Origin of the sequence: Jiangella endophytica, from assembly GCF_003427025.1 — a bacterium.
GTDB classification, from domain to species: Bacteria; Actinomycetota; Actinomycetes; order Jiangellales; family Jiangellaceae; genus Jiangella; species Jiangella endophytica.
This window is the reverse complement of sequence record NZ_QVAI01000014.1, coordinates 1-57222: the sequence shown is the minus strand read 5'-3', so window position 1 is coordinate 57222 and position 57222 is coordinate 1. Positions and strand designations below refer to the sequence as shown.

Here is a 57222-nt window from a genome sequence, read left to right as displayed (position 1 = left end):
ACTACCTGCCGCTGGTGCTGATCCTGCTCGCGCTGATCGGCCGCGGCCTGGCCTTCGAGTACCGCGCCAAGGGCGACACCGAGACCTGGCGGAACCGCTGGGACCTCGTGATCTTCGTCGGCTCGGTGGTCCCGGCGTTCGTGTGGGGCGTGCTGCTGGCGGCGTTCGTGCAGGGGCTGCCGCTGGACGCCGGGCACGACTTCGTCGGCGACCTCGGCGACATCGTCACGCCGTACACACTGCTCGGCGGGGTCGTCACGCTCTCGTTGTCGCTGCTGCACGGCGCTCACTACATCGCGCTGAAGACCGTCGGCGACATCCGGATCCGGGCGCGGCGGCTGGCCGCCCGGCTCGCGGTCCCCGTCGCCGTGGTGGTGGCCGGCTTCCTCCTGTGGACGGTCCTGCGCGACGACACGCCGTCGTGGCCGGCCGCGGTCGCGGCGCTGGTCGCGGTGGCGGCCATCGCGGCCGGGGCGACGGTCAACGCGCGCGACCGCGAGGGCTGGGCGTTCGTCGCGACGTTCGCCGCGGTGGCCGCCACGGCGGCCACGTTGTTCGCCGCGCTCTACCCTGACGTGCTGCCGTCCACGCTGGACGCGGCGAACGACCTGACCACCGCGAACGCGTCGTCGTCTGACTACACGCTGACCGTGATGACGTGGGTGGCGGTGCCGTTCGTGCCGGCCGTCCTGGCCTACCAGAGCTGGGTCTACTGGATGTTCCGCAAGCGGATCGGGGTCCAGCACATCCCGTAGCGGGCTAACCTGCTCGACGATGCAGTTGCTGCTCGTGGTGGTGGGCGCGATCGCGGTGACCGCGGTCGCCAACCGGCGCGGCCTGCAACCGTCCATCGTGGTCGTGGTGCTGGCCTCGGCGGTGTCGTTCGTACCCGGGCTTCCGCGGTTCGAGCTGGAGCCGGAGCTGATCCTCAGCGTCGTGCTGCCGCCGTTGCTGTACTCCGCGGCGCTGGACTTCTCCGTCTACAGCCTGGCTCGCAACCTGCGTCCGATCCTGTCCCTCGGCGTCGGCATGGTGATCGTGTCGACGCTGGTCACGGGCATGGTGGCGAACTGGGTGGTGCCCGGGCTCGGTGTCGTCTCGGCGCTGGTGCTGGGCGCGGTCGTGGCGCCGCCGGACGCCGTCAGCGCGGTGGCGATCGGCCGGAAGCTCGGGCTGCCGAAACGGCTGATGACGATCCTGACCGGCGAGAGCCTGGTCAACGACGCGACCGCCCTGACGATCTTCACGCTGGCGGTGGCCGCGGCGACCGGCAGCCACCCGTTCATCGACAACGCGGTCCTGCTGTTCGTGTACTCGTCGGTGGTCGGCTGTGGCGTCGGCCTGGCGCTGGCCGCCGGCGTGCACTGGACCCGGCAGCGGCTGGGCGAGAGCGGTCTGGAAACCGCGCTCGGGCTGGTCGTGCCGTTCGCGGCGTTCCTGTTCGCCGAGGAGCTGCACGCGTCCGGCGTCCTCGCCGTCGTCGCGGCCGGGTTCTGGCTCGGCCACCACGACGCGAACGCCGGCTACGAGACTCGGCTGCAGGCCCGGCAGGTCTGGCGCAGCCTCGACACCCTGCTCGAGGCGTTCGTCTTCGCCTACATGGGCCTGCAGTTCAAGTTCGTCTTCGAGGATCTGGGGCTGGCCGACGGCGAGTGGCCGCGGTACCTGCTGTCCGCGGCCGTCGTGCTGCTGACCGTGCTGCTGATCCGGCCGTTCTGGGTGTTCCTCACCTACGGCCAGCGGGCGCTGCGGCGGCGCTACCTCAGCGTCCCCTGGCGGCGACGACGACGGCCGCACCCGTGGCAGCCGCTGCCGCGCGCTCAGCTGCTGGTCATCTCGTGGTCCGGCATGCGCGGCGTGGTCACGCTGGCCGCGGCCGCCGGTGTGCCGGCCGTGACGGCGTCGGGCGAGCCGTTTCCCGGGCGCACGGCCATCCAGGCGCTCGCGTTCGTCGTCGCCGTCGGAACCCTGCTCATCCAGGCGCCGACGCTGCCCTTGCTGGTCCGGCGGCTGAACATCAGCGACGAGGACGAGCGGGAGGCGGAGTCCGAGGAGGTGCGGCGGGCCCGTCAGATCGCCCGGGCGGCGGCCGAGCAGACCTTGCGAGACCTGCTCGACCATCCGCCGCCGGGCACCGATCCGGTCGTGCTCGGCACCATGCGCGACCGTTTCGCCGCGGCGATGCGCGCCCGGCACTCCGCCGACGAGCTGGACGCGGAGGTCGAGGAGGCCGAGCACGCGCCGGCGGTGCGCGAGACCATGCTCGCCGTCCGCCGCGAGATCCTCGCCGCCCAGCGCCGCGCGCTCACCGACGCCCGCGACGCCGGCGAACTGGACGACGAGGTGATGCGCCGCGAGCTGGAGCGCTTGGACTACGAGGAGGCCGCGGCCGCGGCGGACTGATCGTCACAGGTAGAACGGGTACGGCGGATACGCGTAGCCGGCCGCCCAGAACGGCGGGTAGCCGTAGTAGCCGTACAACTCCTCGTAGTACTCCCGGGCGGGCACGAGGTCGGGGTCGTAGGCGGGCGCGCCGGCCACGTGGCCGCGGTCCTGGGCGATGTGCACCTTCTCGTCGATCTTCACGACGGCGTCGACGGGGATCAGCTGCTTCTGCGCGCCGAGACCGAGGAAACCGCCGGAACCGACCTGCAGGAACCGCACCTTCTCGTCCTCCGGGTCGACGACCAGGTCGTCGACGGTGCCGACCTCGTCGCCGTTGCGGTCCACGACCTCGCGGCCGCGGACGTCGTCGTCGGCGGTCACGGCCAGGCCGGAGTCGGTCATGCGGACAAGGGTGTGCGGGGTTTCGGCGGTCATCGGGAACTCCCTTCGATCACGTCGATCTCCCTCGGTCCGTACCCCACAGGCGCCGGGACGCACGCGTGGCCCGCGTCACCCGTGGCATCGTGGAGGTACGGCGGCGTGGGAGGTGTCCATGCGGGGCGACAGGGTCGAGATCGTCATCGACGCCGGCGACACCACGCGCGGCTACGAGGTCGTGGCCACGAAGGCCGGGCGCCGGGTCGACGTCACCATCAGCCGCGGCGTGGTCGTGGTGTCGGAGGTGACGCGCTCCGGGACGCCGGTGCGCACCGCCCGGTTCATGGCCAGCCGCGTGCTCGCGCTGGTGGAGCACCCGGTGGCCGAGGCGCCGCTGGCGCAGGAGCCCGCGTTGCCGCAGGCGGTGCCGTCGCCCTCGGCGTGACCGCCGGTTGTCGGCCGGCCGCTCTATGGTGGTGCCATGTCGTCCTCGCAGGTGCTCGAGGTCGCCGGGCGTGAGGTGACGATCACCCATCCGGACAAGGTGGTCTTCCCCGACGGCGGCCACACCAAGCTGGACCTCGTCCGCTACTACCTGGCCGTGGCCGACGGCGCGCTGCGCGGCGTCGAGGGCCGCCCGATGATCCTCAAGCGGTTCGTCAAGGGCATCGACCAGGAGGCGTTCTTCCAGAAGCGCGCCCCCGACAAACGGCCCGACTGGATCGAGGTGGCCACGCTGCGCTACCGCTCCGGCACGTCCGCCGACGAGGTCGTCGTGCGCGACGCCGCGGCGCTGGCCTGGGTGGTCAATCTCGGCTGCGTCGACCTCAACCCGCACCCCGTCCGCGCCGACGACCTCGACCGTCCCGACGAGCTGCGCATCGACCTCGACCCCAACCCGGGCATCGAGTGGCCGCAGATCCTCGCTGTCGCGCAGGTCGCGCGCGAGGTGCTGCAGGACCACGGGCTCACCGCGTGGCCGAAGACGTCCGGCTCGCGCGGCTTCCACATCTACACGCGCATCGACCCGCACTGGTCCTACCGGCAGGTGCGGCTGGCGGCCGAGACCGTGGCCCGCGAGGTCGAGAACCGCGCGCCCGGCATCGCCACCGCCAAGTGGTGGAAGGAAGAGCGCGAGGGCGTCTTCGTCGACTTCAACCAGAACGCCAAGGACCGCACCGTCGCCTCCGCCTACTCCGTCCGCGCCAAGGCCGATGCCCGGGTGTCCATGCCGCTGCACTGGGACGAGGTGCCGCACTGCCGGCCGGGCGACCACACGCTGGCCACCGCGCCGCGGCGCTTCGCCGAAATCGGCGACCCGTGGGCCGGCATCGAGACGTCGGCCGGCTCACTGGAGCCGCTGCTCGAGCTGGCCGAGCGACTCGGGCCGGCCGAGAAGCCGCCGAAGGGCACCGGCCGGCGCACGCAGACGATGCCGCTCATCGAGGTCGCCCGGGCCAAGACCAAGGACGAGGCGCTGGCCGGCCTCGAGCGCTGGAAGGCCAGGCACGCCGACGTCGTGCCGCACCTGGAGCCGGCCGACATCCTGGTCGACGGCATGCGCGGGCGCAGCTCGCTCTGGTACCGCATCAGGCTCAACCTGCAGCACGTGCCCGACGACCGCCGGCCCGAGCAGGAGCCGCTCGAGGTCGACTACGACCCGTGGGCCGGCACGCCGTGGGCCGACGCCGGCGCGGCGGTCCGGGAGGCCCGCGAGGCGGCGCGGGAAGCCGCCCGCGACTCCACGCCCGACCAGATGAGTGAGTCCGAATGAGGCCCTCCATTCTGGTCCGCTGGTCGGTTGCGCCCGGGGTCGCCGGAGCTGGCGCCGTTCACCGGAGGCCGCACGTTGGCAGTCCGCTGCTGGCCATGCTCTGAGCGGCCGTCAGAAAGACGCGCCATCATGAGGCGTTCTGGTGCATCCCGAGGCATGCATGCCCGGTGGAGCGGGAGAACGCCTGGTGTCGTACGCGATCCCGGGCACACCGCCGGCCCACCACCGACGATCGGACACAGTCATCCCTCGAGCGGCGGGCCGACGGGCCCGGTGGCTCAGCCGGTGGTCACGTAGGCGTGCAGCCGGCCGGCGCCGTCGAGCATGGCCAGCGCCCGCGCCGTCAGCTGCTCGCGTCGATGGGCGAGGACGGCGCGCAGCGCGTCGGTGCTGCCCGTGCGGCGCAGTTCGTCGAGCACCAGGCGCACCTGCGGCAGCCCGTACCGGCTCTGCCGCAGCAGGTTGACCAGCTGTGCGTCGCGGACGTCGTCGGGGGTGTAGGTGCGGTACGACGTGCCCGGCTCACGCGCCGGGGCGAGCAGGCCGTACGCCTCCCAGGTGCGCAGAGCCGACGGCAGGACGCCGAGGCGCCGGGCCACCTCGCCGACCCGTAGTCCCGGCCCGCCCCGTGCCGCGGCGATGCCCAGGTCGTCGGCGCCGGCGGCGAGCGCCTCGACCGCGCCGGCGGTCTGGTGCAGCTGCCGGCGCTGGTCGTGCAGCTCGGCGTGGACGGCGTCGACGAGCGCGAGGGCGCCGGGCACGTCGCCGTCGTGGACCGATCGCATGATCGAGCGCGCCGCGATGACGCCGTAGCCGGCCAGCAGCGCCCGGTAGGTGAGCAGCGCCTCGCGGTGCCGTTCGGAGAACTGCCGGTACCCCGACGCCGACCGCGGCACCGGCGGCAGCAGGCCGTCCTCCTCGTAGTTGCGGACCTGCTGGGCCGAGATGCCCACGGCGCGCGCGAGGTCGACCGGCCGCAGCGCCATCGGTCACCTCCTGTTGAACGCCGGACTTGAAGCTTATCGGTGCTGGCAGCGCCCTGATCACGACCAACCCTCAAGTAGCGAATCAATGAGAGAATTGAAGGATGGATTTCGGCGAGATCAGGGTCACGAACGCCCGCCTGCACAACCTCAAGAACCTCACCGTCGGCATCCCGCGCAACCGGCTGGTCGTGCTGACCGGCCGGTCCGGCTCCGGCAAGTCCACCCTCGCGTTCGACCTGCTGCACCGCGAGGGACAGCGTCAGTACCTGGAGTCGCTGGGCCTGGTCACCGCCTGGGTGAGCAAGGCTCCGGTCGACTCCATCACCGGTCTGTCGCCCTCCATCAGCATCGACCAGTACCTGACGAACCGCAGCCCGCGGTCCACGGTCGGCACCGCCACCGAGGTGTTCACCTACCTGAGGCTGCTGTGGGCGCGCATCGGCCACCGCCCCTGCCCCTCGTGCGCGGCGCCGCTGCCGCCCAGCTACCAGGAGGGCGACGACGACCCGTGGGACGACGAGTCCGGCGAGCCTCGCGACGCCGAGACCGTGGCCTGCCCGTCGTGCGGCACCGAGGTGCCCGACCTCGTCATGGGCGACTTCTCCTTCAACAAGCCGTCCGGCGCCTGCCCGACGTGCACCGGCCTCGGTGTCGTCCTGCGGCCCGACACCTCCAAGCTGATCGACGACGGTGTCAGCGTCGCCGAGGGCGCGGTGCTGGGCTGGCACCCGGTGACGACCGACCGCAACATCGCGGTACTGCGCGCCGCCGGCCGTCACTACGGCTTCGAGTTCGACGCGTACGTGCCGGTCCGCGACCTCGGCGACGCCCAGCGCGACCTGCTGCTGCACGGCGTCGAGAGCCCGGAGTTCGGCCGGCACGTCAGCGTCGGGGGAGCAGCGACCGCGCCGCCGCGCACCGTCGCCGCAGGCCGGTTCGAGGGTGTCGCCACCGCCGTGCTGCGCCGCTACGCCGACCGCATCGAGGACACCGGCTACCGCGAGAAGACCGAGCGGCTGCTGCGCCAGGAGACCTGCCCCGACTGCGAGGGCAGCCGCCTGCGGCCGGAGAGCCGCCGGGTGACCGTCGCCGGCCTGACCGTCGTCGATGCCGCCCGGCTGCCTCTCGGCGAGCTGGCCGCCTGGATCGACGCGCTGCGGGCACGGGTCGACGACGGCGAGTGGCGATTCGCCGAACCGGTCGTCGCCGACCTGCACGAACGCGTGCGCCGGCTGGTGGACGTCGGCGTGGAGTACCTGACGCTGGAGCGGTCGACGCCCAGTCTGTCCGCGGGCGAGGCGCAACGGCTGCGGCTGGCGGCGCTGCTCGGATCCGGGCTCACCGGCGTGCTGTACGTGCTGGACGAGCCGACCATCGGGCTGCACCCCGCCGACGTCGCCCGGCTGGTCGACGTGCTGCGCCGGCTGCGCGACCTCGGCAACACCGTGCTGGTCATCGAGCACGACCTCGAGGTGCTGCGGGCCGCCGACCACGTCATCGACATCGGTCCCGGTGCCGGTCGCGACGGCGGCCGCGTGGTCGCGGCGGGCACACCGGACGAGGTCGCGGCGGCCGAGGGGTCGGTCACCGGGGCGTACCTGTCCGGCCGGTCGAGAGTGCCCGGCGCCGCGTCGGGGAGCACGGACCGCGGGGACGGGCCGGCGCTCGTGGTCCGCGGCGCCCGCGCGCACAACCTCGACGACGTCACGGTCGCCCTGCCGCTGGGCCGGCTGGTCGCCGTCACCGGGCCGTCCGGGTCGGGGAAGTCGTCGCTGGTGCTGGACATCGTCGACAAGGCCGGCCGGCAGCGCTTCCACGGCGCCGGCGACCCGCCCGGCGACCACGACGGCATCGACGGCTGGGCGCACCTGGACAAGGTCGTGACGATCGACCAGCAGGCCGCCGGGCGGATGCCGCGGTCCAACGCGGCCACCTACTCCGACGCGTTCACCTCGATCCGCGAGGCGTTCGCCACCACCGACGGCGCCCGCGAGCGCGGCCTCACCGCCGGGCACTTCTCCTTCAACGTCCCCGGCGGACGGTGCGAGCGGTGCACCGGCGCCGGAGTGCTGAACGTGTCGATGCACTTCCTGCCCGACGTGCAGGTGCGTTGCCCGGTCTGCCGCGGCCGCCGGTTCACCCGCGACGTCCTGCGGGCGAAGTACCGCGGCCACGACATCGCCGAGGCACTGTCCATGACGGTGGCCGAGGCGGTCGAGCTGTTCGCCGACGTGCCCGCGGCGATGAGCCGGCTGCGGCTGCTCGACGACGTCGGCCTGGGCTACCTGCAGCTCGGCCAGCCGACCACCACACTGTCCGGCGGGGAGGCGCAGCGCATCAAGCTGGCGAAGGAGCTGGCCCGGCGGTCCACCGGCCGCACGCTCTACCTGCTCGACGAGCCCACCACCGGTCTGCACGTCGACGACGTCGCACGGCTGCTCGGCGTGCTGCGCCGGCTGGTCGACGCCGGGAACACCGTGGTCGCGATCGAGCATGACCTCGACGTCATCCGCACCGCGGACTGGGTGGTCGACCTGGGACCGGCCGGTGGGGCGGCGGGCGGGCGGGTGGTCGCCGCGGGGACGCCGTCGGAGGTCGCGGCGGCCGAGGGGTCACGGACCGGCGCGTTCCTGCGGAAGACCCTTGACCTCAACCATGCTTGAGGTTGTTCAGTGGGGTCATGGCTGACTCGATCCTGTACGGCGCGGCGCTCCCGGCGTCGGCCCACCGGCTCCCGGAACTGCTCGAGGCGACCTCCATCGCCGAGGAGCTCGGCGCCGACCTCGTCACCGTCGCCGACCACCCGTACCTGCCGTCCGAGCTGGACGCGTGGACGCTGGTCCCGCTGCTGCTGGCGCGGACCCGGCGGGTGCGGGTGGCGACGAACGTGACGGCGCTGCCGTTCCGCACGCCTGCCGTCATCGCGAAGGGCGCGGCCACGCTGCAGCACACCAGCGGCGGGCGGTTCGTGCTCGGCCTCGGCGCCGGCGGCCCGTACGACGGGCTGCCGGGCTGGGGCGCGCAGTGGTCGACGCTCGGCCAGGCGATCGGCGCGCTGGACGAGGCGATCCCGCTGCTGCGGCGGCTGTGGTCCGGGCGCCCGGTGACCCACGACGGCGAGTACTACCAGCTGCGCGACGCCGTGGCGGTCGCCGGCGCCGCCCTGGACCCCGTCCCGCCGGTCTGGGTCGGCTCGTTCAAGCCGCGGATGCTGGCGCTGACCGGCCGGCACGCCGACGGCTGGCTGCCCACCAACGCGTACCTGTCGCTGGACGAGGTCCCGGCGATGCAGCGGGCGATCGACACGGCCGCCGTCGCCGCCGGGCGCGACCCGTCCACCGTCCGGCGCGTCTTCAACGTCATGGGCGTCATCGACGACGGCCGGGCGCCGCGCAACGACCAGCTGCTGGTCGGCTCGGCCGGGCACTGGGCCGAGGCGCTGACCGACTACCGCGACCGGTTCGGCTTCGAGACGTTCGTGTTCTGGCCCGTGCACGGCGACACCCGGCGGCAGGTCGAGCTGTTCTTCCAGTCCGTCGTGCCCAAGCTCTGACCCGACACCCCCATGATCATCAACCGTTGGCGACACGATGGCGTCGCCAACGGTTGATGATCATGGGGACGGGGCGGGGTTGTCCACAGATCGCGTTCCGGCCCTGGCATCCGGCGCGGCCGTCGACGAGGCTCGGCGACGTGGGACTGCCTTCCGACGTGACCGCGATCGCAGCGCAGCAGGACGGTGTGATCAGCCTTCAGCAGGCGGCAGCGGCCGGGCTGACGCAGCGGCGCATCGGCTGGCTGGTGCGCTCGGGCCGTTGGCAGCGCGTGCACGCCCGGGTGTACGCCACCTTCACGGGCCCGCTCTCGTACCGAGGGCTTGTGTGGGCGGCGATCCTGCGGGCGGGCCGGGGTGCGGTGGCCAGTCACCGGACGGCCGCGTACCTCGACGGTCTCTGCGACGATCCGGGTCCGGTGGTGCACGTGACCGCACCGGCCGACCGGCATGTGCGCAGCCGCATCGACGGCGTCCGCGTGCACTATGCGCACCGCCTGGCCCGGACCCGTCACCCGACGCGTGTGCCACCGCGCACCCGCACCGAGGAGACGGTCCTCGACCTGGTCGATACCACTCGCCGTCCGCAGGAGGTGGAGACCTGGGTGACGTCGGCCTGCCAGCGCCGCCGGACCACCCCGGAGCGCCTGCGGCCACCGGCAACGGCGCATGGCCGGCGGCCGCGTCATCTGGGTGGACGTCGACTACGACCGCTACGCGGTTCGGGTCGAGCTCGACGGCCGGGTCGGACGCCGACGAAGGCCGGTTCCGCGACCGTCACCGCGACAACCGCGCCACCGCCGACGGCCGGGCCACGCTGCGCTACGGGCACGCCGACGTCTTCGGCGACTCGTGCGGGGTAGCCGCGGAGCAGGGACGAGTGCTCGAGGACCGTGGCTGGACCGGAAGGCCGCGCGCCTGCGGCCCGCACTGCCGCTCGCCCATGATCATCAACGGCTGGCGACACGATGACGTCGCCAGCGGTTGATGATCATGGAAGTGCGGGGGCTACCATCGGGCGCATGCCCAAGGCGTTCTACGTCACCACGCCGATCTACTACGTCAACGACGCACCGCACATCGGCCACGCGTACACCACCGTCGCTACCGACTTCATCGCCCGCTGGCACCGTCAGCGCCAGGAGGACGTCTGGTTCCTCACCGGCACCGACGAACACGGCGAGAAGGTCCTGCGCACTGCCGAGGCGAACGGGACGGACCCGCAGACGTGGGCCGACCGGCTCGTCGAGGAGGCGTGGAAGCCGGTCCTGCAGACCATCGACGCGTCGAACGACGACTTCATCCGCACGACGGAACCGCGGCACGTGGCCCGGGTGCAGGAGTTCATCCAGAAGCTGCACGACAACGGCGAGATCTTCGAGGGCACCTACGAGGGCTACTACTGCGTCGCCTGCGAGGAGTACAAGCAGCCCGGCGACCTCGTCGAGGGCACCGGTGAGTACGCCGGGCAGCTGGTCTGCTCGATCCACGGCCGGCCGGTCGAGAAGCTGTCCGAGACGAACTACTTCTTCCGCATGTCCGCCTACACCGAGCGGCTGCTGGAGTTCTACGAACAGAATCCCGGCTTCGTGCAGCCCGAGAGCGCCCGCAACGAGGTGCTCGGGTTCGTCAAGCAGGGCCTGCAGGACCTGTCGATCTCCCGGTCGACGTTCGACTGGGGCGTCACGGTGCCGTGGGACGAGTCGCACGTCATCTACGTCTGGTTCGACGCGCTGCTCAACTACGCCACCGCCGTGGGCTACGGGGCGGACCCGGAGAAGTACGAGCGCACCTGGCCGGCCGACATCCACTTCGTCGGCAAGGACATCCTGCGCTTCCACGCGGTCATCTGGCCGGCCATGCTGATGGCCGCCGGCGAGGCGCTGCCGAAGAAGGTGTTCGCGCACGGCTGGCTGCTGGTCGGCGGCGAGAAGATGAGCAAGTCCAAGCTCACCGGCATCGCGCCGGCGCAGATCACCGACACGTTCGGCTCCGACGCGTTCCGCTACTACTTCCTGCGCGCCATCGCGTTCGGCAACGACGGCTCGTTCTCGTGGGAGGACATCGCCGCGCGCTACCAGGCGGAGCTCGCCAACGGGCTGGGCAACCTCGCCTCGCGGGTGGCGGCGATGGTCGGACGCTACTTCGACGGCGCGCTGCCCGCCCCGGGCCCGGCGACCGACGCCGAGGACACGCTGGCCGCCGTCGCCGCGAAGGCCGCCCAGGACGCCGACGCCGCCGTCGACCGCGTCGCGCCGCACGAGGCGCTGGCCGCCGTGTGGACGCTGGTCGACGCCGCCAACGGCTACATCACCGAGCAGCAGCCGTGGGCGGTCGCGAAGGACGACGCCCAGCGAGAGCGGCTGGCCACCATCCTGTACGCCTCCGCCGAGGCGCTGCGGGCGCTGGCCGTGCTGCTGAACCCGGCCATGCCGAAGGCCACGGCGAAGCTGTGGGACTCGCTGGGCGCCGAGAAGGCGCTCGGCGCGCTGGCCGCCCAGCCCGTCGCCGACGCCGGCCGCTGGGGCCAGCTGGTCCCGGGCGCCGAGGTCACCAAGGGCGACGCGCTGTTCCCGCGGCTGGACCTCGCCGCCGACGGGCAGTGACCGACGCACCCCGCGAGCGGCGGTCGGCGACGGACGAGGCCGGCCGCAAGCGCGACCGGTCCCGGCCGCCGCTGCCCGAGCCGCTCCCGCTGCCCGTCACCGACACGCACTGCCACATGGACATCGGCGACGGCGAGGACGGTGACGCGTTCGGGGTCACGGAGGCTTTGGACGCCGCCGCGAAGGTGAACGTGACCCGCGTCGTGCAGGTCGGCTGCGACCTGCCCGGCGCGGCCTGGGCGGTCGACGTCGCCGAGCGGTACCCGTCGGTCGTCGCGACCATCGCGCTGCACCCCAACGAGGCGCCGGAGCTGGCCGCGACCGGCCGGCTGGACGACGCGCTGGCCGAGATCGACCGGCTGGCCGGGTCCAGCGCGCGGGTGCGCGGCATCGGCGAGACCGGCCTCGACCACTTCCGGACGGGGCCCGAGGGACGCGCCGCCCAGGAGTACTCGCTGCGGGCGCACATCGAGATCGCCCGGCGGCGTGGGCTGGCCCTGACCATCCACGATCGCGACGCCCACGACGACGTCCTGAGGGTCCTCGACGACGCGGAAACGCCTGATTGTGTCGTACTTCACTGTTTCTCGGGGAACGAGACGTTCGCTCGCCGCGTCGCAGAGCGAGGCTGGTACCTGTCCTTCGCCGGCCCGGTCACGTTCAAGAACGCGGCCGATCTGCGTGCGGCTCTCGCCGTCACGCCGCTGGAGAATCTGCTCGTCGAGACCGACGCGCCGTTCCTGACGCCGCACCCCTACCGTGGCCGCCCGAACGCGTCGTACCTGGTCCCGGTGACCGTGCGGTTCATCGCCGAGGCGCTCGGGCTGGATCTCGCGACCGTGTGTCACACCCTCCAGGCGAACACCGACCGCGCTTTCGGCCCATGGTGACAAGACGTTGTTTTCGCTGGTCACGCAGGCGGGGTGGCGGAGTCCTTCGCGCGGGGGCGTGACGACGCCCCGCGTGGGCGTGTCACAGTGTCACAACTCGGCTCGCGCGGGCGATTTGTCCGATTCAAGGGCGCGTATCAGTTGTCCGGCCGCCCGCCATGCGTTAGCGTCCCGAGATTGTTAGCCGGGGTCGGGGAAGCTTCGGGTGGCAGAAGAACGGCCGGACACGCCGTCCGCCGAGTGGTGTGCGCGGATCACGCGCACGACAGCTGGGTGGATCGCATGGCCGGCCGTGCCGCGAGGTCCCGTGACCGGACAGTACGACCGAGGAGCACAGTGCGCCTGTCCGCGAAGACGTTGGCGATCAACGCCACCGTCGTCACTGCTCTGGTAGGCGGCGGGGTCGCCTACATCACGCTCGACAACGCCGTCGCCCTCACCATCGACGGCCAGACCGAGACCGTGCACACGTTCGGCAGCAGCGTCGAGGACGTCCTCGATGAGCGGGACATCGAACTGAGCGCCCGGGACGAGGTCATTCCCTCGCTCGACAGCGACATCGACGACGGCACCGAGATCACGGTCCGGTACGCCCGGCAGATCACCGTGACCGTCGACGGCGAGGAACAGCAGATCTGGACCACCGCGCTGTCCGTCGACGAGGCCCTGGGCGACCTCGACATCCGCGCCGACGGCGCCGACGTGTCGGTGGCCCGGTCGCAGCCGATCGGCCGCGGCGGCATCGACTTCGAGGTCCGCACCCCGAAGGAGATCACCGTCACCGCCGACGGCGCGACCAACCCGGTCACGACCACCGGCCTGACCGTCAACGAGGCCCTGACCGACGCCGGCATCACCGTCGGCGACCTCGACCTCGTGGAGCCCGCGCTGGACACCGCGCTGGCCGACTCCCTCGCCGTCACCGTCCGGCGGGTCACCGTCGAGACCGCGACCGTCACCGAGGCGGTCCCGTTCGAGGTGACGGAGCAGGAGGACGATTCGCTCGAGAAGGGCAGCGAATCGGTCGAGACCGAGGGCAAGGAAGGCACGCTCGAGCGCGTGGTGGAGAACACCTACGTCGACGGTGAGCTGTCCTCCCAGGAGATCGTCTCCGAGACCGTCACCGCGGCTCCGGTCGACCAGGTCGTGCTGATCGGCACCAAGGAGCCGCCGCCTCCGGCTGAGGACGACGGCGGTGGCGGCGGCGGTGGCGGCGGTGGTGGCGGCGGCGGCAACGTCGACGGCGGCGTCTGGGACTCGCTGGCGCAGTGCGAGTCCGGCGGCAACTGGTCCATCAACACCGGCAACGGCTACTACGGCGGCCTGCAGTTCTCGCTGGGCACCTGGCGCGCGTTCGGCGGCTCCGGCTACCCGCACGAGAACAGCAAGGCCGAGCAGATCCGCATCGCCGAGAAGGTCCGCGACAACCGCGGCGGCTACGGCGACTGGCCGGCCTGCGCCCGGTCGCTGGGCCTCCCGCTCGGCTGACGCGGCTCTCCATCGCCGGGCTATAGGCTCGGGCGGTGCAGAACGACGAGACGTCCGCCGGTCCCAGACTCCTGGGGCCGGCGGACGTTCGGCGTCTGGCGGCCGAACTCGACCTGCGGCCGACCAAGACGCTCGGGCAGAACTTCGTCATCGACCCCAACACGGTGCGGCGCATCGTCCGGGTCGCCGGGGTCGGCCCCGACGACGTCGTGGTCGAGGTCGGTCCCGGGCTGGGCTCGCTGACGCTGGCGCTGCTGCCCGTCGTCGCCCGGGTGGTGGCGGTGGAGATCGACCCGGTGCTGGCCGCGCGGCTGCCGTCGACGGTGGCCGAATACGCGCCGGGCGTGGCCGACCGGCTCGAGGTGGTGCCGGCCGACGCGCTGCGCATCGACTCGCTGCCCGGCCCGGCCCCGACCGCGCTGGTGGCCAACCTGCCGTACAACGTGTCCGTGCCGGTGCTGCTGCACCTGCTGGAGACACTGCCGAGCTTGTCGCGGGTGCTGGTGATGGTGCAGAAGGAGGTCGCCGACCGGCTGGTCGCCGCGCCCGGCTCGCGCACGTACGGCGTCCCGTCGGTGAAGGCGGCCTGGTACGCGACGGTCTCGCCGGCCGGCGCGGTGGGCCGCAACGTGTTCTGGCCGGCGCCGAACGTCGACTCCGGGCTGGTGCTGCTGGAGCGACGTCCGGGCGACGACCGCGACCCCGCCGGGCGGGCAGCCGTCTTCGGGGTCGTCGACGCCGCGTTCGCCCAGCGGCGCAAGACGTTGCGGGCCGCGCTGAGCGGCTGGGCCGGCTCTGCCGCTGCCGCCGAGGCGGCGCTCGTGGACGCCGGCGTCGACCCTCGCGCACGCGGCGAACAGCTCACCGTGGACGACTTCGCCCGGATCGCCGTGGCCCGCCCCGAAATGAACTCTTGAGCAGGTATTTCCGGTAAGGTCACGCTGGTGCTGAAGGTGATCGCCCGCGTCCCGGCGAAGATCAATCTGATGCTCTCCGTCGGTCCGGTCCGCTCCGACGGCTTCCATGAGCTCGCGACCGTCTTCCACGCCGTCTCGCTCTACGACGAGGTCTCCGCCGTCCACGCCGACGCCGTCACCGTCCACGTCACCGGGCCGTACGCCGAGCACACTCCCGCCGACGAATCCAACCTCGCCGTCCGTGCCGCCCGCGCGCTGGCCCGCAAGGCCCGGCTGCGCAGCGGCGCGCTGCTGCGCGTGCACAAGGAGATCCCGGTCGCCGCCGGGCTGGCGGGCGGCAGCGCCGACGCCGCGGGCGCGCTGCTGGCCTGCGACCGGCTCTGGGGGCTGCGGCTGCCTGAGTCGCGGCTGTCCGCCGTCGCCGCCGGGCTCGGCAGCGATGTGCCGTTCTCCCTCGCCGGCGGGACGGCCGTCGGCACGGGGCGCGGTGAGCGGCTCCGTCCGATGCCGGTCGGCGCTCCGTTGCACTGGGTGCTGGCCACGGCCGACGGCGGCCTGTCCACCCCCGAGGTCTACCGGCACCTCGACGACCTGCGCTCGGACCGCAAGGTGCCGGCGCCGTCGGTGCCCGGCGAGCTGCTGGCGGCGCTCGCCGCCGGCGACGTCGACGCGCTGGCCGGGCTGCTGCACAACGACCTGCAGGAGGCGGCGCTCGCGCTGCGTCCGGCGCTGCGCGACACACTGAAGGCCGGCCACGCCGCGGGCGCGCTCGCGGGCATCGTGTCCGGCTCCGGCCCGACGTGCGTCTTCCTGGCCCGCGACGCGGTGTCCGCGGGCGCCCTGGCCGTCGACCTCGCCGCCTCGGGCACCTGTGCCCGCGCCGTCGCCGTCACCGGCCCGGCGGACGTCGGCTGAGACGTGTCGTGCCGGACCATCCGCCGCTGGACCGCTGGGCGCCGCTGACCCCGTCCGCCGTCGCCGCCGAGCTGGCCGGCTGGGCCGGGCCGTGGTGGATCGCCGGCGGGTACGCCCTCGAGCTGGCCGTCGGCCGGTCCTGGCGGCCGCACAGCGACGTCGACGTGCTGGTGCTGCGCCCGGCGGCCGACGAGCTGCACGACGCGCTGGCGGGCTGGGAGCTGTGGGCCGCCGATCCGCCCGGGCGGCTGCGGCCCTGGCCGCCCGGCGAGCCGTTGCCAGGGCATGTCCACGACATCTGGTGCCGGCGTCCGTCGTCGCCGGCCTGGGAGCTGCAGTTCATGATCGACGAGGCGGCCGGCGGGGTGTGGACGTCGCGGCGCGACGGGCGGCTGCGCGCGCCGGTCGCGTCGATCGGGCGGCGCAACGCGGACGGGCTGCCGTACCTGCGCCCGGAGATCCAGCTGTTCTACAAGGCGAAGCGGCCACGGCCGAGGGACGAGATCGACGCCGCCGTCGTGCTCCCCGTGCTCGACCGGGCGGCGCGGACGTGGCTGGACGAAGCGCTCGCGCTGACCCTGCCGGAGCATCCGTGGCGGACGGCGCTCAACCGGCGGTCCGGGTAGGTTCGGCGACATGGCTGGAGCTGACCTGCGCGCGGTGTACGAGGCCGGCGACGAGGACGGCCGCATGCTGTCCGAGCGCAATCGGGTGGAGTGGGAGCGCACGTGCGAACTGCTGCTGCGCTGGCTCCCGGACCCGCCCGCCCGGCTGCTCGACGTCGGCGGCGCATCCGGGCGCTACGCGGAGTGGCTGGAGGAGCTCGGCCACCGGGTCGAGGTCGTCGACCTCGTGCCCTGGCACGTGGAGCAGGCGCGCGCCCGCGGCCTGCGGGCCGAGGTGGGCGACGCCCGTGAGCTGCCCCAGCCCGACGGCTCCATGGACGCCGTGCTGCTCCTCGGGCCGCTCTACCACCTGCCGGAGGCGCCGGGACGGCTCCAGGCCCTGGCCGAGGCGCGGCGCGTGTGCCGGCCCGGCGGCGTCGTCGTGGCTGCCGCGATGTCGCGGTGGGCCAAGCCCGCCGTCCGGGCCGCACGCGGCGAGCTGGCCGACCCGGAGATCCAGCGCCACCTGGACGCCGTGCTCCGGCACGGACACGACGACCGCGGCAACGAGTTCGACCTGGTCTCCTACAACCACGATCCGGAGGAACTGCGCGGCGAGCTGTCGGCCGCCGGCCTGACCGACGTCGTCGTCGCCGGCATCGAAGGGCCCTTGGGGGCGGCCGCGCGCGAGGACACCACGCTCAACGACCTCGCGCTGCGGACGGCGCGGATCGCCGAGCACGCGGCGCCGCACCTGTCGATCCACCTGCTCGCCGGCGCCCGCACCCCCACCCAGCCACGTTGATCTTGGAGTTGTTCGCGTCTGCGGTCCGAAATGCCCGATGGATACCCGAACAACTCCAAGATCAACGTGGGTGAGGCGTCAACGTGGGTGAGGCGTCAACGTGGGTGAGGCGTCAACGTGGGTGAGGCGTCAACGTGGGTGAGGCGTCAACGTGGGTGAGGCGTCAACGTGGGTGAGGCGTCAACGTGGCTAGGGGCGGGTGGGGGCGTCAGCGGCGGGCGAGGGTGACCGTCCGGGCGCCCCGGATCCGCAGCTCGCGGCGGCGCAGCGAGCCGGGACCGTCGCCGTCGAGCAGCGCGCTCAGGGCGGCCGCGTCGGCGGGGTCGAGGTCGTCGGCGTGGCGCCGCACCCGGCCGAACCAGATCGCCGCGTAGTCGGCGGCCGCCGGAGGGGCGGGCGCGAGGTCGATGTCGAACGTCCGCTCGTCCAGCAGCGTGAACCCGGCCGCCGTCAGTCGCGCCGCCCAGTCCGAACCGAGCTCCGGCAGCCGCTCGGCCTGATGCCGCCCGAACAGCTCCAGCAACCGCGTCTCCAGCGCGGAGCCCGCCTCGTCCGCCAGGAACCGGATCTGGACCGGGAACTCGGCGACGGCGATCAGCCCGCCCGGCCGGGTCGCGGCGTGGACGTCGCGCAGGACGCGGTCGGGGTCGGCCAGGTGGTGCAGGGACAGCGACGCCCAGGTGACGTCCACCGGGCCCGGGACCGGCCAGCCCTCGTCGAGGTCGGCGTGGATCGTCGTGACGCGGTCGGCCAGCCCCTGGTCCAGCGCCTTGGCGCGGACGCGGTGCAGCATCTCGGCCGACGCGTCGACGGCGATCACCTCGGCCCCGGCGAAGCGGTGCGCCAGCCGCAGCGTGCCGGTGCCGGTCCCCGCGCCGAGGTCGACAATGCGCTGCCGCTGGTCGTCGCCGGCCGCACGGCGTACGAAGCTCAGCGCGTCGGCCCAGTACTCGTGCAGCACGTCGCCGTCGAGGTCGAGCAGGTCGGCGAACGAGGTGTCGTCGTGGTGGTGATCGTGGCTCATACCGGTGACGGTAGGCGACCAGTGCGCTGATCGCATAGAGTCTTGCCGATGACGCAAGAGGAGCCGGACGTCGACGCCGTGATCCGGGCCCGGATCCGCGGGCTGCGGCAGGCCAAGGGATGGTCGCTGGACGCGCTCGCCGCCCGCTGCCACCTGAGCCCGTCGACGTTGAGCCGCATCGAGACCGGCGGACGGCGCATCTCGATCGACCAGCTGGTGCCGATCGCCCGTGCGCTGGACACCACGCTCGACCAGCTGGTCGAGCCGGTCGACGACGCCGACGTCGTCATCCGGCCGCGGCACGACCGTCAGCACGGCGCGACGATCTGGCAGCTGTCACGTGACGACGGGCCGCACGGGCTCACCGTCGCCAAGATGCGGATCACCCGGCTGACCCGGCCGAAGCGACTGCGCGTGCACCCGGGCCACGACTGGTTCACGGTGCTGTCCGGGACGATCCGGCTGTACCTGGGCGAGCGGGTGATCCTGGTGGCGGCCGGTCAGGCGGCGCAGTTCTCGACCATGGCGCCGCACGCGATCGTCGCGCACGAGGGGCCGGCGGACGTGCTCACCATCCTCGACCGCGAGGGGCAGCGGGCGCACCTGGACGCCGTCGACCTCACCCCGGAGACGTCGCCGCGATGACCCGGGTGAGCGAGGCGTGCAGGTCTTCCAGCTCCGACACCGGCATGCCGAGCCGCTCGACGATGGCGTAGGGGATCTTCTCGGCCTCGTCGCGCAGCGCCCGGCCGGCGTCCGTCAGCTCGACCACCAGCAGCCGCTCGTCGTCGGCGCTGCGCCGTCGCGAGACGTAGTGGGCCGCCTCCAGCCGCTTGAGCAGCGGGGACAGCGTGGCGGACTCCAGCTGCAGGGTGGCGCTGAGGTCCTTGACGGAACGCGGCTCGCGCTCCCACAGCGCGAGCATGACGAGGTACTGCGGATGGGTCAGGCCCATCGGTTCGAGCAGCGGCCGGTACAGCCCGATGACGCTGCGGGCGGCGACGGCCAGTGCGAAACAGACCTGCCGGTCCAGGGCCAGCGGATCGTCACCGAGGTCTGTCGTCATGGTCACACTCTATCGCACGCGATTGATTAGTGTGCTAACTATTAAGGCATGAAGAGGAAGCTGCCGTGGTACGGCCGGCTCACCGAGGTGCTGATGCCGTTGCTGGGCCCCGCCGACCTCGGCCGGCAGGACGACGCGCCGCCGCGCACCGTGCGAGAGGTCGAGTGCCCGCTGTGTCACCACCCGATGTCCGAGCACCGGCTCGAGCAGGTGGGCGGCAAGAACCGGCACTACTGCCCGGCGTGAGGGACTCGGCCGATGCCTACCGGCGAGGTCCCGGGCCGCGGCGAGTCCCACGAGGGAAAGTAAGCTTGGCGCGACATGGCGCCCCGTAACCTCATCAACCTCGAGTCGGCCTCGCTGGCCTACGGCACCCGGTTCATCCTCGACGGGGTCTCGCTCGGTGTCGCCGACGGCGACCGCGTGGGCATCGTGGGGCGCAACGGCAGCGGGAAGTCGACGTTGCTGCGGGTGCTCGCCGGCCTCGAGCAGGTCGACACCGGCCGGGCCAGCCGCACCGGTGGCCTGCGCATCGGGCGGCTCGGCCAGGGCGACGAGCTCGATCCCGCGGCGACGGTCGGCCAGACGGTCATCGGCGACCGCGCGACGCACGAGTGGGCCGGCGACGCCCGCATCCGCGACGTCATGGCGCACCTGGTGCCGGGGCTGTCGATGGACGCACTCGTGGGTCCGCTGTCCGGTGGCGAGCGTCGCCGGGTGGCGCTGGCCCGCCTGCTCATCGGCGACGACCACCTCGTGCTGCTCGACGAGCCGACCAACCATCTGGACGTCGAGGCGATCGACTGGCTGTCGAGACACCTCGCCGCGGGAAACCGGTCTCTCGTCATGGTGACGCACGACCGATGGCTGCTGGACACCGTCGCGACGACCACCTGGGAGGTCGTCGACGGCGCCGTCCACTCCTACGAGGGCGGCTACGCCGAGTACGTCCTGGCGCGGGCCGAGCGGGTCCGGCTGGCCGCCGCCGACGAAGCGCGACGGCAGAACCTGCTGCGCAAGGAGCTGGCCTGGCTGCGCCGCGGCCCGCCCGCGCGGACGTCGAAGCCGCGCTTCCGCATCTCCGCCGCCAACGCCCTGATCGAGAACGAACCCCCAGCTCGCGACCGGTATGAGCTGGCGAAGATGGCGACGACGCGGCTGGGCAAGAGTGTGTTCGACGCCGAGGACGTCACCGTGTCGCTCGGCGGGCGGACGCTGCTCGACAACGTCACGTGGCGGCTCGGCCCGGGCGACCGCGCCGGCATCGTCGGCGTCAACGGCGCCGGCAAGACGACGCTGCTGCGGCTGCTCGACGGCTCGCTCGCGCCCGACTCCGGGCGCGTGAAGATCGGCCGTACCGTCGCCGTCGCGCACCTCGATCAGGAGGTCGTCGACCTCGATCCGGGAAAGCGAGTTCTCGAGACCGTCGAGGAGGTCCGCCGCGAGGTCCAGCTCGGTGGCGGCGACACCGTCACGGCCGGGCAGATGCTCGAGCGGTTCGGGTTCGCCGGCCAGCGCCAGTGGACGGTCGTCGGCGACCTGTCCGGTGGCGAGCGGCGCCGGCTGCAACTGCTGCGGCTGCTGATGAGCGAGCCGAACGTGCTGCTCCTCGACGAGCCGACCAACGATCTCGACGTCGAGACGCTGAACGTCCTCGAGGACGTCCTCGACAGCTGGGCCGGCTCGCTCGTCGTCGTCAGCCACGACCGCTGGTTCCTCGAGCGCGTCACCGACGCCGTCTGGGCCCTCCTGGGCGACGGCCGCGTCGTCCAGCTCCCACGCGGGGTCGACCAGTACCTGGAACTGCGCCGCGAACAAGTCGACCTGGCGGCGTCCGAGGCCGCGGCTGGTGGCGCGCGGGCGCGTTCGGGCGACACCCGGGCGGTGCGCAAGGAGATCGCCCGCATCGAGCGCGACCTGGAGAAGCTGGAGCGGCGTGAGAAGACGCTGCACGAGCGGATCGCCGACAACGCCACCGACCACGAGAAGGTACTGGCGCTCGACACCGAGCTGCGGTCGGTGCACGGGGAGCGGGAAACGCTGGAGGAACGCTGGCTGGAGCTGGCTGACGAGTTGGGCTAGTTCGCCGTCGTCGTCCGCGGCGTTGGCCGTGGTTCGTGGCGTTGGTCGGGTGTCCGTGCGGGCACGCCTCGTGCTCCGCAGCCGACGCCACGGTCGTGCGCGGACGTCGACCGGCTCATCGGCGGCCGTCGCCTCGACGCCACCGGTGCCGTTGGGGCTGCTGGTGCCGGTGGTGGCGGTGGTGCCGTTGGTGGCTTGTGGACAGCGATGATCATCAACGATCGCCTACTTCACTAGGCGTTCTCCCGCTCTGCGAGGCGTGCATGCCTGGTGGAGTGGGAGAACGCCTGGTGAAGTGGTGCGTGAACCGGTGCTCACGGGCGTTTCGTGCTTCCAATGCTCTTGTGGGTCGCTTCTTGATCACCGTTCTCACCACGGAGCACGCCGACGTGAACGGAGCGGGTCAACGGCCGGCAGTGGTCGGGCCGACGGCGGGCGCGACCGAGCCGACGGCTGGCGGCGGTCAGGCCGGCGGTGGGTGCGGCCGGGCCAGGGGCTCGCGGTAGCCAGACCGACGACTGACCCTGCACCCGCTGGATCCTGGACCATGGCGGCCACTGGATCCTGGGCACCGGACCCGCTGGATCCCTGGGCCACGCCAGTGCGCCTCGAGGCGTGTCCAGACTCGCCCCGTCCACCCCTGATAGCTGCCCGTTCTTAGACCGCGTGGCCGCGGGTCAAGCGGTCATCGCCGGCGCGAAGCGCCCGTCAGTCCGCTTGAGGCGCGCGGTCGCGGCAAGAGAATGGGGCAGCAGGGGGACGGCGAACGGCGCGACGGCGAACGGTGGCGCGACGGCGAACGGTGCGCACAGCGGCGAACGGTACGAACGCCGACGAACCGGGGCGCATGTGAACGCGCCGGGTGGGTACGAAAGAACTGAGGAAGCGTCAGACGTTGACGCCCTGCTCCTCGAGCCAGGAGCGGGGGTTGACCGGGTCGCCGCCGTCGGGGTGGACCTCGAGGTGCAGGTGCGGCCCGGTCGAGTTGCCGGTGGAGCCGACCCGGCCGATGACCTCACCGGGGGCGACCTCGCCGGAGCGGAGGACGAAGCGGGAAAGGTGGCAGTACCAGGTCTCGGTGCCGTCCCAGTGACGGATGACGATCTTGTTGCCGTACGGGCCGTCGTAGCCGGCGAAGATGATCTCGCCGGACGAGAGCGACCGTACTTCGGTGCCGGTCGGTGCGGCGAAGTCGAGGCCGGTGTGCCGGTTGGACCACATGGAGCCGCCGGCGCCGAAGCCGGCGGTGATGCGGTAGTCGTCGACCGGGAGGAGCCAGCGCTTGGCCTCGCGCTCAGCGCGGGCGGCCGCCTCGGCGGCCTCGATGCGCTGCTGCTCGACGATGCGGCTGTGCGCCTCCTGGGCCACCTCGCCGGTCTCGGCCGCGAGCGACTGCTCAGCGGCGACCAGGCTGTCGAGCGCGCCACCCTCGGTCGGGTGTCCCGTCTCCTGGGGGCGCTGCGCGACGGCGTTGAGCCCGTCGGCGCTGTCCGTGGACCCGACCGCGTGAGGCATGGCCAGGGCGCCAGAGGCCGCTGCTGCTACCGCTACGGAGCCGACCACCGACGGGACACTGACGTGCCTGCGGCGGCTACGGTGACGCCCGCTGCCGGAGCGTTGCGACACGCCAGGACCTTTCGCCGGGGGTAAGGACTCGGAGGACATTAACCGCCCCCTAGGGGTCCTGCCAAACGCCTCCTCCTCAGCGTTTTGCGTGGTGATCACGCACTGTGACGCTGGAAGCGACGCTGCGTAGCCCGTAATCGGGTCGTGACCTCGACCGACGGGGAAACCTTGATCAACCTTGCCGATGCAAGGTTCGTAACGCTCTGTGACATGTGATCTGCATCACATCGGGCAACGTTCGTCCAACCTGAGGAGTCCGCCTCCACCGAACGGACGGTGCCGGTCTCGTCTGCAGGTACTGTCATGAACATCCGTCGGATCAGTGGTGTTCCTGGAGGTAGTCATGGCCGAGGGGCGTCCTCTGCGCGTCGTGGTCGCGAAGCCCGGTCTCGACGGGCACGACCGCGGCGCCAAGGTGGTGGCGCGCGCGTTGCGCGATGCCGGCGTCGAGGTCGTCTACACCGGGCTGCACCAGACGCCTGAGCAGATCGTCGAGGCGGCCATCCAGGAGGATGCCGACGCCATCGGGCTGTCCATCCTCTCCGGCGCGCACATGACGTTGTTCAGGCGCGTGCTCGAGCTGCTGGCCGAGCGCGAGGCCGCCGACATCGTGGTGTTCGGGGGCGGCATCATTCCCGACGCCGACATCCCGCTGCTGGCCGAGCTCGGCGTCGCCCGCGTGTTCACCCCGGGCGCCTCGACCCTGGAGATCGTCGAGTGGGTCGACACTCTGCGTGACCGCGCTCAGGCGTCCTGAGTCCCGCTCGTCCTGAAAATCCTTTCCACCGATAGCACTGCTATGCCCTGACTCGGTAAGGTTTGCCGGAAATTCACCGAGTTGCGGCCCGGTGCTCGATGGCGGGTCGTCAGGCATCGATGGGGTGAACTCCGTGCTGAATCGACGTGATCGTGCGCGCACCGCCGCCCTCGCCGCCGCCCTTCTCACCAGCGGCCTGCTCGTCGTCCCGGCGGCCGTCGCCGTCGAACCGGGCGACCTCACCCGTCCCGGCGAGTCGGTCCTGGCCGACACCGGCCGGCAGACCATCGCCCCGGGGATGGAGCTGACGACGTTCTCCCGGCTCGAGGACGGCGGCTGGAACGCCGGCAGCATCCTCGAGGTCGACCTCGACTCGGGCGTCACGCTGGACTACCAGTACTCCGGCGAGGTGACGAAGACCGCCACCGTCCGGTCGCTGGCCGAGGCGAGCGGCGCGACCGCCGCGATCAACGGCGACTTCTACGACATCAACAACTCCAACGCGCCGCTCGGCGCCGGGGTGAGCCGCGACGAGGGCGTGGTCACCGGGCCGACCGCCGGCCACGAGAACGCGCTCGCCGTGTCCAGCAGCGGCGCCGCCGCGCTCGCCCAGGTCTTCCTCGAGGGCACCGCGGTCACCGGCGACGGCGTCAACCTGCGGCTGGCGGGCGTGAACACGTTCGGCCTGCCGGCGAACGGCATCGGCGTCTTCACGTCGCAGTGGGGCAGCTACACCCGCGCGAACACGGTCGGCTCCGCCACGAGCCGCGCCGAGGCCACGGTCGTCGACGGCGTCGTCACGGCGGTCGGCACCACGCTGGGCGCCGGCCCGATCGCTCCGGACACCGTCGTTCTGGTCGGCCGCGACGCCGGCGCCACATCCCTGCTCGCGCTGGAGCCGGGCGACACCGTCGACGTCTCCTACGCTCCGCGCTCGAACCTCGAGGACGTGGTGGTCGCGGTCGGCGGTAACCACCTGCTGGTCGAGGACGGCGTACAGCGGAGCTTCAACGACACCGAACCGGCCGCACGGACGGCCATCGGGCTGTCCGAGGACGGCCGCACCATGTATCTGGTGTCGCTGGACGGCAAGCAGGCCCACTCGCGCGGCATGACGCTCGGCGAGTTCGCCGAGCTGATGTCCGACCTCGGCGCCTACGACGCGCTGAACATCGACGGCGGCGGCTCGTCCACGCTCGTGGTCCGCGACCCCGGCACCGACGACCGCACCGTCGTCAACACCCCGTCCGACGGCAGTGAGCGGTCGGTCGCCAACGGCCTGGCGCTGTTCGCGGCCCAGGGCACCGGCGAGCTGGACGGCTTCCGCGTCCTGGCCGGCGACGCCGAGAACACCGACCGCGTCTTCCCCGGCCTCACCCGCACCGTCGAGGCGCTCGGCCACGACGAGACGTTCGCGCCGGTCGACGGACGGCCGCGGTGGTCGACGTCGGACCGCAGGGTCGCGTCGGTGCTGCGCGGCGCCACCCCGGACAGCGCGGTCGTCACCGGCCTCCGTCCGGGCGACGCGGACGTGCTCGCCGACCTGCGGGGCGCGACGGGCGCACTCGGCATCACGGTGCTGGGCGAGCTGCGGCGGCTCGAGCCGACCGCCACGCTGCTCCCGCTGGCCGGCGCCGACAGCACCGGCAGTCTGGCGCTCACCGGGTACGACGTCGACGGCTACCGCGCGCCGATCGAGCCCGCCGACGTCACCGTCACCGGTGGCGAGGGCGTCGTCGAGCTGGTGCCGCAGGGCGACGGCTTCAGCGTGCGGCCGGTGGTCGAGACCGGCTCGGCGCTGGTCACGCTCGAGGCCGCCGGCGTCGAGACCAGTGTCGCCGTCACCGTCGGCCTGACCGAGGTCCCGGTCGCGACGTTCGGCGACGCCGCCGGCTGGACGGTCAGCTTCGCCCGAGCCACCGGCGCCATCGCCCCCACGGAGGGTCCGGACGGCCGCGACGGTGTCCGGCTCACGTACGACTTCACCGGGCCGAACACCCGCGCCGCGTACGCGGCTCCTCCGGCGCAGTTCGCCCTGCCCGGGCAGCCGCAGAACATCAAGGCGTGGGTGAAGGGCGACGGCCAGGGCACCTGGATCCGGATGCGCGTCTACGACCCCAACGGCACCCTGCTCACGCTGAACGGCGGCTACACGACGTTCACCGGCTGGCAGCAGCTCAGCTTCCCGGTCCCGGCGGGAACGGCGTACCCGCTGCGGTTCCGCGACGTCTACGCCGTCGAGGCCTCCGGCGCGCGCAGCTACACCGGCGAGACGTCGTTCAGCGACATCACCGTCGAGATCGCGCCCGAGGTCGAGCTGCCGGCCACCGAGCGGTTCGCCGATCCGGTCATCGTCACCAACGGCAGCGCCGACGACGCCGGCCAGCGCATCGCCGTCATGAGCGACTCCCAGTTCGTCGGGCGCGACCCTGACAGCGACATCGTCGCGGCCGCCCGCCGCACGCTCCGCGAGATCGTCGCCGAGGACCCGGACGCGCTGGTCATCAACGGTGACCTGGTCGACGAGGCGGCGCCGATCGACTTCGACCTCGCTCGCCGGGTGCTGGACGAGGAACTGGCCGGCGTCGGCTTCCCCTGGTACTACGTGCCCGGCAACCACGAGGTGCAGGGCGGCCCGATCGCCAACTTCATCGACGAGTTCGGCGCCACCCAGCACACCGTCGATCTGCCCACCGCCGACGGCAGCACCCGGATCATCACGCTGAACTCCGCGTTCGGCACGTTGCGCGGTGGCGGGTTCGATCAGCTGGCGGAGTTGCGCGACGCGCTGGACGAGGCCGCCGCGGACGACGACGTGACCGGTGTGCTGGTCTTCGCCCACCACCCGCCGAACGACCCGCTGCCGACGGCGAACAGCCAGCTCGCCGACCGCCGTGAGGCCGCCATGCTGGAGACCTGGCTGGCCGGCTTCGAGGCGGACAGCGGCAAGTCCGCGGCGTTCGTCGGCGCCCACGTGGGCGTGTTCGACGCCGGTTCGGTCGACGGCGTGCCGTTCATCGTCAACGGCAACTCCGGCAAGGGCCCGTCCTCGACCCCGGACAACGGCGGCTTCACCGGCTGGACGCTGCTCGGCCTGGACCCGGCCGAGGGCGAGGGCAACGACGACGACTGGCTGCGGGCCGAGGTCCGGGCCCGGGTCGACGCGATCGCGCTGCAGGCGCCGGCGTCGCTGGCCGCGGGCACGACCGGCGAGGTGTCGGCGGCGGTCGAGCAGGACGGTGCGCGGACCGTGCCGGTCCAGTGGCCGGTGTCGGCGCAGTGGGGCGGCACCGGCGTCCACGTCGGCCCGGCCGACGAGGCGCCGCGCTGGGCCGTCGTCGCCGTCGACCCGGCGGCGGGCACGATCCAGGGGCTGCGGTCCGGCGGCGCCACCGTCACGGTGACGGTGAACGGCGTCACCGCGAGCCAGGCCGTGACGGTCGGCTGATCAGCTCAGGAGGTGGCGGCCGGTGCCGCGGCGGTCGTCCAGCTGCCGCCACCGGTCGCCGTACACGATCTCGCGGATGCCGGGGGAGTCGAGGAAGTCGTGCGGGAACCCGCGCGGCACCCGGCTCAGCTCGTCCAGCCGGGCCAGCGCCTCCTCCGGCAGCCGTACACCGGGCGCGCCCAGGCTGTCCGTCAGCTGCGCCTCCGACGTCGCGCCGACGATCGGGACGACGTCGCCCGGCCGTGACAGCAGCCAGGCGATCGCGACCCGCGCGGGCGTCCAGCCGCCGTCGCGGGCTATCTCGACGACGGCGCGGACCACGGCGTCGGCGTTGTGGTCGTCGCGGTTGTCCCAGTCGTGGGTGTCCAACCGGCCGCTGCCGCCGTCGAGGTACTTGCCGGTGAGCCGGCCCGCAGCCATCGGCGCCCACGCGAGCACGCTCAGGCCCAGCGACTCCGCCATCGGGACGAACTCCCGCTCGACGGTGCGCTCCAGCAGGTTGTAGCGGACCTGCACCCCGGCGAACGGTGACCAGCCGCGCAGCTCGGCCAGTGTCACGCCCTGCGCGACCTCCCACGCCGGCCAGTCCGACGCGCCGACGTAGAGCACCTTGCCGGCCCGCACCAGGTCGTCCAGCGCCCGCATCACCTCCGGGACCGGGGTGAACACGTCGCGGGCGTGCACCCACAGCACGTCGATGCGGTCGGTCCGCAGCCGGCGCAGGCTCGCCTCCACCGACTGCACGAGGTTCTTGCGGTGGTTGCCTGCGGCGTTCGGGTCGCCCGGGCGGGTGAGCGAGTTGTACTTCGTCGCGAGCACGAACTCGTCACGGCGTCCGGTCAGCAGCTCACCGAGGATCGACTCGGACGAACCGTCGGTGTAGTTGTTCGCCGTGTCGACGAGGTTCCCGCCGGCGGCCGCGTAGGTGTCGAGGATCTTGCGGCAGGTGCCGGCCGGGGCACCCCAGCCCCAGTCGTCGCCGAAGGTCATGGTGCCGAGGGCGAGTTCACTGACCCGCAGGCCGGTCGGTCCGAGCAGTCGATAGCGCATGCGCCGGACGCTAGGAGTTCGAGCGTGCTGCAGGTCAAGGCGCCGGCATCGACCCTCTCGGTGTGGCTGCGGGCGAGCGCGGATAGGCTGCCCTCGAATCGCGGCCGACACAAGGGATGGATTCGCGTGGACCTGATGGAGTACCAGGCGAAGGAGCTCTTCGCCAAGCACGAGGTCCCGGTACTGCCGGGGTCCGTGGTCGAGACGGCCGACGACGCGCGTGCCGCGGCGGCCGAGATCGGCGGCCAGGTGGTCGTCAAGGCGCAGGTGAAGACGGGCGGCCGTGGCAAGGCCGGCGGCGTCAAGCTGGCCGAGACCCCCGACGAGGCCGCCGAGAAGGCCGGGGCGATCCTCGGCATGGACATCAAGGGCCACACGGTCCACCGGGTGCTCGTCACCCAGGCCAGCGACATCGACGCGGAGTACTACGTCTCCTACCTGCTCGACCGCGCCAACCGCACCTTCCTGGCCATGGCCAGCGTCGAGGGCGGCATGGAGATCGAGCAGCTGGCGGTCGAGCGGCCCGAGGCGCTGGCGCGCATCCCGGTCGACGCCATCGCCGGCGTCGACGCCGCGAAGGCGGCCGAGATCGCCGACGCCGCCGGATTCGGTCCCGACGTCCGCGACCAGGTCATCGCCATCCTGCAGCAGCTCTGGACCGTGTTCACCAGCGAGGACGCCACGCTTGTCGAGGTCAACCCGCTGGTGAAGACGCCCGACGGCAAGGTCGTCGCGCTCGACGGCAAGGTCAGCCTCGACGAGAACGCGGAGTTCCGGCACGAGGAGCACGCGCAGTTCGAGGACAAGGCCGCCGCCGACCCGCTCGAGGCGCGCGCCAAGGAGAAGAACCTCAACTACGTCAAGCTGTCCGGCGAGGTCGGCATCATCGGCAACGGCGCCGGCCTGGTCATGTCGACGCTCGACGTCGTCGCCTACGCGGGCCTTGAACTGGATCAGGGGTCGGGTCCGATTCGTCCGGCCAACTTCCTCGACATCGGCGGCGGCGCGTCGGCGGAGGTCATGGCCAACGGCCTGGAGATCATCCTGTCCGACCCCGAGGTCAAGAGCGTCTTCGTCAACGTCTTCGGTGGCATCACCGCCTGCGACGCCGTCGCCAACGGCATCGTGCACGCGTTCGATCTGCTCGAGAGCCGTGGCGACGAGGTCACCAAGCCGCTGGTCGTCCGCCTCGACGGCAACAACGCCGTCGAGGGCCGGCGCATCCTGTCGGAGTTCGCGGCCAAGGCGCCCGAGGGCCTCATCGAGCAGGTCGACACCATGGACGGCGCCGCGCGACGCGCGGCCGAGCTCGCGGCAGCGAAGTAGGGGCGACGAGAGTCATGGCAATCTTCCTCGACGAGAACAGCAGGATCATCGTCCAGGGCATCACCGGCGCTGAGGGCACCAAGCACACGCAGCGGATGCTCAAGGCCGGCGCGAAGATCGTCGGCGGCGTCAACGCCCGCAAGGCCGGCCAGGAGCTCGACTTCACCGAGTTCAGCCCTGACGCCGTGCTCACCGTCTTCGGCACCGTCGCCGAGGCCATGGACAAGACCGGCGCCAACGTGTCGGTCGCGTTCGTCCCGCCGAAGTTCACCAAGGACGCCGTCGTTGAAGCGGTAGATGCGGGCGTCGGCCTATTGGTCGTCATCACCGAGGGCATCCCGGTGCACGACACCGCGGAGTTCTGGGCCTACGCGCAGTCGAAGGGCAACAAGACCCGCGTCGTCGGACCGAACTGCCCCGGCGTCATCAGCCCCGGCAAGTCCAACGCCGGCATCATCCCGGCCGACATCACCGGCGCCGGCCCGATCGGCCTGGTCAGCAAGTCCGGCACGCTGACCTACCAGATGATGTACGAGCTGCGTGACATCGGCTTCTCCACGGCCGTCGGCATCGGCGGCGACCCGGTCATCGGCACCACGCACATCGACACGCTCGAGGCGTTCGAGGCCGACCCGGAGACCAAGGCGATCGTCATGATCGGCGAGATCGGCGGCGACGCCGAGGAGCGGGCCGCGGCCTACATCAAGGAGCACGTCACGAAGCCGGTCGTCGGCTACGTCGCCGGCTTCACGGCGCCCGAGGGCAAGACCATGGGCCACGCCGGCGCCATCGTGTCCGGCTCGTCCGGCACGGCGCAGGCGAAGAAGGAGGCCCTCGAGGCCGCCGGTGTCGCCGTCGGCAAGACCCCGAGCGAGACCGCGCGGCTCATGCGGGAGATCTACGAGAAGCTCTGAGACCATCAGGGATCGGGAGAAACTCGGCCGGGCCGCCTTCGGGTGGCCCGGCCGATCTCTGCCCGCGGAGCGAGGGCACGTGAGCGTGTTCGCCGCCGAGCTGCGGCGGCTGTTCGACAGCGCTGTGACCACCCCCGGCCGCTACCGCATCGTCTTCGGCGACGGCTACGGCTCGGTCCAGAACGAGTATCTCGTCGCCGAGCACACGATCCACTCGTTCGTGGCCGGCTACGTGCCGGGTGCGAAGGAGCTCGCGTTCGTCCCGTCCACATCGATGACGGCGTGCCGAGGGCGGGGGAGCCGCTCTGCGTGACCCCGTCCAACCTGAGGTCGGCGAGGAAGGACCGGCAGCGCCGCTACGTCGTCTCCACGACCGACGCCGCCAAGGTGCGGTTCACGGCGCCGACCCACGGTACCAACCAAGTTGATCTTGGAGTTGTTCGGCCATCTATCGGACAAACCGGACCGTAACGCCGAACAACTCCAAGATCAACGTCCTGGGGTGGGTGGGGCGTAGGCGGCGAGGAAGACCCGCACGCCCTCGTCGGCGTAGCGCTCGATCTCCGCGGCCGGCGGCGGGGTGTCGTCGCCGGTGAGCATGGCGTGGTTCAGCGGGACCGACATCACCAGCCAGTTGAAGTGAGCGGCCGCGAGGCCGGGATCGTCGGCGGCGAGCAGGCCGCGTTCGGTGAGCCCGCGGAACGCCGCCGCGAGGCCGGCCATCGTGCGCGCCGGCCCGCGCTCGGCGAACAGCCGGCCCAGCTCGGGGAAGCGGCCGGCTTCGCCGATGACCAGCCGCCGCAGTCGCAGCAGTTGCGGCCGCATGACCATGGACAGCTGCCGGCGGGCGAGGTCGCGCAGGTCGGCGGCGACGTCGCCGGTGTCGCGCAGGCTCGTGACCTCGGCGTGCACCGGTTCGGCCGCCTCGTCGACGGTGTGCGTGACGATCGCGGTGAACAGTGCCTGCTTGTCGGAGAAGTGCTTGTAGACGGTCGGCTTGGAGACGGCCGCCCGTGCGGCGATCTGGTCGATGCTGGTGCCGGCGTAGCCCTGGGCCAGGAAGACCTCGGTGGCGGCCTCGATGATGTCGCGGTGCTTGCGGGCGGACCGGCCCTCGCTCTTGACCACGGGTTCGCTCATGTGCCTAGACTTTACTACACCGTTTAGTTCATTTCTATGCCGGGGAGGCAACTCATGGGCAAGATCGTCGTCATCGAGAACGTCACCCTCGACGGAGTGATGCAGGCTCCCGCCGCGCCCGACGAGGACACCCGCGGCGGCTTCCGGCACGGCGGCTGGGGCGCGCCCTACTCCGACGAGGTGGCCATGCGGGAGATGGGGGAGGGCATGGCGAAGGGTGGGCCGCTGCTGTTCGGCCGGGTCACGTACCAGCAGTTCGAGGGCTTCTGGCCGAAGCAGACCGACGGCAACCCGTTCACGCCGGTGCTGAACGCCGCCACCAAGTACGTCGTGTCGACCACGCTGACCGAGCCGCTGAGCTGGGAGAACTCCGTCCTCATCGGCGAGGGCGAGCTGGCCGCCGTCAAGGAGCGCGAACCGGGCGACATCGGCGTTCTGGGCAGCGGCGAGCTGGTGCGGACGCTGCTGCGGCTCGATCTCGTCGACCAGTTCGTGCTGTCGATCCACCCGCTGGTGCTCGGCGAGGGCGCCCGGTTGTTCGGCGACGGCGCGCGGCTGGCGGCGTTCGAGCTGGTGAAGTCGGTTCCGACCACGACCGGCGTGATCATCGCGACGTACGACCGGGTCAGGTGACGGCGGCGCGGGCGACGTTCTCCGGGCGGCGGTGCTCGTCGCCGGCCAGGACGGCGGCCATGTGCTCGACCGCGTCGTACACGTCGGTGAACCGGGTGTAGAGCGGCGCGACGCCGAACCGGGCGAGGTCGGGCTCGCGGAAGTCGCCGACGACGCGGCGGGCGATCAGCGCCTGCACGAACCCGTACGCCCCGGGCAGCCGCAGGCACAGCTGCGAGCCGCGGGCGTCGTGCTCGCGTGGCACCTCGGCCTCGACGCCGTGCCCGGCCAGCCGCTCGTCGGCCAGCGCCAGGAACAGGTCGGTCAGGGCCAGCGACTTGCGCCGCAGGTCGGCCATGGCGACGCCGCCGAACGCGTCCAGAGCGGCGTCGAGGACCGCCGTCCCGATGACCGGCGTCGTGCCGCTGAGCAGCCGCCGGATGCCGTCGGCCGGCCGGTAGCCGCGTTCCAGCGCGAACGGCGTCGCGTGCCCGAACCAGCCGGTGATCGGCTGCTCGACGCTGCCGAGCCAGCGCGGCGCGACGTAGCCGAACGCGGGCGAGCCGGGCCCGCCGTTGAGGTACTTGTAGCCGCAGCCGACGGCGAGGTCGGCGCCCCAGCCGGCGAGGTCGACGGCGACGGCGCCGGCCGAATGGCACAGATCCCACAGCACGACGGCGCCGGCGTCGTGCACGGCCCGGGTGACGGCGGCGCCGTCGTGCATGCGTCCGAGCCGGTAGTCGACGTGGCACAGCGAGACCACGGCGACGTCGTCGTCCAGGACGTCCTCCAGCGGCTGATCCGCGGCGGACCACCACCGCACCGTCAGTCCGAGCAGGCGCGCGACGCCGTCGATGACGTAGGAGTCGGTGGGGAAGTTGCCCGGCTCGGTGACGACGACCCGCCGATCCGGCCGCAGCCGCGCGCCCGCCACGAGCAGCTTGAACAGCTGCACGCTGGTGGAGTCGCCGACGGTGACGGTGCCCGGCTCGGCGCCCAGCAGCGGCTCGAGCTTCGCTCCGACACTCGCCGGCAGGTCGTACCAGCCGTGCGTGTTCCACGACGTGATGAGGTCGTCGCGCCACTCGCTGCCGACCAGCCGGCCGACCCGGTCCGCGACGCCGCGCGGCAGCGGGCCGAGCGAGTTGCCGTCCAGATAGATCAGCCCGTCCGGCAGCTCGAACCGGTCGCGCAGGTGGGCCAGCGGGTCGTTGCGGTCCAGGGCCTCGGCGTCGGTGCGCTCCATGACCGGCAGCGTACGACGCCCTCAGCCCACCGCCCGCTCCATCGCGGAGGCGAGCAGGCCGGTCGCGACGCCGGGCCAGTCGCCGCCGGACGGGTCGTCCATCGAGCCGAACGCGACCGCGACGACGATGTTGCCGACGCGGGCGACCCCGATGCCGGCGAACGATGACGACGAGCCGGGGTTGTCCGCGGTCGGGGTGCTCTCGACGGTCCAGACGACGGCGTCGTCGGCGCCTTCCACGTCGACGGCGACCGGCTCGCCCACCGTCTGCTCCCGGTCCTCGCCCGGATCGCCGCAGTCGGTCAGGGTGGTGTGCGCGGTGACCATGCGGATCGCCGAGGCGGCGTCCGGCATCAGCCCCACCCACTCGAAGAGCGAGGCGTCGAGCTCGTGGTTGTAGCCGTGTGCGGGGACGGTGATGGCGCCGTAGTCCATCGGGTCCTGCAGACACGGCGCCACGGCGAGGTCGACGTCCATCTCCGGCTGGCGGACGAAGCCGGTGGCGCTCCCGATCTCGGCGACGTCCTCCTCGGTGAGGAACGGATCGTCGGCGAGTTGGAGCAGCTCTTCGGCCGGGGTGGTCGGATCGCCGGTCGGCGCCTCCTCCGTGGGGGCCGCCGGCGGGGCGGCCGGCCCGCTCGACCCGTCCGTGGAATCGGTCACGGTCAGTTCCTCGGTGTGCGCGTCGTCGCTGACACAGGCGTCGCCGAACAGCACGTCGCACATCCGCGCCGCCGCCGCCTCGGGCGTGGCGGTGTCCAGTTCGCCGCCGGCGGTGTCGGCAGCCGGCTCGACGCGGACCGTGACGCTGACGACGTCGCGGCTGCGCACGATCGCGATGGTGACGGCGTCGGCCTGCTGGTCGGCCGGGTCGGCGTAGTACCGGACGATCCAGCCCTCGTCGCCGACGCCGACGAAACTGAGGGTGTCGGTGGTCGCGGGTCCTTCGGCGGCGCCGCGTTCGGGCAGGCAGCTGAGGAGATCGTCGCGCAGCCCGGTGGCCTCGCTCCCGGGACCGAGCCGCACGAGGTCCTGGCGGATCGTCGTCGTGCCGGCGGTGAGCGCCGTCTCGGCGTGCTCCTGGAGCGAGCTCATCGTGTCGAGGTTGCCGGCCGGGTCGCAGGCGACCTCGGGGCCGGGCTGGTCGCCTGTCGCCCAGGTCCCGGAGTCGCCGGCGACGTCCTCGGGTGTGAGCAGCGCGGCGCTCAGCTCGAGCGCCGTCGTCGTCGGGCCTGGCGCCATCGTCGACAGGCTGGCCGGCGGCGCCGGTTCCGGCGTCGTCGTCAACTCGGACGGGCTGAGCACGAGCACGCCGGCCGCGACCGCCGCCACACCGGCCAGCACGCCGCCGGTCACCTGGTGCCGGCTCCGCCGGGTGCCCCGTCGACGCGCGGCCGACGGGCCGTCCAGCGAGACGCCGTCGAGGTCGGCCGAGAGGCCCGCGAGCCGGCGTTCGAGATCGTCGTCGAACCGATCGGTCACGACGCTTCACCTCCCGCCTGGAGTCCGGCGGTGTCGCCGGTGTCGGTGAGCAGCTCCGCCAGCGCCGCCCGCCCCCGCGACAGGCGCGCCTTGATGGTGCCGCTCGGCGAACCGGTCTCGGCGGCGATGTCGTCGACGCTCATCCCGACCAGGTGGTGCAGGACGATCGCCTGCCGCTGGCTCTCCGGGATCTGCTTGAGCGCCGTGACCAGCGCGACGTGATCGGGGTCCGGCGCCGGCGTGTGGTCCGGCACACCGTGCTTGACCAGCGCCGTGACGCCGTTCTTCGCCTTGCGCCAGCGGCTGGCGGCGATGCGCCAGGCGACGGTGCGGATCCACGCCTCCGGGCTGCTGGCCTGGCTGACCGTCTTCCACCGCTGCCAGGCCCGGGCGTACGCCTCCTGGGTGCACTCCTGCGCGTCGGCGAGGTTGCCGGTCATGGCGTACATCTGGTGCAGCACCCGGCGGTGGGTGGCGTTGTAGAACTCGTCGAAGTCGGTGGTGTCGGCGGCCATCGTCGTCACCCGCCGATCCGCTGCGCGGCGAGGTCGAGCAGCTGCCGCACCTGGTCGGCGCCGACGTCCTCGAGATCGACCAGGTACACGATGACGGTGACGACGTCGTCGCGCACGGCCGCGCCGTAGACGAACGCGAGGCCGGGGCTCTCCATCCGCCAGGTGGTGCCTTCGTAGCCGTCGCCGTCGCCGTCGCCGTCGCCGGCGACGGTGCCGGTGTTGGTGATGACGTCACCCTCCTGGGTGAACTGGTCGGCCTCGGCCACCAGCGCCTCGTAGTGCGCGCGGGCGGTCTCGGCGTCGGGGAAGTGTGCGCGCAGCTGGTTGAGCTGCGGGCCGCCGACCTCCAGCGGATCGACGTAGAACCGCTGCTCGAGCGACTCGGCGCCGTCGGCGAACGGGTCGCGCGGCAGGCCGACGTACTCGTAGGTGTCCACACCGAACTCGGAGGAGTCGTCGACCACCTCGCTGCCCTCGGTGAGGCTGGTGAGTCCGGCCTCGGCGAGGTCGTCGGCGGTCAGCCAGCCCGGCAGGTCGCTCGCCGGCTCCGGGTAGAGCCGCTCGCGCTCCGGATCCGACGGGCACTCGACCTCCGCGACGGCGCACAGCCGGCTGATCACCTCGACCGCGTCGTCCGGCTGCGGTACGCCGTTGTAGTCCTGGCCCGCGCCGCCCCGGACGACGATCTCGACGAAGCCGTCGGCGCGGGTCAGGGTCGCCTCCACGTAGGTCTGGGTCTCCTCGGTCCTCGGCGGGCCCTGCCAGGCCAGCAGGTAGGTCTCGTCGCCCACGCCGCTCACCTGCCAGACCTGGATGAGAGCGTGGTCGCCACCCTCCGCGCACGCGGTGATGTCGTCGCGCAGGTCCGCGAGCCGGGCCTCGGCATCGGCGCCGGCCGGCTCCACGATGTGTTCGACCCGGTAGTAGTCCTCGACCTGGAACGCCACCGCCTCGGCACCGTCACCGGCCGCCGGCATGCAGGGCAGCCAGCTGCCACCCGCTGGGACCTCGACCCAGTCGGACGGCGACTCCTGGCCGCGGATCAGGTACTCGAGGTCGATCAGCGTGCCCGGCGGGACGGCCAGCGAGCTCGTCCCGTCGTCGCCGTTCCCGCCGTTGCCGGTCGGGTCCGGGCTGGGCTCGACCGGCGGCGTGGACGGCGACGGAGACGGAGACGGTGTCGATGTCGTCGGTGTGGTCGTCGCGGTGGGCGAGTCTGACGGCGGGCCGGCCGGGTTCGGGGACGCCACGAAATCGGGCGGGCTGACCGCGAACACGCCCAGGGCGACCGCCGCGACGCTCGCCAGCACCCCGCCGGTGACCTGGTGCCGGGTCCGCTGTGCGGCGCGTCGCCGGGCGGCCGCCGGACCGGGCAGCGAGATGCCCGCAAGGTCCGAATCGAGCGACGACAAGCGCCGGGAAAGGCTGTCGTCGTGGCTGTCAGACACGGTGGCCTCCGGTGAGAGCGGCGATATCGCAGGGAAGAATGCGAGCCAGGGTGGCATGAGCCTTCGCGAGACGGTTCTCGACCGTCGCGGCGGACGTTCCGGTCTCGGCCGCGATGTCGGCGACCGACGCGCCGGCGAGGTACCGGACGACGATCGCGTAGCGCTGTTTCTCCGGCAGCCGCCGCAGCGCCTCGACGACGTCCGCGGACCCGGTGCCGGACGGGGTCGCGCGTCGTCGCGTGCCGCCGCGCCGCCGTCCGGACGCCAGTCGCCACGCGGTACCGCGGACCCAGGCGTCCGGGCTGGTGGCGGCACTCACGGCGGGCCAGTGCCGCCAGGCCCGCGCGTACGCCTCCTGGGTGCAGTCGCGGGCCAGGCCGAGGTCACCGGTCAGGGCATAGAGCTGATGCAGCACGTGGCGGCTCGTGGCGTCGTAGAACGCGTCGAAGTCCGCGGGTTCGCGCATACCGATACCTCCCTGTGCCCGTCGCTGTCCGCTTACACCCAGGAGGACCCGTGAGTGCGCCCTACGGTTGCACGACTTATTCGGCGATCGGGCGCGTTTCCTCGTATTCCGCGCGAGGAAAAGGCAGCTGATCAGGGCATGTACGGCGTGGTGCCGCCGATTCGCGTGCCTTTTCCGGTGACGATGGAGACGTGGCCGACCTGCTGACCCGACCGCTGCTCCGGCGCGACGAGCCGGCGTGGGGATCACGGGTCCCGTGGCTGGCGGCGATCGTGGCGACGGCCTGGGCGCTGCTGGCCGGGTTCGCGCTGTGCGTCCTGCCGGGGGTGGCGGTGTGGATCGCCGAGGGCGCGGTCGGCCCGCTCGGCGATCCGCTGCGGTTCGCCTCCCGGGTCTGGCTGACGGCGCACCGTGCCGGCCTCGAGGTCGGCGACGGGTCGTTCACGCTCGCCCCGCTCGGCCTCACGCTCCTGTTCGTGCTGCTGCTGCACCGGTCCGCCCGGTGGGCGGCGCACTCGGCCGGGGTCGCGACGACGCGCGGCGCGGTCGCCGTCGTCGTGCCGGCCGTGGTCACCTACGTCGTCGGCGCCGCGATCATCGCGGGGTTCTCGACGACGCCCGGCGTCGCCGGCGACCCGATCGAGGCGGTGCTCTGGGCGGCGCTGTGGTCCGCCGCCGCGGTGACGGCCGGGGTGGCGCACGAATCGGGGCTGCTGGCCGACTGGTGGTGGCGGGTGCCACCTCTGATGCGCGCGGCACTGGCCGGCGCGGGCGTGGCGGTGGCGGGGCTGGTCGGAGTGGGCGCAGTGCTGATGGGGGTCAGCCTCGTCGCCCACACCGGCCGCATCGGGGACCTCGCCACCGCCCTGGACGCCGGCCCGCTGGGCGCGACGTTGCTGATCGTGGGCAGCGCGCTGCTGGTGCCGAACCTGGTGGTGTGGTCCGCGGCGTTCGCGCTCGGACCCGGCTTCGCGGTCGGGACGGCCACCTCGGTGGCGCCCGACGGGGTCACGCTCGGCCTGGTGCCGGCCGTTCCGGTACTCGGCGCACTGCCGTCGGAGCTGCCCGGCTCCCTCACCTGGCTCGTGGTCGCCGGTCCGGTGCTGGCCGGCCTGCTCGCCGGGTTGTTGGTACACCGGCGGCTCGGCCCGGTCCCGGTGCCGGGCGACGACGAGGACACCGGCGTGCGGCTGGGGTCCGCGCTCGGCGTGACGGTGGGCGCCGCGGCGATCGCGGGCATCGCGATGGCCGTCCTGGCGCTGCTGTCCGGCGGGTCGGCCGGCGCGGAGCGGCTGAGCGTCCTCGGCCCGGTGCCGTGGGAGGTCGCGGCGGCGACGTTCGGGCTGGTCTCGGTGCCCGCAGCGGTCGCCGTCCTGGTCCTGCGGTTCCGCCGGGGCCCGGCCGACCCCGATGCCGACCTCGACGCCGACCCCGACGCCGACCCCGACGACGGCGACGACGTGAACCTGGACGAGGCGACGGACGAGCCGGACGACGCCGGCACCGACGCCGAACCGGTGGACGCCGCCCCGTCCGCCGAGGCCGTCGCGGACCCGGCTGCCGCCGGCGACGACCCCTCGCCACCCCCTCCGCCACCCACCGGACGTTGATCTTGGAGTTGTTCGGCCATCCATCGGGCGAATCGGTCCGTAGTGGCCGAACAACTCCAAGATCAACATGGCTGGGGGTGGGGCTTGGGGCGGGCGGGCCGCGGGCCGACGGTATTGTCGCCGGGTGACCTGCCGGATCGTGGTGCTGGTGTCGGGTACCGGCAGCAACCTCGCCGCCCTGCTCGACGCCTGTGCCGACCCTTCCTACGGTGCGACGGTGGTGGCCGTCGGCGCCGACCGTGACGGCATCCGCGCGCTCGACCTCGCCGCCGACGCCGGCGTGCCGACGTTCGTCGAACGGGTGAAGGACCACCCGGAGCGGGCCGACTGGGACCGCGCGCTGGCCGAACGGACCGCCGAGCACACGCCCGGCCTCGTCGTCTCGGCGGGCTTCCTCAAGCTGGTCGGTCCGGCGTTCCTGAGCCGGTTCGGCGACCGCTACCTCAACACGCACAATGCGCTGCTGCCGTCGTTCCCGGGCATCCACGGCCCCCGCGACGCGCTCGCCTACGGCGTCAAGGTCACCGGCGCCACCCTGTTCTTCGTCGACGCGGGCGTCGACACCGGCCCGATCGTCGCGCAGGTCACCGTCCCGGTGCACGACGACGACACCGAGGACACGCTCACCGAGCGGATCAAGGTCGCCGAGCGCGCCCAGCTGGTCGACTACATCGGCCGGTTGGCCCGCGAGGGCTGGACCATCAACGAGAGAAAGGTCACCATCCCGTGAGCGAGGCTCGTACGCCGATCCGGCGCGCGCTCATCAGCGTCTACGACAAGACGGGGCTGGCGGAGCTGGCCCGCGGCCTGCACACGGCCGGCGTCGCGATCGTCTCGACGGGGTCGACGGCGGCCCGCATCGCCGCCGCCGGGGTGCCGGTGACCGCGGTCGAGGAGCTCACCGGGTTCCCGGAGTGCCTCGACGGCCGGGTGAAGACGCTGCACCCGAACGTGCACGCCGGCCTGCTCGCCGACGTCCGTCTCGAGAGCCACCGCACGCAGCTCGAGGAGCTCGGCATCGAGCCGTTCCAGCTGCTGGTCAGCAACCTTTACCCGTTCGCGCAGACCGTCGCCTCCGGCGCGGGCCCGGACGACGTGATCGAGCAGATCGACATCGGCGGGCCGTCCATGGTCCGCGGCGCTGCGAAGAACCACGCCAACGTCGCCGTCGTCGTCGACCCCGCTCGCTACGGCGAGGTGCTGGCCGCCGTCGAGGCCGGCGGGTTCACGCTGGGCGAGCGGCAGCGGCTGGCGCTGCAGGCGTTCACCCACACCGCGACGTACGACGTGCACGTGGCGTCCTGGCTGGGCAGCGTCGTCGCGCCGCCGGCCGACGGCACCGTCTTCCCCGAGTGGATCGGCGGCACCTGGGAGCGCAGCGCCGTGCTGCGCTACGGCGAGAACCCGCACCAGGCCGCGGCGCTCTACCGCAGCGGCTTCGGCGCGCCCGGGCTGGCCGGCGCGGAGCAGCTGCACGGCAAGGAGATGTCGTACAACAACTACGTCGACGCCGACGCCGCGTGGCGTTCGGCACACGACTTCGCCGAACCGGCGGTCGCGATCATCAAGCACGCGAACCCGTGCGGCATCGCCGTCGGCGCCGACATCGCCGACGCACACCGCAAGGCCAACGCGACCGACCCGGTGTCGGCGTACGGCGGCGTCATCGCCGCGAACCGCCCGATCACGGCCGAGGCGGCGGAGCTGATCGCGACCATCTTCACCGAGGTCGTCGTCGCGCCCGACTTCGAGCCCGGCGCCCTGGACCTGCTGACGCAGAAGAAGAACGTGCGGCTGCTGCGCGTCGCCGCGGCCGACCCCGCGCCGGTCGAGACCCGGGCGATCTCCGGCGGTCTGCTCATGCAGCAGGCCGACCGCGTCGACGCACCGGGCGACGACTCCGCCACCTGGACGCTGGCCGCCGGTGAGCCCGTCGACGACGCGACCCTGGCCGATCTCGCGTTCGCCTGGCGCGCCGTGCGCTCAGTGAAGAGCAACGCGATCCTGCTGGCCAGCGGCGGCGCCGCGGTCGGCGTCGGCATGGGCCAGGTGAACCGGGTCGACTCCGCGCGGCTCGCGGTGACCCGTGCCGGCGAGCGCGCCGCCGGCTCCGTCGGCGCCTCCGACGCGTTCTTCCCGTTCCCCGACGGCCTGCAGGTGCTGGCCGAGGCCGGGGTGCGCGCCGTCGTCCAGCCGGGCGGCTCGGTGCGCGACGAGGAGGTCGTGGCCGCCGCCCGCGAGGCCGGCGTGACCATGTACTTCACCGGCACGCGGCACTTCTTCCACTGATGGCGCCCGCCGATCAGGTCGTCGCCGCCGCCGACCACGAGATCCCGGCTCGCCCGGCGATCCAGGTCGTCCCCGGCGACGTGGTCGAGGTGGGCGAGCGCGACACGACCTGGCCGGCGTTCGTGTTCGTCACGACGGCGTCCGGGTCCGGGTGGGTGCCGGAGCGGTTGCTGAGCGACGACCGGCCGAGGGCGACCGTGGTGCACGGCTACGACACCCAGGAGCTGCCGGTCGCGGCCGGCGAGGAGCTGACCGTGACCCAGGACGACCCCGGGTCGGCGTGGAGCTGGTGCGTGAACTCCGCAGGTCGCGCGGGGTGGGTGCCACATTCGGTGCTCCGTCGCCCCGCCGCGACCTGAGGCGCGAGCGGCACGCCGCACCGCCTCGGCGCCGGGCCCTGGAAACCGACGATGTCGGCCGGGGCTCGGGGGGTAGGGTGACGAGCATGGCAGCCAAGAAGTCCGGCGGGAACGACGATCTCAAGGCCAAGATGCGCGAGGCCCTCGATCGCAAGAAGTCCGCCGACCACGAGCACCCGGACGACCAAGCGTCCGGCACCGGCCCGTCGCACGAGGACGCGGCGAAGACGCAGCGCATGTTCCGCCGCAAGAGCGGCTGAGCACCGGTCGGCCGCCGGTTCGGGCCATGCGAGAATCAGATACGTGAGCGCAAAGATTCTCGACGGCAAGAACACGGCGGCGACCATCCGTTCCGAGCTCACCGCCCGGGTGAAGGCCCTGGGCGAGCGCGGCGTGGTGCCGGGGCTGGGCACGGTGCTGGTGGGCGACGACCCCGGCAGTCACGCCTACGTCGCCGGCAAGCACCGCGACTGCGCCGAGGTCGGCATCGAGTCGCTCCAGGTCGAGCTCCCCGCCACGGCCACTCAGGCCGAGGTCGAGGCAGCCGTCGCCCAGCTCAACGAGAACCCCGCCTGCCACGGCTTCATCGTCCAGCTGCCCCTGCCGAAGGGCCTGGACGAGGAACGGGTGCTGTCGGCCGTCGACCCCGGCAAGGACGCCGACGGCCTGCACCCGCAGAATCTCGGCAAGCTCGTGCTCATGCAGCCGGCACCGCTGCCGTGCACGCCACGCGGCTGCCTCGAGCTGCTGCGCCGCTATGACGTCCCCGTCGACGGCGCCGAGCTGGTGATCGTCGGACGCGGCGTCACCGCCGGCCGCCCGATGGGCCTGCTGTTCTCGCGGCGCAGCGAGAACGCCACCGTCACCATCTGCCACACCGGCACCCGCGACCTCGCGGGCACGGTGCGGCGGGCCGACATCGTCATCGCCGCGGCCGGCGTGCCGGGGCTCGTCACCGCCGACATGATCAAGCCGGGGGCGGCCGTCCTCGACGTCGGCATCACCCGCGTCGTCGGGCCCGACGGCAAGGGGCGCTACACCGGCGACATCGCGCCCGAGGTGCGCGAGGTCGCCGGCCATCTCGCGCCGATGCCCGGCGGCATCGGCCCCATGACTCGTGCAATGCTGTTGGCCAACGTCGTGGAGGCGGCCGAGGCCGCCGTCCCCGCGTAGGCCGGACCTACGCCCGGCGAGCGGATCGGCGGCCTTGTGCCGGTTCGTTCTTCCCCTTGAGGAGGACTCATTTCATGGCAGAGAAGTCTCCGCGCGGTCTCGCCGACGTCGTGGCCGCGTCCACGTCGATCTCCGACATCGACGGGCGAGCGGGTCGGCTCTCCTACCGCGGCTACGACATCCACGACATCGCCGGGCGCATCTCCTTCGAGGAGTGCGTCCATCTGCTGCAGCGGGGCACGCTGCCCACCCAGGCCGAACTCGACGGCCTGATGGCCGAACTGGCCGACGGCCGCCGCTACGGCGCGGTCGCCACCACGCTGCTGCCGTACGTCGTCACGAGCGGCACCCCGATGGAGGCGCTGCGCACGCTGGTGTCGTCGCTGGCCATCGACGACCCCGACGCCGCCGACCCGTCCATCGAGGCGGACCGCCGCAAGGCCACCCGGCTGGTCGCGCAGATGCCGGTGCTGGTGGCGTCCTACGAGGCGCAGCGGTCCGGCCGCGAGGTCCCCGCGGCCGACCCCGAGCTGGGCATCGCGGGCAACTTCCTGCTGCAGATCACCGGCGAGCGGCCGGCGCCGCGGGCCGCGGAGATCTTCGACGAGTGCCTGGTGCTGCACGCCGACCACACGATGAACGCGTCGACGTTCACCGCTCGGGTCATCGCCGCCACGCTCTCGGACATGCACTCGGCCATCACCGGTGCCATGGGCGCGCTGCGCGGCCCGCTGCACGGCGGCGCCAACGAGGCCGTCATGAAGACGCTCACCTCCATCGAGGGTGAGGCGGACGAGGTCGACGCGTTCGTCCGCGACGAGCTGGCCGCCGGCCGCAAGCTCATGGGCTTCGGCCATCGCGTCTACAAGACCGAGGACCCGCGCGCCACGCACCTGCGCAAGATGAGCGAGGAGCTGGCCGACCTCACCGGCAACGGCCGCTACTACGAGTTCTCCCGCCGCATGGAGCAGGTGGTGCTCGACGAGAAGGGCCTGTACCCGAACGTCGACTTCTTCGCCGCCAGCGTCTACCACGCGCTGGGCATCCCGACCGACCTGTTCACGCCGGTCTTCGCGATCTCGCGGATGAGCGGCTGGACGGCGCACGTCATCGAGCAGCACGAGGACAATCGCCTCATCCGGCCCGACAGCGACTACACCGGGCCGCACGACCAGCAGTGGGTGGAGATCTCGAAGCGGTGAGCACACGCGCCGGTTCCCATCGCGCGGCGGCCAGCAGCCGTTGGGCCCAGGCCGCCGAGCGGCGGCTCATGCCCGCGAGCTGGCTGCGCGCGGTGTTCCGGCAGTGGCCGCTGCTGCTGGTGCTCGCGGTCATCGCGATCGGCACGTACATCGTCGCCGACAACCACTTCCGCCGCGGCACGTTCATCATCGCCGGCGGCGTCTGCCTGGCGGCCATCCTGCGGGCCGTGCTGCCCAGTGGCGTCGCCGGCCTGCTGAAGGTGCGCTCGCGCGCACTCGACCTGCTGACGCTGGGGTTCCTGGGGGCGGGGACCCTGATCGCGTCGCTCATCGTCCCGCCCCCGTCCTGACCCCACGATTCCGTCGCAGCTCACCGAGGAGAGATTCACCATGGCCCAGGCGCCCGTCAACGTCACCGTCACCGGCGCGGCCGGTCAGATCGGCTACGCCCTGCTGTTCCGGGTGGCGTCGGGCCAGCTGCTGGGCGCCGACACCCCGGTGCGGCTGAAGCTGCTGGAGATCCCGCCGGCGGTGAAGGCGGCCGAGGGCACCGCCATGGAGCTCGACGACTGCGCGTTCCCGCTGCTCAGCGGCATCGACATCTACGACGACCCGCGCCAGGCGTTCGACGGCGTCAACGTCGCGCTGCTGGTCGGCGCGCGGCCGCGGACGAAGGGCATGGAGCGCGGCGACCTGCTCGAGGCCAACGGCGGCATCTTCAAGCCGCAGGGCGAGGCGATCAACGCCGGCGCCGCCGACGACGTGCGGGTGCTGGTCGTGGGCAACCCGGCCAACACCAACGCGCTGATCGCGCAGTCGCACGCGCCGGACGTCCCCGCCGAGCGGTTCACCGCGATGACCCGCCTCGACCACAACCGCGCGCTGTCGCAGCTGTCGGCGAAGCTGGGCGTGGGCGTCGCCGACATCAGCAAGCTGACCATCTGGGGCAACCACTCCGCCACCCAGTACCCGGACATCTTCCACGCCGAGGTCGCCGGCAAGCCGGCGTCGGAGCTGGTCGACGAGGCGTGGCTGACCGACGAGTTCATCCCGACGGTCGCCAAGCGCGGCGCCGCCATCATCGAGGCGCGGGGCGCGTCGTCGGCGGCCTCGGCGGCCAACGCGGCCATCGACCACGTCTACGACTGGGTCAACGGCACCGCTGAGGGCGGCTGGACGTCGGCCGCCATCGTCTCCGACGGCTCGTACGGCGTGCCCGAGGGCATCATCTCGTCGTTCCCGGTGGTCTCGCGCGGCGGCGCCTGGGAGATCGTCCAGGGCCTCGACGTCAGCGACTTCTCGCGCCAGCGCATCGACGCATCGGTGCGGGAGCTGACCGAGGAGCGCGACGCGGTGGCGGCGCTCGGCCTGATCTGACCGTCTGTTATCTTGACGTCGAGACAAACATTCTCATCCAGGAGTTGCTGACATCATGGCGAAGATCAAGGTAGCCGGGCCCGTCGTCGAGCTCGACGGCGACGAGATGACGCGGATCATCTGGGCGTTCATCAAGGATCGTCTGATCCACCCGTACCTCGACATCGACCTGCGCTACTTCGACCTCGGCATCGAGCACCGTGATGCCACCGACGACCAGGTGACCATCGACGCCGCCAACGCCATCAAGGAGCACGGCGTCGGCGTCAAGTGCGCCACCATCACGCCCGATGAGGCCCGGGTCGAGGAGTTCGGCCTGAAGAAGATGTGGGTCTCGCCCAACGGCACCATCCGCAACATCCTCGGCGGCGTGGTGTTCCGCGAGCCGATCATCATCTCGAACATCCCGCGCCTGGTCCCGGGCTGGACCAAGCCGATCATCATCGGCCGCCACGCCCACGGCGACCAGTACAAGGCCACCAACTTCAAGGTGCCCGGCGCCGGCGAGCTGACCATCACCTTCACGCCGGCCGACGGCTCCGAGCCGATCCAGCACGTCGTCGCGAACTACGGCGACGACGGCGGCGTGGCCATGGGCATGTACAACTACAACAAGTCCATCGAGGACTTCGCCCGGGCCTCGTTCGCGTACGGCCTGCAGCGCGGCTACCCGGTGTACATGTCGACGAAGAACACCATCCTCAAGGCCTACGACGGCGCCTTCAAGGACATCTTCGCCGACGTCTTCGAGCGCGAGTTCAAGGCCGAGTTCGAGCAGGCGGGGCTCACCTATGAGCACCGCCTCATCGACGACATGGTCGCGGCCGCACTGAAGTGGGAGGGCGGCTACGTCTGGGCCTGCAAGAACTACGACGGCGACGTCCAGTCCGACACCGTCGCCCAGGGCTTCGGCTCGCTCGGCCTCATGACGTCGGTGCTGATGACCCCCGACGGCAAGACCGTCGAGGCCGAGGCCGCGCACGGCACCGTCACCCGGCACTACCGCCAGCACCAGGCCGGCAAGCCGACCTCCACCAACCCGATCGCCTCGATCTACGCGTGGACCGGCGGTCTCAAGCACCGCGGCAAGCTCGACAACACCCCCGAGGTCACCGCGTTCGCCGAGACCCTCGAGGACGTCATCATCAAGACCGTCGAGTCCGGCGTCATGACGAAGGACCTCGCCCTGCTGGTCGGCCCGGACCAGGAGTGGAAGACCACCGAGGACTTCCTCGGCGCGCTCGACGAGAACCTCGCCAAGCGCCTGGTCTAGAAACCGCGTCGCCGTGCGGCCGGGTCGCGCCTAGGCTCGGCCGCATGGTGGACGACGAGACCTTCCGCGCCCTCGCGCGCTCGTCGCCGTGGCGGTGGCGGTCGGTGGAACTGACCCGCACGCTCGTCGGCGACGCCATCACGGCCGACCACGCGGTACGGGCCTGGATCGACCGGCCCGGCCGCATGCGCGTCGTCGAGCCCGACGGCACCGAGCACCTGGTCGACGAGACCCCCGCCGAGCGCGGGCTGGTGCTCGTCGGCAGCTCCGACGGGTCGCCGGTGGAACAGCCGGTCATCACCGTCCCGCTCGACCCCGAGGCTCCGCAGCCGGTGCGCCGGCCCGACGGCCTGGTCGCCCGGCGGCCGTCCGACGTCACCGTGGCCTACGACGACCCGATGTACGAGAACTACCTGTGGGTCGCCATGCTCGACCCCGTCGAGCTGTCCGGCGGCGTCGACGTGCTGTCGGTGCGCGAGACGGTCCGCGAGGGCCGCGACACCCTCGAGGCCACTGTCCGGCCCACCGCCGGGTACGACCCGCGCTGCACCTGCTGCGCGCTGCTGTTCGGCGAGGTCGCGGCCGGGCTGCTGCGCGCCGAGGGCGGGCCGGAGCCGGAGGACCGCGCGTTCGCCGACGAGTTCTCCGTCGCCCTCGACGTCGAGACCGGCATCTGTGTGCTGCTGCGCGAACTCGGCGGCGACGACGACGGCGCCGGCTTCGACGTCAGCCTCGCCGCCGTCACCGCGGTGTGAGTGTCGAGCGCATCAGCGTCACGTTGTACGGACCCCACTGGGTGAGCGCGAAATACAGGTCCGGCCCGCTGGACCACGGGTGCAGGAAGCCGCCGTACAGCGCCGGGTACTCCGCGCCGTCGACGAGGACCTGCTCGTCGCCCCAGGGGCCGGTCGGGCGGGGCGCGTCGCGCAGCACGATCTGGGCCCGCGACTCGTCGAGGTAGGTCATCAGCCAGCGGCCGGTGTACTCGTTGTACTGCACGGACAGCTCGCCGATCGGGCCCTCGGCGACGGGCGCGGCGGCGGCCTCCGAACGCGACCAGCCGGCTCCGTCCCAGTAGCGGTACGCGTCCTTGTCCAGCACCTTGCCGGCCGCGACGCGGGCCACGTGCGCGTCGCCCCAGCGGCCGTTCGGCGTGCCGAACAGGTAGACGTGGCCGCCGTGCCGGGCGAATGCGGTCATCTGGAAGTCGTTGTCCCACTCCGGCGTGTTCGGCCAGACGGCGTCAGGGTCCTTCGTCCACGTCTCGCCGTCGTCGTCGGACCAGGCGATGCCGGAGTGGTTGGTGAACCAGGTGCCGGCCGGGCCCCAGTGGTTCACCGACATGTAGTGGATGAAGCTGCGGCCGTCGACCGCGATGCCGGCGGTCGGGATGACCGTCTCCTCGACGCCGTTCTGCTTCAGGCAGTCCAGCAGCTGGCCGGCGTGGCCGGGGCGGTCCTGCACCATGGTGTCGAACGCCATGCCGTCGGCGAGGTCGCGGTCGGACGACGTCGCCAGCACGTTGCAGCGCCAGTCCGCCTCGCGCGGCCCGGCGCCGTTGCCGCCCCAGCCCTCGCCGTAGGTGTCGCCGAAGGCCATCAGCACCTCGCCGGCGTCGTTGTCCCACATGATGCCCAGGTCGGTGGCGTGCACCTGGTAGTTCGCGGCGGTCTCGTTGATCGAGCCGGCGCCGGTGAGCAGCGCCACCGGCTCGCCGCGCGTGACGCCCACGCCGTCGGCCGGTGACGCGGACTCGGGCTCGGCGGCGGAGGCGACGAGGGCGGCGGCGAGCACCACGCCGGCGCCGGTGACGGTCGTCATCAGGGGTCGCACGAGGTCTCCTTCGACGTCGGCGCAGGCTCGGAAATCGATTTCCAGCCTAGGAGTGCCGATGCCGGCGGGTCAAGGGCGGTCAGGCCTGCCGGATCGAGCTGGCCCGCACCTGCAGCTCCGTGGGCAGCACGACGCGGGTGACGTCGGCGCCGGGCTTGGTCAGCCGCCGGGTGAGCAGCTGGCCGGCCTGCCGGCCGACCTCGTAGGCCGGCTGCGCCACCGTCGTCAGCGTGGGCCGGATGAGGTCGGCCCACGGGATGGAGTCGAAGCCCACCACGGCGATGTCGGACGGAATGGCGCGCGAACGCTGCACCAGGCACTCGAGGGCGCCGACCGTCATGAGGTTGTTCGCCGCGAACAGCGCGTCGGGCTCGGCGCCGTCGTCGAGCAGCGACGCCATGGCCTCGTAGCCGCCGCGCTCGCGGAAGTCGGCGTACCGCACCAGCGCGGGGTCCAGCGGCAGCCCGGCCGTGGCGAGCGCGCGCCGGTAGCCGTCGTAGCGCGAGGTGGCGGTGCTGAGCCAGCGTGGCCCGCCGATGCAGGCGATGCGGCGGTAGCCCTGCTCGACGAGGTGGGTGGTGGCCAGTTCGGCGCCGTGCTCGTTGTCGACCAGGACGGTGTCGGTGCGCGGCCCCTGCAGTTCGCGGTCGATGACGATGACCGGGCAGCCGGCGTCGAGCAGCAGTTTGACGTCGTCGACGCGGTTGGACGACGGCGAGATGATGACGCCGGCCATCTGCTCGGTGAGCGCCGCGGCGATGTAGTTGGACTCCTTCTCCGGGTTCTCGTCGCTGTTGCAGAGCACGACGGAGTACCCGGCGGCCAGCGCGATGTCCTCGACGCCGCGGACCATGGCGGTGAAGAACGGGTTCTCGACGTCGGAGATGATGACCGCCCACAGCGTGGTGCGGCTGCGGCGCAGGTTGCGGGCGACGGCGTTGCGGCGGTAGCCCAGCTCGGCGACGGACGACGTGACCCGCTCCGCCAGGGCGGGGTCGACCTGGGTGTGGCCGTTGAGCACGCGCGAGACCGTGGCCGCCGAGACCCCGGCGTGGCGGGCGACGTCGTAGATCGTGACCACCCGGACCCCCTCCCTCGCCGACCGCTGGCGTCGTTAGATCCTAATCCAGGGTGGAATCGATTTCCGAGCAATTATCCGTAGTACACCTCCAGCTCCGCGACCGAGGTGAACCGCGCGGCGCCGCCCGGGCGGCCGATCAGCCGCACGCCGTCGCCCCAGGTGTCGTCGAAGGTGAACGTGAAAGTCCGGAACGGTCCGGCGGTGTCGTCGGCAGGGTAGGGCGGGTCGGCGGCCAGGCCGGTGACGTCGTGCGACACGTGCTCGCGGCGCACCTGCACACGCGGGCCGCCGTCCGCGAGGTCGAACCAGCCGCCGTCGGGGAACATCCCGCCCGTCGTGTAGACGACCCGGTTGACGTTCAGAGCGCGCGGCCAGGTGTAGCCCCACCAGTCGGTGTCCTTCGCCGCCCCGTTCCAGCTGTCCTCGCTCAGGTCGGCGCGGCCGTCGGCCAGGTAGGCATCGTGCCCGTAGTGCGACGTCGTGTCGGCGACGACGGCGCCCGGCTCGTCGCGGGCCAGGTTGCGGCCGGGATCGCGCGGATTCGCGGGCTCGGTCGTCCGGTACGGCTCGAGGCGGAGCCGGCGCAGCGAGAAGTGGTAGGTGTTCGACGGGTGACCGACGCCGACGAACCAGTTGGCCTGCACCCACAACTCCCGGCCGTCGGCGCTCATGAACTTCGACGGCGCCACGGTGCCGTACCCGCCGTTCTTCGGGCCGGGCGTGCCGGGGTCGTCGCCCCACCACGGGTACGGCCCGAAGTCCTTGTGCAGGAACAGCCGCCACGGCCCCCACGGCGAGGGCGCCTCGTAGAACTCGAAGGTGTGCTCGGTCCACGACAGGTACAGGTAGCGGCCCAGCGCCGGGTTGTGCACGACGCAGCCCTGGGAGAGCACGGAGTTGCCGTCCGGGGTGACCACACCGGGGCGCACACGACGCTCGTCGTGCAGCACGGCGGCCCGCGCGTCGATGTCGTCGCTCCACACCGGCCGGTCGCCGTCGAGGCCGGCGAAGAACCGCCAGGCCGACCGGTCGGTGACCGCGCCGACGGGCACCCGGGCCAGCCACAGGTCCAGCGGGTCGGCGACGATGCCGGTGAACGAGTCGCGCCAGTTCCGATCCAGCGCGTACGCGTAGACGTACCCCGCGTCGTCCGGCCCGAGCGCCGACGCGCCGCTGTTGCTCTGACCGAAGTCGAGGAAGAACACCGTCGTGAACACGTGGCCGGTGAACATCGGCGCGGCGTCCCACTGCCAGGTGCGGCCGTAGTCCGTGGAGCGTACGATGGTCGCCGTCGGCGCCTCGTCGAACGCGCCGTCGCCGTGCCGGAGGTCCTGCACGGCCAAGTAGAGCTCGTCGCGGCCGTCACCGTCGCCGTCGACGGCCACCATGCCGGTGGGCTTGCGGTTGAACCGCGCGGGGTCGCCCCAGATCGGCGCGACCTGGTCGCCCGCGGGCAGCCGGGCGCCGCTGATGCCGGTGGCCGGGGTGCCGTCGACGCGGTTCACGACGATGTCCGACCACGGCTGGTCGGAGAAACCGCGGCCGTCGCCGTTGGCCGAGTACAGCGCACCGTCGTCGGCCCAGGTGGCCGGCCACAGGTCGCCGTCGCTCGGGGTGGCCAGCTCGCGCTGGTACGCGACCGTCGCGGTGGCGAAGAAGGTGCTGGTGAGCGGCGGCAGCGCACGGGCGGGCCCGCTCGGCGGCGGAACCGGAGCCGCCGCCGCGAGCTGCCGTCCGCCCGGGGTCAGCCCGGACCAGCCCGCCGCCGCGGCCGCACCGCCGAGCAGCACGGCCCGGCGGCCGATCGCCGCCGGGTCCGGCCGCCCGGGCACGTCAGTCCACCTCCATGGCCATGAGGTCCGGCGCCGTCGGCCGTCGCGTGAGCGCCGGCGCGTCCAGATAGAACAGCGCGGTCGAGGCGATGTCGTCGCTGGTGGGGCGGTACCGGTGCGGGAGCCCGTTGTGGTGGCCGGGGCCGATGCCGAGGCTCTGGACGGTGACGCGCAGGTCGGCGCCGAACCGGATCGGGTCCGGCACGTGCCAGCGGTACATGCCGAACCGCTGCTGGCTGGAGTAGAGGCCGTCCGGCCGCAGCACCTGGTGCAGGCCGAGGTAGGGCGTGCTGAACGTGGTGTAGCCCTGCCCGGGGACGTCGAAGTTCCAGGCGCCGCCGAAGTAGTCCTCGGTGCCGGTGCCGCAGATGGTGGGGAACTCGTCGTCGCCGTCGAGGTAGAACTTCAGCTCGCCCTCGCCCCACCAGCCGGGATCGTTGACGCCCCACGCCAGGTAGGTGCCGACGTAGTGGCCGGCGCCCTCGACGCCGTCGAGCACGGTGTGCACCTCGCCGCGCGGCACCGGGTGGCTGCGCCGCCACTGAGCATGCAGGTACGCGGCGTCGTCGGCGACGTCACCCAGCTCGTAGTCGATCTGGTAGTAGAGGATGACGTCCTCGGCCGACACGTTCTCCAGCGTGACGCGTGCGGCGCTGCGGAACGGCATCGGCCAGTAGGCGTTGAAGCCGCCGTTCGGGTTCACCGCCACGGTCTGCGACGACACCTGGCTGAACGCGTTCCAGCCCTGGCAGAAGAAGTCGCCCAGCGGCACCTCGACGGCGGGCGCCTGCGCGCCGTCCCAGTACATCCGCAGCACGGTGCCCCGCCACGCGCGGTGCGGCGCAGTAGTGCACCAGACGTGCGTGATGACGCCGGCCCCCTCGATCTCGCCCAGAACGGCGGTCTCGCCGGGCGCGATGCGGATGCTGGGTGAGATCTTCCAGCCGCGGCCGAGGGCGCCGGCGGCCTGCGCCCCGGTGCCCTCGGTGGCCATGCCGCCACGGCCCTTCTCGCCGGTGGGGTTCTCGGCACTGATCGAGCGGCTGACGCGGGACGAGCGGCGGGCCAGGGACTGCAGGCCGGTCGGGTCGTCGAGCACGGGCACTCCTTCGTCGTCGAGCGGGGTCACTTCATACCGGAGGTCTTGATGGACTCCACGATGCGCCGCTGGAAGATCGCGAACGCCAGCAGGGTCGGCACCGCGGCGACGGTGGCGCCGTCGGAGTCGAAGCCGCTGAGGCCGCCGCCTCCGCTGACGACCTCGCCGCCGCCCTGCCACATCCACGGGTACCAGACGAAGTTCTGGTAGTAGTCCTGCGTGGTCGGGAAGACCAGGCCGCCCTGGCCGGCTGACACGAGCCGGTCGCTGACGGCGATGAGGTCGTCCCAGGTGGCCGGCAGATCGCCCTCGGAGAGACCGGCCTGTTCGAACGCCGGCCGGCTGTAGTAGAGCGCGAGCGGCTCGATCTCCATGGGCAGGGCGTAGACCTTGTCGCCGATCATGCGCGTGGCCATGTTGTCGGCGAAGAAGTCGTCCACCGCCTCCTGGGTCAGGTGCGGGGTGATCTCGGCCAGCACGTTCCCGTTGAGGTAGCGGGCGATGTCACCGGGGCTGATCAGGAAGATGTCCGGGCCTTCGCCCGCGGAGAACGCGGTGGCCAGCTTCTCGCTGCCGAGGGCCGCCGCGTAGACGAGCTCGATCTGCTGCTCGTTCTCGGCGTTCCAGCGGTCGACGGTGTCGTGCATCCAGCCGGCCCGGGCCAGCAGAGCCGGGTCCTCGTTCGGTGCGGGCGCGTAGAAGTTCCAGAACTGCAGCGGTTCCGACGCCGACGCGGATCGGCCGCCGCACGCGCTCAGCAGGCCGGGCGCGGTGATCGCTCCGGTCAGTGCCGCGGACAGGCCGAGGAAGCGCCGTCGGGACGGTCTCGGGGCGAGGGTGGGTGCGGGATCGAGGCCGGGGCCGGGCCCGGACGGGAGTCCGGACCGGTGACCGGGTGGAGATGGCATGCCCGCTCCTCAGCAATCGATTGCTTGCTGTGACGCAGAGGTTAACGCCGCGCAACAGTGCGGTCAACACTCTGGACTGGATGTATGCCGAAATGGCAGGACATCGCTGGTGACGGGGTAGGCCCGGCGTTGACACTGGAGGGGGCCTCGCCTAGCGTGTGGGCAATCGATTTCTGCTTGTGGACGACGTGATGGGAGTGGCCTCGTGGCACGTATCGGCCTGTTGACGATCTCCGACGGACGCGATTTCGTGCACCGCGACATCGCGGACTGGGCCCGCTCGTCGGAGGACGCGATCGCCGCGGCGCTCGAGGGCGCCGGGCACGAGGTGGTCCGGGCGCCGGAGCTGGTGTGGACCAACGAGCTGGCGTCCAGCCAGGCGCGGCTGGTCGCCGAGGCACGGCCCGACGTCACGATCTTCAACTACTCGGTGTGGGCGTTCCCGCACTTCTCCATGCTCGCCGCCGACGCCACTCCGGGGCCGCTGGTGCTGCTGTCGAACATCGACCCCGTGCAGCCGGGCATGGTCGGCATGCTGGCCGCGGGCGGCGCGCTGGACCAGATCGGCCGCGTCCACGGCCGGGTCTGGGGCGACGTCGCCGACCCGGCGACGCTGGAGCGGCTGCTCGTCCACGTCCGCGCGGCGCAGGCGGTCGGCGGGCTGCGAGGGAGCACGTTCGGCCGGTTCGGCGGCCGCCCGATGGGCATGTACACCGCCGTCGCGAACACCGACCAGTGGCTGGCGACCTTCGGCGTCGACGTCGAGGAGATCGACCAGTGGGAGATCGTCCGCCGGTCCGAGCTGGTCGAGGCGTCGCGCGCCAGGGCCGGCCGGGAGTGGCTGGAGAAGCACGCCAACGTCCACTACGACGGCAAGCAGCTCACCCCCGAGTTGCTGGAGCGGCAGATCCGCTCGTACCACGCGGTGCGTGAGCTGATCGACGAGTGGAACCTCGACTTCTCCGGCATCAAGGGCCAGCCGGAGCTGACGACGCACTTCACCACCATGGACATCACCGAGGCGTTCCTCAACGACCCGTACGACTGGGAGGGTCCGAAGGCGACCCACGTCACCGCGACGGAGTCGGACATGGACGCCGCGCTGACCATGCAGATCCTGAAGCTGATCTCCGGCGACCCGGTGCTCTTCGCCGACGTGCGGCACTACCACGCCGACCGCGACATCTGGGACATGGCCAACTCCGGCCAGCACGCCACCTGGTACGCCGCCCGCAGCGACGACCCGGCCGAGAATCTGCGCCGCGTCCACCTGTACCCGGAGGTGTTCTTCTTCCCGGCCGGCGGCGCGTCCGTGCACCACATCGCGGCGCCCGGCGACATGACGCTGGCCCGGCTGACCCGGCACAGCGGCCGCTACCGCATGCAGGTGGTGCGCGGCGCATTCGAGGACTACGGCGACGAGGTCAACGAGCAGCTCGCGCGGCAGTCGACGTTCGAGTGGCCGCACGCGTTCACCCGCATGGACGTCCCGGCCGACGAGTTCCTGTCCCGGTTCGGTGCCAACCACATCCACGCGGTCCCCGGCGACTACGTGGCCGAGCTGGAGCAGGTCTGCCGGCTGCTGGACGTCGACTTCCAGCGACTGGGCGGGTAGGGGTGTTCGTCCTCGGCATCGACATCGGGACGGCCAGCAGCAAGGCCGTCCTGGCGTCGACCGGCGGCGAGGTGGTCGCCGTCGAGGTCGTCGAGCACGACACCCAGCGGCCGCGGCCCGGCTGGGTCGAGCAGGACGCCGACGCCGTCTGGTGGGCGGACGTGTGCGAACTGAGCCGGCGGCTGACGAAGCGGTTCCCCGCCGGGTCCATCGGTGCGGTGTGCGTCAGCGGCATCGGGCCGACGGCGCTGGTGGCCGGGGCGGACGGGGTGCCGCTGCGGCCCGCGATCCTCTACGGCGTCGACACCCGCGCCGTCGGGCAGGCGGCGTCGTTGTCGTCGCGTCTCGGCGAGGACGCCGTACTGGAGCGGTGCGGGTCGCGGTTGTCGTCGCAGTCGGCCGGGCCGAAGCTGGCCTGGATCCGCGAGAACGAGCCCGACGTGTGGGCCCGGGCGCGGTACTTCTTCATGGCCAACGGCTACGTCGTGTACCGCCTGACCGGCGAGTACGTCCTCGACCACCACTCGGCGAACCAGGCCCAGCCGCTGTACGACCGGCACCGCGGCGAGTGGATCGCCGAATGGGCCGACGTCGTCGCGCCCGGGTTGGCGCTGCCGTCGCTGCGCTGGCCCACGGACATCGCCGGTCACGTGACGGCGGACGCGGCGGCCGCGACCGGGCTGCGGGCCGGCACGCCGGTCGCCGTCGGCACCATCGACGCCTGGGCCGAGGCCGAGAGCGTCGACGTCAGGCAGCCCGGCGACGTGATGATCATGTACGGCTCGACGATGTTCTTCATCGCCGTGACGTCCTCGCCCGTCGCCCATCCCCAGCTGTGGGGGACCGCCGGCCAGCACCCGGGCCTGCACACGCTGGCCGGTGGCATGGCCAGCTCCGGGTCGATCACCGGCTGGTTCCGCGACCTCACCGGCGGCCGGCCGTACGCCTCCCTGCTGGCGGACGCGGCTGCGGTGCCGGCCGGTTCGGACGGCCTGCTGGCGCTGCCCTACTTCGACGGCGAGCGGACCCCGTTCGCCGACCCGGACGCCCGCGGGGTGCTGGCCGGACTGTCGCTGCGCCACGGCGCCGGCCACGTCTACAGGGCGCTGCTCGAGGCGACCGCGTTCGGCGTGCGGCACAACCTGGGCGAGTTCGCCGCCGCCGGTGTCGAGGCGAAACGGGTGGTCGCGGTCGGCGGCGGGACGCAGGGCGACCTGTGGACCGGCATCGTCAGCAGCGCGGCCGGGGTGACGCAGGAGGTGCCCGCGGTCACGGTCGGCGCCGCCTACGGCGACGCGAAGTTCGCCGCGGTGGCACTCGGCGTCGCCGATCGCGACACGGCATGGAACGGCGGCGGCGTCACCGTCGCGCCCGACCCCGCCGACGCCGAGGTGTACGACCGCCTGTTCCCGCTCTATCGCGAGCTGCACGAGCGGACGGCGGACGTACAGCACGCGCTCGCCCGGGGGTGAGAGGCCCGTATCGCGGTTCGCGGGCGGTGGGCATGCGGTCCCGCGCTGGCGGGTAGGCGTGCAGCTCGCGGGCCGGGGGTGAGGGTGCCGGCGCCGCGGTGCGCGGGCGGTGGGCGTGCGGTCCCGCGCTGGCGGGTAGGCGTGCAGCTCGCGCGGGCCGGGGGTGAGGGTGCCGGCGCCGCGGTGCGCGGGCGGTCGGCGTGCAGTACGCGCGGGCGCGGGGGCGAGCGTGCCGCGCCGTGGGCTGGCGGGCGGTGGGCATGCGGTACGCGCTGGCGCGGGGGCGAGGGGCCCCGTCCTCGATCGCGGGCGGCGTCTGCCGTCGAGCACCGTGGCTCGTGCCGCGGCGCGACGCCGGGTCCAGACCCCGCCCGGCTGGGAGGGGCCCACCCTACGGGCGGGCACCGACACCCATCACCGACTCCACCAAGAGCCTGCGCTGTCAGGCGGACGGGGCGTCAGGCGACGGTGAGCGACTGGGAGTCTGACGACGGTGGGGCGACGGCGGCGTCTGGCGACGGTGAGGGACGGGCGTCTGGTGACGGTCGCGACTGGGAGTTCGGCGGCGTCTGGTGACGGTCGCGACTGGGAGTTC

Annotated in this window: 53 protein-coding genes (1 of these 53 only partly in view); 36 read left to right on the top strand and 17 right to left on the bottom strand. The window is 72.4% G+C overall.

Translation table 11 applies throughout. From position 1 onward, the window contains the following. Together cydB and DZA62_RS24655 are read left to right on the top strand one after the other, a co-directional pair. Positions 1–755, top strand: partial view of a cytochrome d ubiquinol oxidase subunit II gene (gene cydB, locus DZA62_RS24660; RefSeq protein WP_116951739.1) — the 3' portion only. It extends 244 nt beyond the left edge of the window; 755 of the gene's 999 nt are visible here — the last part of the coding sequence; the start codon falls outside the window, past its left edge; the stop codon is at positions 753–755. A 19-nt stretch (positions 756–774) separates the two neighbouring features. Then, positions 775–2403: a Na+/H+ antiporter gene (locus tag DZA62_RS24655; RefSeq protein ID WP_116951602.1), complete on the top strand. Its 1629-nt coding sequence runs from the start codon at positions 775–777 to the stop codon at positions 2401–2403. Positions 2404–2406: 3 nt separating this feature from the next. Here DZA62_RS24655 and DZA62_RS24650 read toward each other — a convergent pair whose 3' ends face one another. Further along, the gene (locus tag DZA62_RS24650; RefSeq protein WP_116951601.1) at positions 2407–2820 is read right to left on the bottom strand and encodes a PRC-barrel domain-containing protein; all 414 of its coding nucleotides are present in this window, start codon (positions 2818–2820) and stop codon (positions 2407–2409) included. 118 nt (positions 2821–2938) lie between these two features. Here DZA62_RS24650 and DZA62_RS24645 point away from each other — a divergent pair, with 118 nt between their 5' ends. Beyond that, positions 2939–3208: a hypothetical protein gene (locus DZA62_RS24645; RefSeq protein WP_116951600.1), complete on the top strand. Its 270-nt coding sequence runs from the start codon at positions 2939–2941 to the stop codon at positions 3206–3208. A gap of 36 nt (positions 3209–3244) precedes the next feature. Next, entirely contained in the window at positions 3245–4537 is a 1293-nt protein-coding gene (ligD, locus tag DZA62_RS24640; RefSeq protein WP_116951599.1) for a non-homologous end-joining DNA ligase, read from the top strand. A 278-nt stretch (positions 4538–4815) separates the two neighbouring features. On the opposite strand, the gene DZA62_RS24635 is transcribed toward ligD, so the two are convergent. Then, positions 4816–5523, bottom strand: coding sequence for a MerR family transcriptional regulator (locus DZA62_RS24635; protein WP_116951598.1), 708 nt, complete (start codon positions 5521–5523; stop codon positions 4816–4818). Between the two features lie 101 nt (positions 5524–5624). Between DZA62_RS24635 and uvrA the strand changes: the two genes are divergently transcribed. The 10 genes from uvrA to DZA62_RS24585 all read left to right on the top strand — a co-directional run bounded on the left by uvrA (position 5625) and on the right by DZA62_RS24585 (position 17302). After that, a complete protein-coding gene (uvrA, locus tag DZA62_RS24630; RefSeq protein ID WP_116951597.1) occupies positions 5625–8186 on the top strand; it encodes an excinuclease ABC subunit UvrA in 2562 nt (853 codons plus the stop codon). Between the two features lie 17 nt (positions 8187–8203). Continuing rightward, the gene (locus DZA62_RS24625; protein WP_116951596.1) at positions 8204–9076 is read left to right on the top strand and encodes an LLM class flavin-dependent oxidoreductase; all 873 of its coding nucleotides are present in this window, start codon (positions 8204–8206) and stop codon (positions 9074–9076) included. A gap of 26 nt (positions 9077–9102) precedes the next feature. Then, positions 9103–9939 carry a type IV toxin-antitoxin system AbiEi family antitoxin domain-containing protein gene (locus DZA62_RS24620; protein ID WP_198664148.1) on the top strand — a complete coding sequence of 279 codons (837 nt, stop codon included), beginning with the start codon at positions 9103–9105 and terminating at the stop codon, positions 9937–9939. 159 nt (positions 9940–10098) lie between these two features. Next, positions 10099–11682 carry a methionine--tRNA ligase gene (gene metG / locus DZA62_RS24615; protein WP_116951595.1) on the top strand — a complete coding sequence of 528 codons (1584 nt, stop codon included), beginning with the start codon at positions 10099–10101 and terminating at the stop codon, positions 11680–11682. Further along, positions 11679–12572, top strand: a complete 894-nt coding sequence (locus DZA62_RS24610) for a TatD family hydrolase (protein ID WP_116951594.1) — start codon at positions 11679–11681, stop codon at positions 12570–12572. The genes metG and DZA62_RS24610 overlap by 4 nt, the downstream gene beginning before the upstream one ends. Positions 12573–12908: 336 nt before the next feature. Beyond that, positions 12909–14060: a resuscitation-promoting factor gene (locus DZA62_RS36505; RefSeq protein ID WP_198664147.1), complete on the top strand. Its 1152-nt coding sequence runs from the start codon at positions 12909–12911 to the stop codon at positions 14058–14060. 35 nt (positions 14061–14095) lie between these two features. Beyond that, complete coding sequence (gene rsmA / locus DZA62_RS24600) at positions 14096–14977, top strand: 16S rRNA (adenine(1518)-N(6)/adenine(1519)-N(6))-dimethyltransferase RsmA (RefSeq protein ID WP_116951592.1); 882 nt, start codon at positions 14096–14098, stop codon at positions 14975–14977. Between the two features lie 30 nt (positions 14978–15007). Continuing rightward, complete coding sequence (locus DZA62_RS24595; protein ID WP_116951738.1) at positions 15008–15892, top strand: 4-(cytidine 5'-diphospho)-2-C-methyl-D-erythritol kinase; 885 nt, start codon at positions 15008–15010, stop codon at positions 15890–15892. Positions 15893–15900: 8 nt separating this feature from the next. Beyond that, positions 15901–16518, top strand: coding sequence for a nucleotidyltransferase domain-containing protein (locus DZA62_RS24590; protein WP_198664146.1), 618 nt, complete (start codon positions 15901–15903; stop codon positions 16516–16518). Between the two features lie 10 nt (positions 16519–16528). After that, positions 16529–17302 carry a class I SAM-dependent methyltransferase gene (locus tag DZA62_RS24585; RefSeq protein WP_116951591.1) on the top strand — a complete coding sequence of 258 codons (774 nt, stop codon included), beginning with the start codon at positions 16529–16531 and terminating at the stop codon, positions 17300–17302. Between the two features lie 208 nt (positions 17303–17510). Here the strand turns inward: DZA62_RS24585 and DZA62_RS24580 are convergent, their stop codons facing one another. Next, positions 17511–18326, bottom strand: coding sequence for a class I SAM-dependent methyltransferase (locus DZA62_RS24580; protein WP_116951590.1), 816 nt, complete (start codon positions 18324–18326; stop codon positions 17511–17513). 48 nt (positions 18327–18374) lie between these two features. Here DZA62_RS24580 and DZA62_RS24575 point away from each other — a divergent pair, with 48 nt between their 5' ends. Beyond that, positions 18375–18971: a helix-turn-helix domain-containing protein gene (locus DZA62_RS24575; protein WP_116951589.1), complete on the top strand. Its 597-nt coding sequence runs from the start codon at positions 18375–18377 to the stop codon at positions 18969–18971. On the opposite strand, the gene DZA62_RS24570 is transcribed toward DZA62_RS24575, so the two are convergent. Then, the gene (locus DZA62_RS24570; protein ID WP_116951736.1) at positions 18946–19392 is read right to left on the bottom strand and encodes a MarR family winged helix-turn-helix transcriptional regulator; all 447 of its coding nucleotides are present in this window, start codon (positions 19390–19392) and stop codon (positions 18946–18948) included. The genes DZA62_RS24575 and DZA62_RS24570 overlap by 26 nt on opposite strands. 48 nt (positions 19393–19440) lie before the next feature. Here DZA62_RS24570 and DZA62_RS24565 point away from each other — a divergent pair, with 48 nt between their 5' ends. Both DZA62_RS24565 and DZA62_RS24560 read left to right on the top strand, forming a co-directional pair. Beyond that, the gene (locus tag DZA62_RS24565) at positions 19441–19638 is read left to right on the top strand and encodes a hypothetical protein (protein WP_116951588.1); all 198 of its coding nucleotides are present in this window, start codon (positions 19441–19443) and stop codon (positions 19636–19638) included. Between the two features lie 75 nt (positions 19639–19713). Beyond that, complete coding sequence (locus DZA62_RS24560; protein WP_116951587.1) at positions 19714–21474, top strand: ABC-F family ATP-binding cassette domain-containing protein; 1761 nt, start codon at positions 19714–19716, stop codon at positions 21472–21474. Between the two features lie 888 nt (positions 21475–22362). Here DZA62_RS24560 and DZA62_RS24555 read toward each other — a convergent pair. Next, the gene (locus DZA62_RS24555; protein WP_157987883.1) at positions 22363–22989 is read right to left on the bottom strand and encodes a M23 family metallopeptidase; all 627 of its coding nucleotides are present in this window, start codon (positions 22987–22989) and stop codon (positions 22363–22365) included. 454 nt (positions 22990–23443) lie between these two features. On the opposite strand from DZA62_RS24555, the gene DZA62_RS24550 reads away from it, so the two are divergent. Together DZA62_RS24550 and DZA62_RS24545 are read left to right on the top strand one after the other, a co-directional pair. Next, positions 23444–23857 (top strand): cobalamin B12-binding domain-containing protein, encoded by a 414-nt coding sequence (locus tag DZA62_RS24550; RefSeq protein ID WP_116951585.1) that lies wholly within the window; start codon positions 23444–23446, stop codon positions 23855–23857. Positions 23858–23990: 133 nt separating this feature from the next. Next, positions 23991–27305 carry a phosphodiester glycosidase family protein gene (locus tag DZA62_RS24545; protein WP_198664145.1) on the top strand — a complete coding sequence of 1105 codons (3315 nt, stop codon included), beginning with the start codon at positions 23991–23993 and terminating at the stop codon, positions 27303–27305. Here the strand turns inward: DZA62_RS24545 and DZA62_RS24540 are convergent, their stop codons facing one another. Further along, positions 27306–28355, bottom strand: a complete 1050-nt coding sequence (locus DZA62_RS24540) for an aldo/keto reductase (RefSeq protein WP_116951584.1) — start codon at positions 28353–28355, stop codon at positions 27306–27308. A gap of 126 nt (positions 28356–28481) precedes the next feature. Between DZA62_RS24540 and sucC the strand changes: the two genes are divergently transcribed. The 3 genes from sucC (at position 28482) to DZA62_RS24525 (ending at position 30908) form a co-directional block, all read left to right on the top strand. Beyond that, the gene (gene sucC / locus DZA62_RS24535; protein WP_116951583.1) at positions 28482–29681 is read left to right on the top strand and encodes an ADP-forming succinate--CoA ligase subunit beta; all 1200 of its coding nucleotides are present in this window, start codon (positions 28482–28484) and stop codon (positions 29679–29681) included. Positions 29682–29695: 14 nt separating this feature from the next. Beyond that, positions 29696–30595 carry a succinate--CoA ligase subunit alpha gene (gene sucD, locus DZA62_RS24530; RefSeq protein WP_116951582.1) on the top strand — a complete coding sequence of 300 codons (900 nt, stop codon included), beginning with the start codon at positions 29696–29698 and terminating at the stop codon, positions 30593–30595. Positions 30596–30674: 79 nt separating this feature from the next. Next, entirely contained in the window at positions 30675–30908 is a 234-nt protein-coding gene (locus tag DZA62_RS24525) for a hypothetical protein (RefSeq protein WP_116951581.1), read from the top strand. 176 nt (positions 30909–31084) lie between these two features. On the opposite strand, the gene DZA62_RS24520 is transcribed toward DZA62_RS24525, so the two are convergent. After that, complete coding sequence (locus tag DZA62_RS24520; protein WP_116951580.1) at positions 31085–31735, bottom strand: TetR/AcrR family transcriptional regulator; 651 nt, start codon at positions 31733–31735, stop codon at positions 31085–31087. A gap of 54 nt (positions 31736–31789) precedes the next feature. Between DZA62_RS24520 and DZA62_RS24515 the strand changes: the two genes are divergently transcribed. After that, on the top strand, positions 31790–32368 hold the full coding sequence (locus DZA62_RS24515) for a dihydrofolate reductase family protein (protein WP_116951579.1): 579 nt from the start codon (positions 31790–31792) through the stop codon (positions 32366–32368). Here DZA62_RS24515 and kynU read toward each other — a convergent pair. The 5 genes from kynU to DZA62_RS24490 are packed head-to-tail and all read right to left on the bottom strand — an operon-like array spanning position 32361 to position 37504. Continuing rightward, on the bottom strand, positions 32361–33602 hold the full coding sequence (gene kynU / locus DZA62_RS24510; RefSeq protein ID WP_116951578.1) for a kynureninase: 1242 nt from the start codon (positions 33600–33602) through the stop codon (positions 32361–32363). The two genes, DZA62_RS24515 and kynU, sit on opposite strands and share 8 nt — an antisense overlap. Positions 33603–33614: 12 nt before the next feature. Next, positions 33615–35075 (bottom strand): hypothetical protein, encoded by a 1461-nt coding sequence (locus DZA62_RS24505; RefSeq protein ID WP_116951577.1) that lies wholly within the window; start codon positions 35073–35075, stop codon positions 33615–33617. Further along, positions 35072–35590: an RNA polymerase sigma factor gene (locus tag DZA62_RS24500; protein WP_116951734.1), complete on the bottom strand. Its 519-nt coding sequence runs from the start codon at positions 35588–35590 to the stop codon at positions 35072–35074. Before DZA62_RS24500 ends, DZA62_RS24505 begins: the two co-directional genes overlap by 4 nt. Positions 35591–35595: 5 nt before the next feature. Then, positions 35596–37038, bottom strand: a complete 1443-nt coding sequence (locus tag DZA62_RS24495) for a hypothetical protein (protein WP_157987882.1) — start codon at positions 37036–37038, stop codon at positions 35596–35598. Next, positions 37031–37504 carry a sigma factor-like helix-turn-helix DNA-binding protein gene (locus DZA62_RS24490; protein WP_116951575.1) on the bottom strand — a complete coding sequence of 158 codons (474 nt, stop codon included), beginning with the start codon at positions 37502–37504 and terminating at the stop codon, positions 37031–37033. Before DZA62_RS24490 ends, DZA62_RS24495 begins: the two co-directional genes overlap by 8 nt. A gap of 191 nt (positions 37505–37695) precedes the next feature. Between DZA62_RS24490 and DZA62_RS24485 the strand changes: the two genes are divergently transcribed. The 11 genes from DZA62_RS24485 (at position 37696) to DZA62_RS24435 (ending at position 47542) form a co-directional block, all read left to right on the top strand. Beyond that, positions 37696–39114 (top strand): cell division protein PerM, encoded by a 1419-nt coding sequence (locus DZA62_RS24485; RefSeq protein ID WP_116951574.1) that lies wholly within the window; start codon positions 37696–37698, stop codon positions 39112–39114. 124 nt (positions 39115–39238) lie between these two features. Further along, the gene (purN, locus tag DZA62_RS24480; protein ID WP_232827595.1) at positions 39239–39844 is read left to right on the top strand and encodes a phosphoribosylglycinamide formyltransferase; all 606 of its coding nucleotides are present in this window, start codon (positions 39239–39241) and stop codon (positions 39842–39844) included. Further along, positions 39841–41403: a bifunctional phosphoribosylaminoimidazolecarboxamide formyltransferase/IMP cyclohydrolase gene (purH, locus tag DZA62_RS24475; protein WP_116951572.1), complete on the top strand. Its 1563-nt coding sequence runs from the start codon at positions 39841–39843 to the stop codon at positions 41401–41403. Before purN ends, purH begins: the two co-directional genes overlap by 4 nt. Continuing rightward, positions 41403–41762 carry an SH3 domain-containing protein gene (locus tag DZA62_RS24470; RefSeq protein ID WP_116951571.1) on the top strand — a complete coding sequence of 120 codons (360 nt, stop codon included), beginning with the start codon at positions 41403–41405 and terminating at the stop codon, positions 41760–41762. The genes purH and DZA62_RS24470 overlap by 1 nt, the downstream gene beginning before the upstream one ends. 86 nt (positions 41763–41848) lie before the next feature. Further along, complete coding sequence (locus DZA62_RS24465) at positions 41849–42022, top strand: DUF5302 domain-containing protein (RefSeq protein ID WP_157987881.1); 174 nt, start codon at positions 41849–41851, stop codon at positions 42020–42022. Between the two features lie 43 nt (positions 42023–42065). Next, a complete protein-coding gene (locus tag DZA62_RS24460) occupies positions 42066–42935 on the top strand; it encodes a bifunctional methylenetetrahydrofolate dehydrogenase/methenyltetrahydrofolate cyclohydrolase (protein WP_116951569.1) in 870 nt (289 codons plus the stop codon). A gap of 74 nt (positions 42936–43009) precedes the next feature. Next, positions 43010–44137 carry a citrate/2-methylcitrate synthase gene (locus DZA62_RS24455; RefSeq protein ID WP_116951568.1) on the top strand — a complete coding sequence of 376 codons (1128 nt, stop codon included), beginning with the start codon at positions 43010–43012 and terminating at the stop codon, positions 44135–44137. Next, positions 44134–44487, top strand: a complete 354-nt coding sequence (locus DZA62_RS24450; protein WP_198664142.1) for a DUF3017 domain-containing protein — start codon at positions 44134–44136, stop codon at positions 44485–44487. Before DZA62_RS24455 ends, DZA62_RS24450 begins: the two co-directional genes overlap by 4 nt. Positions 44488–44527: 40 nt before the next feature. Further along, complete coding sequence (locus tag DZA62_RS24445) at positions 44528–45514, top strand: malate dehydrogenase (RefSeq protein WP_116951567.1); 987 nt, start codon at positions 44528–44530, stop codon at positions 45512–45514. A gap of 55 nt (positions 45515–45569) precedes the next feature. Then, complete coding sequence (locus DZA62_RS24440) at positions 45570–46787, top strand: NADP-dependent isocitrate dehydrogenase (RefSeq protein ID WP_116951566.1); 1218 nt, start codon at positions 45570–45572, stop codon at positions 46785–46787. A gap of 44 nt (positions 46788–46831) precedes the next feature. Further along, positions 46832–47542, top strand: a complete 711-nt coding sequence (locus DZA62_RS24435) for a hypothetical protein (protein ID WP_116951565.1) — start codon at positions 46832–46834, stop codon at positions 47540–47542. Here the strand turns inward: DZA62_RS24435 and DZA62_RS24430 are convergent. The 5 genes from DZA62_RS24430 to DZA62_RS24410 form a co-directional block, all read right to left on the bottom strand. Continuing rightward, positions 47529–48620: a DUF4185 domain-containing protein gene (locus DZA62_RS24430; RefSeq protein ID WP_198664141.1), complete on the bottom strand. Its 1092-nt coding sequence runs from the start codon at positions 48618–48620 to the stop codon at positions 47529–47531. The genes DZA62_RS24435 and DZA62_RS24430 overlap by 14 nt on opposite strands. Positions 48621–48699: 79 nt before the next feature. Further along, positions 48700–49701 (bottom strand): LacI family DNA-binding transcriptional regulator, encoded by a 1002-nt coding sequence (locus DZA62_RS24425; protein ID WP_116951563.1) that lies wholly within the window; start codon positions 49699–49701, stop codon positions 48700–48702. 71 nt (positions 49702–49772) lie between these two features. Then, positions 49773–51533 (bottom strand): DUF4185 domain-containing protein, encoded by a 1761-nt coding sequence (locus DZA62_RS24420; protein WP_157987880.1) that lies wholly within the window; start codon positions 51531–51533, stop codon positions 49773–49775. Between the two features lies 1 nt (position 51534). After that, positions 51535–52632: a glycoside hydrolase family 172 protein gene (locus tag DZA62_RS24415; protein WP_198664140.1), complete on the bottom strand. Its 1098-nt coding sequence runs from the start codon at positions 52630–52632 to the stop codon at positions 51535–51537. 26 nt (positions 52633–52658) lie between these two features. Continuing rightward, positions 52659–53540 carry an ABC transporter substrate-binding protein gene (locus DZA62_RS24410; RefSeq protein WP_116951561.1) on the bottom strand — a complete coding sequence of 294 codons (882 nt, stop codon included), beginning with the start codon at positions 53538–53540 and terminating at the stop codon, positions 52659–52661. A gap of 205 nt (positions 53541–53745) precedes the next feature. Between DZA62_RS24410 and DZA62_RS24405 the strand changes: the two genes are divergently transcribed. After that, complete coding sequence (locus DZA62_RS24405; RefSeq protein ID WP_116951560.1) at positions 53746–55155, top strand: L-fucose/L-arabinose isomerase family protein; 1410 nt, start codon at positions 53746–53748, stop codon at positions 55153–55155. A 2-nt stretch (positions 55156–55157) separates the two neighbouring features. After that, positions 55158–56627 carry an FGGY-family carbohydrate kinase gene (locus DZA62_RS24400; RefSeq protein ID WP_198664139.1) on the top strand — a complete coding sequence of 490 codons (1470 nt, stop codon included), beginning with the start codon at positions 55158–55160 and terminating at the stop codon, positions 56625–56627. Positions 56628–57222: the final 595 nt, after the last annotated feature.

Excerpts from the sequence above, each read along its gene's own strand:
- DZA62_RS24585 (WP_116951591.1), top strand. The coding sequence starts at position 16,529 with ATGGCTGGAGCTGACCTGCGCGCGGTGTACGAGGCCGGCGACGAGGAC.
- DZA62_RS24410 (WP_116951561.1), bottom strand. The coding sequence starts at position 53,540 with ATGCCATCTCCACCCGGTCACCGGTCCGGACTCCCGTCCGGGCCCGGC.
- DZA62_RS24520 (WP_116951580.1), bottom strand. The coding sequence starts at position 31,735 with ATGAGCGAACCCGTGGTCAAGAGCGAGGGCCGGTCCGCCCGCAAGCAC.
- DZA62_RS24515 (WP_116951579.1), top strand. The coding sequence starts at position 31,790 with ATGGGCAAGATCGTCGTCATCGAGAACGTCACCCTCGACGGAGTGATG.
- DZA62_RS24455 (WP_116951568.1), top strand. The coding sequence starts at position 43,010 with ATGGCAGAGAAGTCTCCGCGCGGTCTCGCCGACGTCGTGGCCGCGTCC.
- DZA62_RS24465 (WP_157987881.1), top strand. The coding sequence starts at position 41,849 with ATGGCAGCCAAGAAGTCCGGCGGGAACGACGATCTCAAGGCCAAGATG.
- DZA62_RS24440 (WP_116951566.1), top strand. The coding sequence starts at position 45,570 with ATGGCGAAGATCAAGGTAGCCGGGCCCGTCGTCGAGCTCGACGGCGAC.
- DZA62_RS24655 (WP_116951602.1), top strand. The coding sequence starts at position 775 with ATGCAGTTGCTGCTCGTGGTGGTGGGCGCGATCGCGGTGACCGCGGTC.
- DZA62_RS24435 (WP_116951565.1), top strand. The coding sequence starts at position 46,832 with ATGGTGGACGACGAGACCTTCCGCGCCCTCGCGCGCTCGTCGCCGTGG.
- uvrA (WP_116951597.1), top strand. The coding sequence starts at position 5,625 with ATGGATTTCGGCGAGATCAGGGTCACGAACGCCCGCCTGCACAACCTC.
- DZA62_RS24470 (WP_116951571.1), top strand. The coding sequence starts at position 41,403 with ATGGCGCCCGCCGATCAGGTCGTCGCCGCCGCCGACCACGAGATCCCG.
- ligD (WP_116951599.1), top strand. The coding sequence starts at position 3,245 with ATGTCGTCCTCGCAGGTGCTCGAGGTCGCCGGGCGTGAGGTGACGATC.
- DZA62_RS24635 (WP_116951598.1), bottom strand. The coding sequence starts at position 5,523 with ATGGCGCTGCGGCCGGTCGACCTCGCGCGCGCCGTGGGCATCTCGGCC.
- DZA62_RS24565 (WP_116951588.1), top strand. The coding sequence starts at position 19,441 with ATGAAGAGGAAGCTGCCGTGGTACGGCCGGCTCACCGAGGTGCTGATG.
- DZA62_RS24570 (WP_116951736.1), bottom strand. The coding sequence starts at position 19,392 with ATGACGACAGACCTCGGTGACGATCCGCTGGCCCTGGACCGGCAGGTC.
- DZA62_RS24555 (WP_157987883.1), bottom strand. The coding sequence starts at position 22,989 with ATGCCTCACGCGGTCGGGTCCACGGACAGCGCCGACGGGCTCAACGCC.
- DZA62_RS24575 (WP_116951589.1), top strand. The coding sequence starts at position 18,375 with ATGACGCAAGAGGAGCCGGACGTCGACGCCGTGATCCGGGCCCGGATC.
- DZA62_RS24650 (WP_116951601.1), bottom strand. The coding sequence starts at position 2,820 with ATGACCGCCGAAACCCCGCACACCCTTGTCCGCATGACCGACTCCGGC.
- DZA62_RS24490 (WP_116951575.1), bottom strand. The coding sequence starts at position 37,504 with ATGCGCGAACCCGCGGACTTCGACGCGTTCTACGACGCCACGAGCCGC.
- DZA62_RS24550 (WP_116951585.1), top strand. The coding sequence starts at position 23,444 with ATGGCCGAGGGGCGTCCTCTGCGCGTCGTGGTCGCGAAGCCCGGTCTC.
- DZA62_RS24540 (WP_116951584.1), bottom strand. The coding sequence starts at position 28,355 with ATGCGCTATCGACTGCTCGGACCGACCGGCCTGCGGGTCAGTGAACTC.
- DZA62_RS24645 (WP_116951600.1), top strand. The coding sequence starts at position 2,939 with ATGCGGGGCGACAGGGTCGAGATCGTCATCGACGCCGGCGACACCACG.
- DZA62_RS24560 (WP_116951587.1), top strand. The coding sequence starts at position 19,714 with ATGGCGCCCCGTAACCTCATCAACCTCGAGTCGGCCTCGCTGGCCTAC.
- sucD (WP_116951582.1), top strand. The coding sequence starts at position 29,696 with ATGGCAATCTTCCTCGACGAGAACAGCAGGATCATCGTCCAGGGCATC.
- DZA62_RS24625 (WP_116951596.1), top strand. The coding sequence starts at position 8,204 with ATGGCTGACTCGATCCTGTACGGCGCGGCGCTCCCGGCGTCGGCCCAC.
- DZA62_RS24445 (WP_116951567.1), top strand. The coding sequence starts at position 44,528 with ATGGCCCAGGCGCCCGTCAACGTCACCGTCACCGGCGCGGCCGGTCAG.
- metG (WP_116951595.1), top strand. The coding sequence starts at position 10,099 with ATGCCCAAGGCGTTCTACGTCACCACGCCGATCTACTACGTCAACGAC.
- DZA62_RS24580 (WP_116951590.1), bottom strand. The coding sequence starts at position 18,326 with ATGAGCCACGATCACCACCACGACGACACCTCGTTCGCCGACCTGCTC.
- DZA62_RS24500 (WP_116951734.1), bottom strand. The coding sequence starts at position 35,590 with ATGGCCGCCGACACCACCGACTTCGACGAGTTCTACAACGCCACCCAC.